This window comes from Paraburkholderia sp. C35 (assembly GCF_003121405.1).
In the GTDB taxonomy this organism is placed as follows: domain Bacteria; phylum Pseudomonadota; class Gammaproteobacteria; order Burkholderiales; family Burkholderiaceae; genus Paraburkholderia.
In genome coordinates, this window is the sequence record NZ_QBUY01000002.1 from 56,904 (window position 1) to 114,574 (window position 57,671).

A 57,671-nucleotide genomic window follows, 5' to 3' on the forward strand; every position below is an offset into this window, starting at 1 on the left:
TCAAGCCTTTTTGCGTTGCCTTCTCGCCAGGCGAGAGCACGCCGGAGATCGGCGAGTTGCCCGACTTGATAATCGATCCCATCGCCTTTTCGACGATATTCGACAGGCCGCCTTTCTTGTTGCCAGGCGTCGTGTTGGCACTGCGGTCCGCGCCGCCTCGCTTGAGATAACTGTCGTACCACGCCATCTCGCGGATGCTGGCCGCCGCCACATCGGCATTGGCCGCGCGACCCGTGAGTTGCCCGACGCCGTCCCGCACTTCCGTCACTTCCGAGAACATCACGGTCGCGCCCGCGCGAACCAGCAGGTCCGTTGCAAAACCCACGGCCGGGTTGGCCGTGAGACCGGAAAACGCGTCGCTGCCGCCGCATTGAACGCCGATCACGAGATCAGATGCCGGACAGGTCTCGCGACGCCGGTTGTCGAGCCGCTTCAGATGACCTTCGGCCATCTTCATGATCGAGTCGATCATCGACTGGAAGCCGACATGCGATTCGTCCTGCAAGGTGACGACGTCGCCATTGCCTGACTCCGCCGAGAGGTCGCCGATGTCCGCGACGTCGTCCGTCACCGTCGAGATCGGAATCGTACCAGGCGGCATGAGGCGTTCGGGCTGCAGTTTCTCGCAACCGAGACTGACCATCATGACCTCGCCGCCGAAGTTCGGATTCAGGCTGATGTTGCGCACCGTGCGGATCGGCACCATTGCGTCGGGCGCGTCGATCGCGACACCGCAACCGTACGTGTGTCCGAGACTCACGACATCGTCCACGTTCGGATATTTCGGCAACAGTTCGGCCTTGATCCGTGTCACTGCATGCTGGACCACATCGGCGACGCACTGCACGGTCGTCGTGATGGCGAGGATGTTGCGCGTGCCGACCGAACCATCCGCGTTGCGATAGCCCTCGAAGGTAAAGCCATCGAGCGGCGGCATGTCGGGCGCCTTGATCGTCGCAATGGGCAGATCGTCCAGCGCCGGCGGCGTCGGCATACGGATGACGTGCTCGTTCACCCAACTGCCCTTCGGAAGCGCCTTGAGCGCGTAACCAATGACGACGTTGTAACGCACGACAGCGTCGCCCTCAGCCAGATCCTGAAGCGCGACCTTGTGTCCCTGCGGCACGCGCTCGCACAAGGTCAGCCCGTCAGAAAAAACGGCGCCTGTGTCGAGGCCACCGTCATTGACGACGATCGCGACGTTGTCGTCGGGGTGCACGCGAATATAAAGCGGTGACTGTTTCATTGCCTTCAGCTCGGATGACTTGATGCCAGTATTTCGTCAAACAACTTTAGACGTCATCGTACAACGAAACCTGCCCGTACGGTTACGTGTAAACCCTTAAAACCTAGCAAAATTGTGGATTTTGTTTGATTCGGCCTGTGGTCAGTTGTACGATCTCTTCACGAATTCAGACATACATGTCTAACAACTCATTCTGGACAAACAAGATCATGACGACACCGCAAGAACTCAAGCAGATCGTTTCCGAAGGCCTGCTTTCCTTCCCCGTCACCGACTTCGACGCGAACGGCGATTTCCGCGCCGACACCTACGCACAACGTCTCGAATGGCTGGCACCGTACGGCGCATCGGCATTGTTCGTTGCGGGCGGCACGGGCGAGTTCTTTTCGCTCACGCACAGCGAGTACTCAAACGTCGTGCATACCGCGACGGAAGTCTGCAAGGGCAAGGTGCCGATTCTTGCCGGTGCGGGTGGACCGACCCGCACGGCTATCGCGTTTGCGCAGGAAGCGCAGCGCAAGGGCGCGAATGGCATCCTGCTGATGCCGCACTACCTCACCGAAGCATCTCAGCAAGGCATCGCCCTGCACGCCGAACAGGTCTGCAAGTCGGTTCCCGACATGGGCGTGATCATCTACAACCGCGCCAATTCCAGGCTGAACGCCGAGACGCTGGAACAGCTCGCGGACAAGTGCCCGAACCTGATCGGCTTCAAGGACGGCGTGGGCGACATCGAAAGCATGGTGTCGATTCGCCGCCGTCTCGGCGAGCGCTTCTCCTATCTCGGCGGCTTGCCGACGGCAGAGGTCTACGCCGCAGCGTACAAGGCGCTGGGCGTGCCCGTGTATTCGTCGGCCGTATTCAACTTCATTCCGAAAACGGCCATGCAGTTCTATCGCGCGATCGCCGCGAACGATCACGCCACCACCAACCGTCTGCTCGACGAATTCTTCCTGCCGTATCTGGCCATCCGCAACCGTCGTGCGGGTTACGCGGTGAGCATCGTGAAAGCAGGCGCCAAACTGGTTGGCCGCGATGCCGGTCCCGTGCGCGCGCCGCTGACCGACCTGACGGAAGAAGAGCACGCGCAACTCGATGCATTGATCCGCAAGCTCGGCGCGCAATAAGCGTTCGCGGAGGAGACACGCGAGGCAGCCAGCGCCCTCGCGCATTGCATTCACGAGGAGACATCATGGCGATAAGCCGTACTGCGAACCCGGCGGACGTCGCGGCACCCACGCGCGTTCGCTACGTGATCCTGCTGCTGATCTTTGCGATCACCACGTTCAATTACGCGGACCGGGCAACGCTGTCCGTCACCGGCTCGGCAATGCGCGCGGAGTTCGGCTTCGACGCGATCCGGATGGGCTACATCTTTTCCGCGTTCAGCTGGGCTTACGTGCTTTCGCAAGTGCCGGCGGGATGGCTGCTCGACCGCTTCGGGGCGCGTCGCGTGTATGCGGCGAGTATCTTTCTGTGGTCGCTGTTCACGTTGCTGCAAAGTACCATCGGCGTGCTGGGCAGCGGCGCGGCGGCTGTCACGGCGTTGTTCGTCTTGCGTTTCATGATGGGCGCAGCCGAAGCGCCCGCTTTTCCCGCCAACGCCAAAGTGGTTGCCAGCTGGTTTCCGACGAAGGAACGCGGCACGGCATCGGCGATCTTCAACTCCGCGCAGTATTTCGCAGCCGTCATTTTCACCCCGTTGATGGCGTGGCTCACACATGCCTTCGGCTGGCATCATGTGTATATCGGGATGGGTGTCGCGGGATGCCTGCTGGCGTTGACATGGCTGAAGGTGATGAAGAATCCCGCCAGCCATCCTCGCGTCAATCAGTCAGAGCTCGAACATATCGAACAGGGTGGCGGTTTGATTCACGGGCACCGCGCGGCGCCGGTTTCGCGTAGTGGCCAGACGCAGTGGTCTGTCATGCGACGACTGCTGACCAACCGGATGCTGCTCGGCGTCTACCTTGCGCAGTTCTGCATCAACGTGCTCACGTATTTCTTCCTCACGTGGTTTCCGATCTACCTCGTGCAGGCTCGCGGCATGACCATTCTGCAAGCCGGTCTGGTGGCATCGCTGCCCGCGATCTGCGGCTTTCTGGGCGGCGTGCTCGGCGGTGTCCTTTCTGACGCGATGATCCGGCACGGTCATTCGCTGACCATCGCCCGGAAGGTGCCGATTGTCGGCGGCATGCTGCTGTCCGTCTGCATCATCGGATGCAACTACGTCGACCAGGACTGGCTGGTGGTCGCGCTGATGTCGCTGGCGTTCTTCGGCAAAGGAATCGGCGCACTGGGCTGGGCTGTCGTCGCGGATACGTCGCCGAAGGAAGCGATCGGTCTTTCCGGCTCGATCTTCAACATGTTCGGCAACATGGCGGGCATCGTCACGCCTATCGTGATTGGCTATCTGGTTGCACAAACGGGATCGTTCAATGGCGCGCTCGTGTTCGTCGGTATCAACGCGCTGATCACTATCGTGAGTTATCTCGTGATCGTCAGGGATATTCGGCGCGTTGAATTGAGCGCGTCGTAGGTGGGCGCTGATCATCGGCATCACTCCGGCGCACGAGCCATATCTGCGGCGCTGCGGCAACGTCCCGCAGCGCCCGCATGTCCCGCCCGCAGCAATTCAACCTGCCTCGCCGCCAGCATCGGAATGATCTGTTCGACCACAACTCGCTGATAGTGAGGCGAGTTGCGGTGCGCTTCGATCGCCGTGCTGTCGCGATACCGCTCCAACAGAAGCAGCCCATCGGAACTGTCGGCGCTACGGAACACCTCATAACCGAGGCATCCCGGCTCGGCCAGCGACGCTTCCCGCAGCGCCTCGCCCAGCCCGAGCACCTCCGTCACGCGCCCTTCTGCGACCTGCCAGCGCGCGACCACGACAATCTCCCCGGCCCCGTCCATCAGCGGATCTCCTGGAGAGCGGCGACGATAGCCTCACCGACCGCACTGCCCGACGCCGGATTCTGCCCGGTGATCAGACGACCATCGACCACGACCTTCTCCTGCCACGGGTCCGTCGAAGCGTACTGGGCGCCCGCTTCGCGCAGCGCGTCTTCCAGCATGAACGGCACGTCCGCTTTCGCATAGCCCTCCTCCTCGGCGTTCGAGAAGGAAGTCAGTTGCCGTCCCTTGACGAGTGGCGTGCCGTCGTCGAGGTTGACGCCGAGCAACGCGACGGGACCGTGACACACAGCAGCGACGATCTTGCCGCCGTTCCAAGCGCGCAGAACCGCGCGCTTGACGTCAGGATCATTGGCGATATCCACCATCGGACCGAGGCCGCCCGGAAAGAAAATCGCATCGTAGTCGAGCACGTCGACTTCCGAGAGCTTGCGGCTGTGCGCCATCCGGCGGACGGCGGCGCTTTCGCTGAACGTGCGCTGCACGGCGTCGTCGCCGTCGTAGCCGTCGAACGGCGGGTTGCCGCCTTGGGGCGACGCGAATTCGACCGCAATGCCCGCGGCGTCGAGCACTTCAAAGGGATGCGCGACTTCCGGGTAGTAATAGCCCGTGGCGCGCTTATTCGGACCAATCTCGGCGGCGTTTGTCAAAATAAACAGTGCGTGCTTGACAGTCATGATGAGCTCCTTTGGTTTTCAGTGCCGCGTTTGCGGCGATTGAATGAACTTTAAGGCGTCTCATCGCACGCGAGTAGCCATCGCCATGTTGACGCATTGGCTCAAAAAATTGGACAATCAGCGGATGGATACGACAAGCTCGATTCTCGACGAACTGCGCGGCATGGCGATTTTCGCGGCCGTCGTGCGCTGCGGCAGTTTCGCGGCTGCGGCCCGCTCGCTGGGGCTGACGCGGGCCGTGGTGAGCCACCACATTCGTCTGCTCGAAGCCAGCGTAGGCGTGCCGCTCGCACAACGAAGCACGCGCAGTTTCAGCCTCACGCCCGCAGGGCAGGCGTTCCGCGTGCATTGCGAACGCATGGTCGACGAAGCCGTCGACGGTCTTCGCAGCATGGCGCTGCTGCGCGACGAACCGCGCGGCGAGGTGAGACTGACCTGTTCGCATCACTTCGGCGCGCGGTGGATCTTGCCTGCACTGGTGGAATTCCGGCGGCGATACCCGGCGGTCCGCCTCCACGTCGCGATGTCGGATACCAATGTCGATATCGTGCAGCATGGGGTCGAACTGGCCGTGCGTGCCGGTCCGCTTGCCGATTCGTCGCTGCTCGCGCGCCCACTGCTGCGCGAAGCCACGATGCTGTGCGCGTCGCCTGCGTATCTGCGCATGCATGGCGCACCAGCCTCGATCGAGGAACTGGCTCAGCACCGCTGGGTGATCTACCCGCCCAGCCAGCAGACTGCCGTCGTGCGTTCGGGCGGAGAGGACATCGAAATTCCCGTGCAGGGCGATGTCGTGACGGACAGCGCGACGTCGAGACTCGCTTTTGTGCTCGCGGGCGACGGCATTGCCAGATTGCCGGCCTACGACGCCGCGTCGCTGATCGCATCCGGCGATCTCGTGCGCGTTCTGCCGGAAGCCGAGACGGCGCCGCTGGATATCTTTCTGGTCCATTCGAAGCGAATCGGGCCAAGCGCAAAACTATTGCGAGACTTTTTGCTGGAGACTGCGCACGGCGATAACGCGTGAATTGCGTCATGTCCGCAGCAGTCCGGCTGCCGCACGATTGAATGTCACCAACCGTGCGACGGCCGCCGCATCAGAACGATGCGTTACTCGCTGTCGAAGTCCGCGGAAAGGCTCAACTCACGCTGACCTTCGATATCCGTCGTGAGCTTCTTCAGATAATCGACCACCGCATTGAAGCCCCATGCGCCCAACACCAGATGACGCGGCGCATCGGCGTTACGCGCAATGGCGATCATCGCCTCACCGGCTCGAACGGGATCGCCAGGCTGCGTGCCGCTCGTCTGCTTCGTTCCAGTATGGCGCTTGCCCGCTGTCTCGGCGTAGTCCTCGATCTGCGTCAACGTCTGGCGCAGCGACCGGCCTGCCCAATCGGTGCGGAACGGTCCCGGTTCGACACACGTCACGCCAATGCCCAACGGCGCCAGTTCTGCGCGCAGCGCGTCCGACCACCCTTCCACCGCATGTTTGGAAGCGGCGTAGTAGCCCGAACCCGGATAGCCGATCAGCCCGGCAACGGAACTGATATTGATGATGTTGCCGCTGCGCTGCGCACGCATGACGGGCAGCACGGCACGCGTCATCGCGAACAGACCAAACACGTTCGCGTCGAACTGGGCCCGGATCTCGGCTTCGACGCCCTCTTCGGCAGTACTTTGATAGCCGTAGCCGGCATTGTTCACGAGTACGTCGATCCGTCCAAACTTCTCACGCGCTGTCGCGACAGCCGCTTCGATCTCCGACTGATTCGTGACGTCGAGCGCGAGTGCCACAGCGCGGTCTTCCGCGCCGCTGACGATATCGGCGATGCTGGACACGTCGCGTGCGGTCACAACGGCTCGCCAGCCCCGCTCGACGATCAATGTCGCGAGCGCACGGCCAAGGCCCGTCGAGCAACCGGTAATGAACCAGACGGGCGTATTCGATGATGACATGATGTATTCCTGAAAAATTGCGATTGCATTGCTCACTGTCTCCGGCGTTCGGCCCTGTTCTCCGTCTGCGCGGAGTGGGCCTTTCCGACCGGCTATCCGATCGACGCCGTCCATGAAAGTGCGGTACGGCATCGCGTTGACTCAGTATAGGAATTCACCTTCTGGTTAAAAAGGCGAGTGATTCGAATACCGTATGCAAAGAATTTGCATAATGAGCAGCCTGCATTGACCCGTTGAAAATCGGCCGGCTATCTCAAACGCTCTCGCACGAAATCGATAAACACACGCAGTTTGCGCGGCAAGCGAGTCGGGTTGTAGTAGTAAAGATAGAGCGCACCGCGCGGAACCCATTCATCCAGCACGTTCACAAGACTACCGCTCTCGAGATAAGGCTCTACCAGACGGTGCTGCAGATAACCGAATCCAAAGCCGTCCAGAGCGGCCTGCAAGAGGAGATCGTTGTCGTTGGTCGCGACTCGCCCCGTGACCGCAATGCTGATCTGCTCGTCCCCCTTCTTGAACTCCCATCGATATAGCGCCTTCGTTTCGGCACTTTGATAGTTGATGCAGTCATGCCTGAGCAGATCGCGCGGATGCTGAGGCATCGTCTTGCCGTGCAGATAGCCGGGTGATGCAACGATGCAAAAGCGCATATCTGTGACGATCGGTATCGCGACCATATCCTGCGCCATCACGTTGTCGTAACGGATACCTGCGTCGTAACCCTTGCTGGCGATATCGACCAGACTGTTGTCGGATATCACGTCGATCTTGATGTCCGGATACGTATTCAGGAACTCCTTTAGAACGGGTGCAACAACCAGCGGAACCGCCGAGCGCAGCATGTTCAGCCGGAGCGTTCCCATCGTTTCACTCGACGCACGGCCCACTTCGTTGAAAGCGAGATCGAGTTGCTCCAGCAATGGCTGGATTCTGGTGAGAAATGCGTGGCCAGCCTCCGTGAGGCTCACGCTGCGCGTGGTCCGGTTGAAGAGTTTTGCACCCAGCTGCTGTTCCAGCTGCCGGATCGTATAACTTGCAGAGGAATTGGAAATACCCAGTGCCTGTGCGGCGGCACTGAAGCTCTGCTCTTCGGCAATACGCGCGAAGAGTGAGAGCGCTGACAGATCGGCACCGTTCATTGAAAATGATCAGAAAGGAGAATGCAATGAATGGTCGCGTATTGCCATTCACGTGCCATCTTTCATGAAACTTCATCATCAGGCAACTGGCAAAGCTGATGGTAAAAGGTCTGGATGTCGGCGAAATAGAACGGACGAAATGCTCCGTAGACGTTTTTCCAATCCGGCCTGTAGCTCAACAGATGTTCCTGAAAGGTCGTCACGACATCTGAGCGAAGATCCTTGCGCACGATCAGAACTGCCGGTACACAAGTGTGATATTCGCCGATCACTTTCGTCGTCTGAGCATTCTCGGGCGTCATTTTCCATACGTCTTCCAGAATCATCGTTGCACGAATGGACTGCGCAATAACCGCATCCACCCGATCCTGCCATCCTGGAACCTGCTTGAGTGTGAAGAACGTCTCGAGCTTCTTTCCTTTTTCATGCAGCATGATTGCAGGCGGGAAAAAGCTGGAAGAACACGATCTGTTCAGGTATCCATATGTCGATCCTTCCAGATCATCGAGGCAACTCGCCTGATCGTCATGGCGAACCACGAGGAGCGTGCGCTGAGCGGGTTGGCCGGAGAACTTCGAGGTTGCGATGACCAGACCGCGATAGTGTGAAATGCCCTTTCGCATCATCACGCAGAAACCCGCACCCGGAACATACGCCATATCCGGAACACCCTCCGCGAGCAACTGGTTCATCTTCGGAATGTCCGTCGTTGCCTCGGCGCTCATGCCTGCCGCGGAGAGAAGGCTTGTCCAGGGTTCATCGGTGATGGGGAAATCAAGGTTCTTGTTCAGAAGAAACGTCAGAGCCTGCGTTGCCATGAGTGCCACCTTCGCTATGTGGAGACAGGAGACGAACAGGTAACCCGGATACCGGGCTACACGCCGATTCGACCGGCACGGCTTCTTCTTTACTTCGATCCGGAACCTGTCATCCTATGCTGATCGATACCGCAGGTATGGCGAGAAAGACGTGCGGTTTGTCAGAACCCACGGCCTGTCTGGCCGCACTGCACCGACTGGCAGACGACCAGCAAAAATCGATACCTTGCGGCACACTAGCGTTTTGCATTCACGCGCACAGCCCGAGGAAGCCGGAGATGCAAGGGCGTCTTCATCGATCGACACGCCAATCGGAAGACATGCAACCACTTAGCACGCAGAACGCAGGTCATCGGCCAGTCGAGCACGGGTGGAGATGACCGCATGAAGCTCGATCCCATCTCGCTCAAGCTGTTTGTGCGCGTAGTCGAAGAAGGCACGATTGCGAGCGCGGCGGAACAGGAACACATTGCCGCGCCCGCCGTAAGCAAGCGGCTCAAGGAGCTTGAAGACCTGTTCGGCACACCGTTGCTCACGCGCACGAACAAAGGCATCAGCCCGACCGCTGCGGGTGCAAGACTATCGGTGCTCGCGCGTGATGTGCTGGACGACATGCGCAACATCGTGCTGCAAATGAAGGCCTATTCCGACGGTCTTCGCGGATCGGTGCGCGTGCTCGTGAACATCTCGGCCATTTCCACCTTCATGCCGCCGATCGTCAAGTCGTTCAGCGAGCGCTATCCCGACATCAACATTTCCCTGCTTGAACGCGACAGCCTCGCGATTACCGAGAGCGTCGCGGAAAACGTCGCGGAGATCGGTGTATTTACACGCTTGCCGCATAGTGCGGAAATCGAAGTCCATCCGTTTCGTACCGATGAACTCAAGGTTCTCGTGCCAGCCGATCACCCGCTCGCCAATCGCCGGCGAGTGGGATACGCGGAAACGCTCGCTTACGAGCATGTCGTGCTTCGGCCCGGCACGCACCTGCATTTCCAGATGCTGACAGCAGCGAGCGCGGCAGGCAAAACCTTGCGCGCCAAGGTTGAAGTGTCGTCGTATGACGCCTTGTGCCGGATGGTCCAGGTCGGCATGGGCATCGGCATACTGCCATCGGGCAACGCGGAACTTTATCGGCTACCGGGCACGCGTTCGTTGAAGCTGGACGAGCCGTGGGCCACCCGTGAACTGGTGGTCGGCGTGCGCCGCCGCGATGCCCTGTCTCCCGTCGCACGTCTCTTCTTCGATTTTCTTCTCGCACCGGATCCAGCCACGGCCCCCACCGCGCTGCCATAACGATCCGCGATGGCAGGCTCATCAATCGCTTCTATACAGGGCCTGGCGTGCTCCTTAGCATGCAAGTACCGAAGCGCCTGCGCCGGACAGTTCTTCTCAAGTACCGATCGACGCCATCGCCCTTTTCGAGGTCCGGTGGCGCTCGCACACGAGCAGATGCCCGAGGCAGCCGCGCCGCTTCGGGATGTTGAATCACTACGGCTCGACACAGCCGTCAATGGATTAAAAATGAATAGCACTGGAGCAATGGAGACAACACGGACGGCGGACAACGCTGCCTCTCACCCGATGTCGCGCGCACAGCGCTACGCCACCCTCGGCGGTTCATGGGGCGCGTGGCTATTCGATGCGCTCGACGCCACCATATTCGGCTTCGTCATTCTCGCCGTCTCGCATACGTTCTCGGTAACGCTCGCCGATGTCGTATCCACCGTTGCGTGGTTCCTGCTTGCAACGGGTATCGGCGGATTCTTTCTCGGCAACATTTCCGACAAGATCGGCCGGAAGCGCACGCTGGTGATCTCCGTGCTGATCTACGCGACGGGCACGCTGTTGTGCGGATTCGCTCACGGCATCGCAGAACTGAATGTCTACCGGTTTGCCGTGGGCATCGGCGTGGGTGGATTGTGGTCCGCCGCTGTCGCGCTGATCGGCGAGATATGGGAGCCGTCTGGCCGCGCGAAGGCGATTGCGGTTCTGCAAACGGGCTGGTCCGGTGGCAGCTTGCTGGCGGCGATCTTCGCGTGGGTGCTGCTCGATGCGTCGAACCCGGACTCGTGGCGCCGTCTGTTTATTTTGTCGAGTGTGCCGGCGTATTGCATCGCGCTCTTCATCCTGGTGTTCGTGAAGGAATCGCCTGTCTGGCTCGCAAACCGCGACTTCCTGAAGCGCAACGCGAGCAAGGGCAACCTGCTGCAAATCTTCAGGCCAGAGTATCGCCGCACCACACTGCTCGCGCTGACCATCTCGATCCTCGGCATGTATGGATACTGGATCATCACGACGTTCTCACCGACGTATCTGCAGAGCATCCTGCATGTGCGAATCGATCAGGCGCCTGGGGTTCTCGTATGGACGGGGAGCGGTGCGACGCTGGGTTATCTCGCCTACGGCTCGCTCGCAGAACGCTTCGGACGGCGTGCGGCATTTGCGGGCTTTTTCGTCGGCATTGCGATTGCCGTGCCTGCATTTGCTTATGGCGCAACCATGATCCCGCTGACCAACGGCAAATTCGAATTCAACTATCAGAACGTCGTGCTGATCGGCGTGCTATCTGCCCTGCTCGGGTTTTTCACCGGTTATTTCAGCGGCTTTGGCGCGTGGTATGCGGAACTCTTTCCGACCAGTATCCGTTCGACAGCAGCTGGCTTCTGTTTCAACTTTGGGCGTGTCGGTGCAATCGCCGGGATCAAGCTCGTTCCCGCGCTGATCCCGTTGATCGGCTTCACCATGACCTATTGCATCGCTTCTATCGCCTATATCGCAGCCGCGGTTCTCGTCTTCACGCTTCGGGAAACGCAAGGCGTCCAACTCACAAGCGGAAACTGATTTATCAACTCTTATCTGTCACATCATGAAGACCTATCGAATCGGCCAGATCGTTCCAAGCTCGAATACGACAATGGAAACGGAAATTCCCGCCATGCTGACCTCGCGTTACGAACTGTTCCCTGAAGAACGTTTCACTTTCCACTCGGCACGCATGCGCATGATGCATGTGACGTCGGAAGAACTGAAGAAGATGGACGTCGACAGCGACCGTTGCGCGCTCGAACTCAGCGACGCGCGTTGCGACGTGCTCGCTTACGCATGCCTCGTCGCGATCATGTGCCAGGGCGCGGGCTATCACCGTGTTTCGGAGTCGCGCCTGCAGCTGACTGTCGAATCCAACAACGCACCGACGCCGATCATCAGTTCGGCTGGCGCGCTGGTGGAAGGCGTGAAGACAATGGGCTTCAAGCGAGTCGCACTCATCACGCCGTACATGAAGCCGCTTACGCAACAGGTGGTCGACTATATCCAGAGCGAAGATATCGAAGTCACGGATTCGATGAGCCTGGAAGTGTCGGATAACCTGGCTGTCGGACGCCTCGACCCGATGAACCTCATCGGTCACGCGGATCGCCTCGACATCAGCAAGGCTGATGCAGTGGTGCTCTCGGCATGCGTGCAGATGCCATCGCTGCCGGCGATCCAGGCGGTGGAAGATCGACTTGGCAAGCCCGTGCTGTCGGCTGCGACATCGACCGTGTATCGCATCCTCAAGACGCTGGGTCTCGAAGCTCGCGTGCCGAATGCAGGCGCGTTGCTCTCAGGCAAGTACTAAGCGGACGCCGCGCACAGCCCGCTCCTTTCGGGGGCTGTGCCGGCCAAGAGAAGCTGGCCTTATTTGCTGTTCAGCCTCTCCAGCAGCGCTTTCGCGCCCGGCCCCGACGATGCCGGATTCTGCCCGGTAATCAGCAAGCCGTCTTCGAGCACATAGGACGCCCAGTCCGGGCCTTTGCTATAGATCCCGCCTTTTGCCTTGAGCTCGTCTTCGACGAGAAACGGCACGACCTTCGTCAGTCCAACGCCTTCTTCCTCGCTGTTCGAGAACCCGGTTACCTTCTTGCCCTTGACCAGGAATTCGCCGTCCGGCCCTTTGACATGACGCAACGCGCCCGGTGCATGGCAGACCAGTGCGACCGGCTTGCCGGCGGCCGCCATGCTCTCCAGCAGGCGAACGGAGTCGGGATCTTCAGCGAGATCCCACATCGGACCATGGCCGCCAGGATAGAAGACAGAATCGAAACCGTCCTGCGTGACCTCGGAGAGTTTGCCCGTATTTGCCAGGACCGCTTTCGCTTCAGCGTCGGCTTCAAAACGGCGCGTCAGCTCGGTCTGGAACGAAGGCTCGTTGCTCTTCGGGTCCAGCGGCGGCTGGCCGCCTTTGGGCGACACGAGGACCATCTCCACGCCCGCATCCTTGAACACATAATAGGGCGCGGCCAGTTCTTCCAGCCAGAAACCCGTCTTGCGGCCAGTGTTCCCAAGTTGGGCGTGCGAGGTCAAAACGATCAGAATCTTCATGCCTATCTCCTTTGCTCTGTGAGCGTGGCAAGTCAGGTAGCCGAACTTCAGACAGGAATATCCGCCGACGCGTTAGGGTATCGGGGATACCAGTTGTTCTTCGCTCCGAGCGTTCGCACATCGAACTCCACGTCGCCTTCATAGCGCGGCGCATATTTGTTGAACGCAGCTTCGATCTCGTTCCAGCGTGCCTTGATCCGTACCATATTGAATGCATGTGACACGATGTAGAACTCGCCAGCCTTGATCTGCTTCATGACCAGCGCGGCGTAGGCATCTGTGTCCATGCCTTCCTGCGTTTCTTTCGCCAGTTCGGAGCGCACGAGACCGGGGCAAATTAGCGCGACTTCAATATTCTTGGGCAGCTCTTCCCGGAGTGCAACCGTCATCGCAAGTACTGCATGTTTGCTGAGAACGTAGCCTGCACCTTCTGGGATCGCGTTGAAAAACGCGTTTTCTGAGCCGACGTTGTAGATTGCTGCTGGCGTGCCTTGTTCGATAAAGCGACGGCCAAAAATCGACACGCCGTTCCATACGCCGAACAGATTGACCGCGAGCACGCTTTGTACGTCTTCCGGCCGCGCATCGATCACCGTCGAAGGAATCGGACCGACACCCGCATTGTTCACGATCACGTCGACGCGCCCGTACTTCTCCCAGGCGAAGTTTGCGAGCGCTTCGACCTGCGCACGGTCGGTGACATCGCATTCCGTGATGCCGACCTGTTCGGTCAGCGAAGACAGTGCTTTCGCCGCCTCTTCCAGCCGGTTGCGCTGAATGCCCGCGATAACGAGCCGTGCGCCCTCGTGTGCAAACTGTTTTGCAAGCGCGAAGCCGATGCCTGTTGCACCGCCCGTGATGACAACCACCTTGCCGTTGAAGTCCTGCATAGCGTGTCCTTTGAGATCGAGCGACAATGCGCGCACGCACTGCCGTGGTTTCCGCAGAAATTATCGAAGCGAGATACGCGATCATTGTGCGACGCACCGTTCGGCTTCTCGCCAACGCCACAGGCAACTGAAAGCCGGGCTGAACCTGATTCTGGTCGACGAAGCGGATCTTCGGTTTCAAGAAACACTGTTATTTACCGTTTCGAACAGATCGCTTTCAAATTAAATCGGCTTTGAATTTTTCTTCCGATCATTTGCGGAAACGCACGACCGCAGATCCATTTTTTTAATCGCTTATTGGATTCGGGAAATGCGTGGTGCGCGAAAAGCTGTCCCATTGCCGCCGATGCGAAGCACGCATCCACCTATTTCGCAGCGTCCCGATTCCTAACTGGGCGTATGCCGAAAAATAGTGCGGCGCCACTCGACACGAGTAACAACGCGACCACGTACACTGCGTCGTCGATGCTTCCCGTGCGCGTGCGCACCACTCCGATTGCCCACGGACTGATGACACCACTGGTAATGCCAATGCTGCTGATAAGCGAAATGCCCGCCGCCGCGTCACGCCGCGAAAGCTGGGTGGGCGGTACGGCCCAGAATACGGGCAACGCCGCGTAGATCATCACGCACGCAACAGACAAAATGCCGAGCATCGGCACGAGATTCTGCACATGCAAGGTCAATGCCCAGAGTGCGACTGCGCCGCCTAGCGTGCAGAACGCAAAATGGCGGCGGCGTTCTTTGGTTCGATCGGAGTGGGTTGCAATGGCGATCAAACCCACGATGCCGATCACATTCGGTATGACCGATAGAAGGCTGATGGTGGCCACATCACGAACTCCGAAATCGCGAATGATCAGCGGCAGCCAGAAATTCAACGTCAACGAAGCGCACGTCAGCGTGAAATAGATGAACGCCAGCAGGTAAACCTTTGGATTCGCGACGACGCTCCGCGCCTTCTCGCCCGGGTTTTCATGCACTCTTGAACTGTCGAGCATCTCGTTCAGCCGCACACGCTCCGCCGCGGACATCCATTTCGCCTGCGAGGGAGCATCGACGAGTGTGAGCCACCCGACGATGCCGAGCGCAACAGCGGGCAACCCTTCGAGCGCAAACATCCACTGCCAGCCGAACAGGCCGAGCACACCGTTCATGTCCCGCATGATCCAGCCGGAAAACAGCCCGCCGACGATGCCCGCAACCGCGACGCCAGCGATGAACGTCGACATGATGGCCGCGCGGCGTTTCTCGGGAAACCAGTAGGTGATGTACAGAATGATGCCCGGAAACAATCCCGCCTCGAATACGCCGAGCATCAGACGCAATGTGTAATAGGCCGCGGGCGTCGACACGAACATCATGCCGATCGACGTAACGCCGCACAGCAGCATGATGCGCGAGAAAGTCTTGCGCGCCCCAAAGCGGGCCAGCAGCAGGTTGCTCGGCACTTCACAGATCACATAGCCGACATAGAACACGGCAGCACCGAGACCATACATCGCATCGGTAAAACCGAGGTCATGCTTCATCTGCAACTGCGCAAAGCCGATGTTTATCCGTTCGAGAAACAGAACGACAAAGCAGAAGAACAGGAATGGCACAATGCGCCACGCAATCTTGCGAAGCAGCGAATCGTCGTCGATGGGACAGTGATTGTCAGTTGCAGGATCAATCAGCAATGATTTGGTCATCTCTCACTCCAGAGCGTCGGCTCGTTATCGACGCCCAGGCAGCCTGCTATCCGATTCTCCTGCACACCACGTGAAATCTCTCGAGCAGCGCTCGCGCTTCCTTCATGTCTACGATTGCAAATCCTTCAGTGAATTTGTTGTAGACCTCTGCAAGTACCGACTTTGCCTGTTCCGTTTTGCGTTGCCTGAACCTGAGGCGGGCGAGGCTCTTGGCCGCGCGCAGTTCAAGAAAGAGCGTGCCATGCTGTCGCGCGATGTCGATAGCGTGCAGGTAAAGCGCTTCGGACTCGCCTCGCTCATCCAGTCCATCCGATGCCGCGAGTATTTCCCCTTTGAGCCGCATCAATTCGGGGATGAACCAGAGTTCGTCGTGCACCTCCGACCATTCCAATGCATCGTCGATGGTAGCGCGTGCTTCAGCGTGACGTTCAAAAGAAAGCAGGCCTTGTGCATACATGCCTGCAAACATCGAATAGCGCATACCAATGTGTTCGCGCCTTAGTTGAGCCAGCGCCTCATTGAGAATCGGCAGTCCCGCCGCGTTCTTTTTCTCGATCAGCAACGCGCCATGAAGGCCACGCGCCATCGCATCGAACAGCGCCAGCCCGTGCCTGGCGACGCTCTCCTGCAAGGTAACCAAGGCTTCTTCAGCCGAATCGATCTCGCCGGCGTAGAGCGCGATGGGAATGTAGGCAAACACCAGCACGTATCCGATAGTCAGCGTGTGGCCGCTTTCCTGCGCATCGTGCCGCGCCTGTCGCGCTTCATCGAGTGCGCGCTCCGCGAGTCCCATGGACCAGAGCACGCTGGCCATCAACGACCGCGTACCCTCGCGCCCCTTCACGTGATTATCGGAGAGTTGCGATTGATGACCTGCACCGGCGTACCACGCCAATACGCCTTCGAGCAATTGCCGGGCCTCGGACTGCTTTCCCATGTGGTGCCATGCGAAAGCCGTCAGCCGGTTGCCTTCGGAGATCGAAATCTCGTCCCGTGACGCGCTGGCAATCGCACGGAACCGCTTCAACAGATCATCTGCGGCGCGATGCTTTCCTGCATACACGAACCCGCAACAGGCCACGAACATCGAGCGTAGCTGGTATTCCCTGTCGCCTAACTGCTCGGCAATCGCGAGCGCTTTGGTCCACGCGGTGTCGACTTCCGAAACCATCCCGCGCGTGTACAGTGCCGATGCCGCCAGCGCCGTGTAGAGCTTCATCCGTTGCCGGTCGGGCGCAGGCGCACCCGCTTCCATCTGCTGGAGCGCCTGTGCAACGCGGCTGCGGCACTCTTCGAGCGACGACAGCGTGATCCATGCGGGTATCGCCGACACGGTCAGCGCAATACCGAGCGATGCATCGCCCCGCTCTGAAAACGCCCAGCTCAATGCAGCCCGGACATCGTCGATGGTATGCAGATGGCTTTCGAGCCAGCGTGCATCGGGTGGCCGGTTCCAGAAGTCTTCCACATGCGCATACAGATCACGGAAGTACATGGCGTGCCGCTTCGACACGGTATCGAGTTCATCCGCATCTGCGAGCTTGCGCCTCGCGTAGTCGCGCGTGGTGTCGAGCAGGCGATAGCGCATGGTGTCGTTGCCGACGTCCGCCGACAACATCGACTTGGCCACGAGGCTCGCGACTGCATCGATCAGACTGGCGTACGCCAGGTTTTCATCGCCTGCGACGGCAGCCGCGGAAGCCAGCGAGAAAACGCCAGGAAATATGCCCAGGCGGCGCAGCACGACACGCTCGACATCGGGCAGCAACTGATGGCTCCAATCGAGCGTCGCCAGCAACGTTTTCTGCCGCTCAGGCGCGGTGCGACGTCCTAGCGCGAGCGCAGAAAACCGGTCGTCGAGCAGTTGTAGCAACTCGTGCGCGCCGAATGCATTCAGGCGCGTAGCAGCCAGTTCGATTGCCAATGCGATCCCGTCCAGACGCCGGCAGATCTGTGCGACGACGGAAGCGTCTTCATCCGACAATACGAAGTCGCCACGCGCAGCCACAGCGCGCTCGACAAAGAGTTCGACGGCGGGATACTGAAGCGCTTCGGCCATCGTCGTGGGCGACGCATCGGGCGGATTCTCGAGCGGTTCGAGCCGGTAGACATGTTCACCGACCGCCTCGAGCGGCTCACGGCTCGTCGCGAGCACACGCATGTGCGGCGATGCTGCCGTCATCTGCTCCGCCATATTCGCGGCTGCTTCGATCACGTGCTCGCAGCTGTCCAGCACGACAAGCTGCGGGTGATTTCGCAGCCGGAAATAGTTAGCCAACGCCTGCGAGATGTTGTCGGAATGCACCGCGAGGCCGATCGAATTGGCGACGGCATGCGGCACGAAGCTCGCGTCCGATAGTTGGGACAGGTTGACGAACCACACGTCGTGTCCCGTCTGCACCATTTCGTGCGCGACCGCCAGCGCAACCGTCGTTTTGCCGATTCCTCCCGGCCCCGCCACCGTCAGAAGCCGCACGCGCGAGAGCCGTGCGAACAGATCGGCGATCGTGTCTGCGCGCCCGATTGGCCGGGTCAAGGCTGCGGGAATATTGTGTGACGCGAGGGCATGTCCAGGCGGGCGCGATGCCGCCACTGGCAGCGTGTCGCGCTCGACACTCGCGACGAACTGATAGCCGCGTCCCACCACCGTCGCGACAAAACGCTGGTCTTGTGGTCCGTCGCCAAGCGCCTTGCGCAACGCCGCGATGTGCACCTTGAGATTGCTTTCCTCCACCACGGCACGAGGCCACGCGCGCGCCATCAGTTCTTTCTTGCTGATCAGTTCACCACGACGCTCGACAAGCGCAGTCAGCAGGTCAAGTGCGCGACCACCGATCTGGACGCGCACGTCTCCATCCAGCAACGTGTGCTGCGACGGAATGAGCCTGAAGGAACCGAACCGGAATACAAGGCCCGCGACAGCCGACGGATTGGCCACGACGAATTACCTGAAGTTTTAACGTCGGGTAAATATACATAAAATATACGTGAGGAATATATACAGTCATTAACCGCTTTGGCTTCGTATCGAGCGCAATAGCCGTGGGGAATCGCATCGTCTTTTCCGTCTCAGGAATTGATGGTGGCCACGCAGCGCGCCGACCTGCGGAATCTCGACAGACAGCGCTGTCATTGCAATCGGACCGTTTTTAGTCTATATTTGGTCCGATATGACCTGCAATGGAGCGTCCCATGCATATCGCCGACCACGTCAAGCCGATCAGCTACCTCAAGAGCGAAGCGGCGCAAATCGTCAAAGACCTGACCGACTCCGGCGAGCCGCTCATCATCACGCAGAACGGCGAAGCGAAACTGGTGGTGCAGGATGTCCGGAGCTACGAAGCCACGCAACAGACCATCGCGTTGCTGAAAATTCTGGCAATCGGCCAGAAGCACATTGAACGCGGAGATCACGTCGATGGCGACGAATTCTTTGCCGAACTCGATGAACTCGACCGTCAGGAAAAGTTGCGCTGATGGTGTCCCGGTTGCTCCCGTATCGCATCCTGCCGACCGCGCGAATCGGCATTGAAGAACTCAGAAGTTACATCGTTCGCACATTCGGCTGGGAAACGTGGCGCGAGACCTCCGCGCAGATCCAGCAAACCATTGCACAGATCCGCCAGTTTCCCGACAGCGGCCATCTGCCCGCCGAGCTTGAAGGTTTCATCGAAGACAGCTTCAGGCAAGTCCTCTCCGGCAAGAACCGCATCATCTATCAGGTGCGCGAGGACACGGTGTTCATTCATCTCGTCGTCGACACGCGGCGCGATCTGCAAGCGCTGCTTCACCGCATCGTGCTGCGTCTCATGTGAGCCGCTGCACGACCCGGTAAAGCCGCCGCGTGCCTGTTGACGTTACCCGCTCTTTTTCGCCAGTTCCGCAACCAATGCCTTCAGGCCATCGTCATAGATTCCCTGAAACAGCTTCGATGCTTCCTGATCGCTGACCGTGGTCGGCGTGAACCGTCCCGACCATTCGACCCGGCATGAATGGCCGCCCTTATCAACGACTCTGAGCGTCGAGACATAGTCTTTGACGGGAAACGGCGCTTGCAGGATTGCGTAGCTATAGCTGCGCGCTGCATGATCGAATGCGATCAACCGCTCGACGATCACCTCGCCGCCTGGATTCGCGAGATGCCGCACACGTCCGCCCTCGCTTAGCTCACTCTTCGGAATGTAGGGCAGCCAGTCCGGCAGTGAGCCGAAACCGCCAATCAACTGCCACACCTGATCCGCTGACAGCGCGATGTCGATACTTGAAGATGCCTCAGCCATACCGCCTCCCTATTTCCGATCGCCAGGCAATGGCGCGAGCGGCGACACCAGACGCTGCTCGCGCATGTCTCGCCAGAAATCGTCGGGGATCGCGACTTTCAAGGCCGCGACATCTTCTGCAATGCGACTGGGATGACTGGCGCCTGGAATGACGGCAGCCGTCGCCGGATGCGCGAGAGAAAACTGCAGCGCGGCTGCCTTGATTGGAATCTTGTACTTTTCCGTTAGCGCCTTGATACGCCCGATTTTCTCGATGATCTCCGGCTTTGCCGGCTGATACTCGAAATGCGTGCCGCCAGCGAGCACACCCGAACTGTACGGACCGCCGATCACGATATCGACCTTCTTTTCCAGTGCCGCCGGCATCAGACGCTGCAAAGCGGTCTCGTGATCGAGCAATGAATAACGTCCCGCTACGAGCATGCCGTTGGGCTTCGCATCCGACAGTGCCAATGTCAGTTCGATCGGCTCGACGCGATTCACGCCCAGTCCCCATCCCTTGATCACGCCCTGTTCCTGCAGGCGCATCAAGGTTGGAAACGCGCCTTTGCGCGCGATATCGAACTGCGTGATCCAGTCGTCACCGTGAAAGTCTTGTGCGATATCGTGAACCCACACGAAATCGATGTGATCGACCTTGAGTCGCTTCAAACTGTCTTCGATCGACTTCAAGGTGCCGCTTTCCGAATAGTCGTAGAGAATCCGGTTCTTCCGGCCGAATTCAAACAGCCCGCCTTTCTCGCCGAAATCGCGACTGCCTGTTTCCAGTTCATCCAGAATGATGCGACCGACTTTCGTGCTGAGAATGTATTCATCGCGCTTGTGTGCCGACAAGGCTTCACCGACACGCAATTCCGAAAGCCCGGCCCCATAGAATGGTGCCGTGTCGAAGTAGCGTACGCCCTGCTTCCACGCTTCCTCGACTGTTCCCAGCGCCTCTTCCTGTGGAATGTTGCGGAACATATTTCCCAACGGCGCGGCACCAAAGCCCAATGGACCGTTCAGCAAGCTGCTTCTGACACTCATCGCTAGCTCCCGGGTCGTGAAGACCCAAAAAATCCGGTTAAAAGACTGAACCGTGAACATTCCGGCGCTGGACTTCTCATCATGGAAGGTCGTCTCCGGATATGCAGATGTGTATTGCGCACATGTGTTGACCGTTGCCACAGTCTCCTGACCTGCTCAGTTGACGCTTATGCGAGCAACCCGTCAGTACTGTGGCCGAGTCAAGATATGCTTCTGAAAGGAAGCGAACAAGACCTACAAACGGTTCGCGCGATGTCGAGAAAATGCATCAACCTATACTTTTGTATGCGATGCGATTTTCGTTGTCGTTCTCAATGAAGTGGGAACTGCGCTACGTGCGCGCGTTGACGGCACAGAGACTTACTGTCGAAAAAAGCGAACGAGACCAAACGCGGGTACAGCCCGCGTTTGGTCTCGCGATTGAAAAACCTTTATTGATTCGTGCCTTGCCCGATACCCGCTTTCTTCTCGGCATCCTGTATGTCTTGCGGGTAATTCGGATCGCTCGCACGTCCGGGCTGATAACCCGCGTCTTCGAGCTTCTTCAGTTCTGCGTTCTTTTTGGCTCGCGCTTCCTTGCGCGCCTGTTTCCGCTGCGCCTTCGTCGGCGATGGTGAAGACGCCATCGCGCCTGCGGCAGGAGCGGTCTGTGCAAATGCTGCCCCTACCGTGCCAATCCCAAGCAAGGTCGATATGAGGAGCACGTTGAGCTTTCTGACGATATGCATGTGCTGTTCTCCGGATATGCGTCGGTCGACGGTATGAGTGCTTTGGCGATAACACCATTTCCTGCGGCGTTACGTTTCGTTCGCAACAGGCACTCTTCTATCATTCTGTCGCCGCTCGCTGCATCGCGGCTTTCCAGAACGATTGCTTTTATCCGTTCTACCCGAAGATGTTCATGCGGTTATTTCGAGCAACTCACTCGACGCGTGCCGGCTCGTGCGCCCAAATACTATTTGTAGCTGTAACGCTCGATTTCGATTCCGGCGACTGCAACCGGCATGTCCTCAGTGTCGTTCAACAGCCTTTTCGCAGCGCGCTGCGGTCGCGCCGAAATCGCCAGCAACTCTCTCACGAGTTCACTGGTCGTTTGCTCAACTTCACTGACGGCAACGAATTCGGTCACCATGCCCCAGTCGTAGGCTTGTATGCCGCGGATCATGCGGGAGCGCATCACCAGATCCTTCAGCCGCGCGAAGCCCACCAGTTTCTGGAGACGTACCGCGCATTCGTAGCCAGGCACCTGTCCTATCTTTTGCGCGGTTATTGCATAGAGCGTGGTGTCTGTGGCAATTCTAAAATCGCATGCGAGTGAAAGCTCGAAACCCGCGCCGAAACAATATCCATGATTGACCGCAATCACCGGCTTGCTGCAACGTGATGGCGCTCCGAGATCCCATGTGCGCTTGCAGGCACTCTCACGCGACGCGTCCGTCGATTCGTCATGGTCACTTCCGCGCGAGAAATGTTCGCCGCATGCCCGCACGACGATAACGCGCACGGCAGGATCTGCCTCCAGTGTTTCGAAGACCGCACACAGTTGCGCGCACTGGTCGGCGGAAATGAGGTTGAACGGCGGCCGGTCGAGCACGATATCGGCGCGCGCACCGTTCTCGGCGAACTCGACCCGAAAACCATCGAGATCGGCTAGCGGGTTTGCCAGTCGATAGACAGCCTGTGCCATAGGATCCTCTGTGTGCGCCGCCTGGCTTCGCTGGCGGCGGCCCTCATTCGTCGTATCAAACAACGACGGACAGTTCTCTCACCAATAGTATTTCAATTTAAATGAAACGTTATTAACTATGTTGAAGAAGGACAAGGAAGGGTTTACCCGTTGGATCATATTGCCAAACAGGACTGCGGCGCGCTGTTTGACGGAGGCGCCGACTGCACCAGACAGTTAGTTGCTTATTCGCATGGAGCAATTCATCGGCTCACGCTTGCATGTATTCACACGCACCGAATCATCGCTGATTCACACGCACCGAATCATCGCTGATTCTCACGCCACGATTCAAATCGTCATCTGCATATCGACGATGTAGTCGACGCAATAGCGATAGACAGTGCGGATATACGACTCACGAAAATCCAGTCGAGGGACGACCGCATACAACTCGACGGCTCCGCGGCACGTCAGTGTTAGCGGAACGAATCTGACGAGGCTCTCGGCTACCCCTCTGGCTCTGCCACTTATCTTTATCCGCTCGAGCCAATCGTCCCGGCCTCCCTTGGCGCGATGCCATCTGCGCGCTGCGAGCACGACCTGCTCTTCCGATAGCCATTGAGCAGTCGTGCTCTGCTGCAGTATCTGTGAGATGACGAGATACGTCAGCAGCTCCGCTCTCGCGCGCAGGGAACGCGTCACGCTTGCCTCCATTCAAAGTATGAGTCCAACGTACAAGTTTTGTACTTTCGAAGCAAGCGTCGACAGGCATAGCGTTATCGGGCTTTCCTGGCTTCGCGCGGGTTTATGTCTCGCTCTCGACGTAGTCCGATTTCAGGCACGTTCCGCTTTACTCAAATTAACCGCAGTTAACCGGCATCGCCTGCCCCTTTCATACCGTTGGCCTCTGCCGAACTGCACGCCTTTGCCGGTACGCACTTGCACCTACGTTCTTTCGTGAACTGCGCTAAGTTGAGTGCAGGCATCGAGCACGATCAGTAACGCCTCGTCGATGCAAACGTATGCGCTGGAGATCCCATGAAAGTGAAAGCCGCCGTGCTTAATGCTGCAGGTGCCAAACCCAGATATGCCGACAGCCAGCCTCTCACCATCGAGACCGTCGATCTGCAGGGACCGGGCGTCGGAGAAGTTCTCATCAGGATCGCGGCAGCGGGCTTGTGCCATTCCGATCTGTCGGTGATCAACGGCGATCGCCCGCGACCGCTGCCGATGGCGCTCGGGCACGAGGCGTCCGCAGTTGTCGAGGCAGTCGGCGCCGGTGTCGTCGATCTGCAGGCAGGCGATCATGTAGTCGCCGTGTTCGTGCCCAGTTGCGGTCATTGCGAGCCGTGCGCTGAAGGACGCCCGGCGCTCTGCATGCCGGGTGCTACGGCAAACACCGCAGGTACGTTATTGTCGGGCGAGCGCCGATTGAAACATCATGGTGAACCGATCAACCATCATCTGGGTTGCTCCGTGTTCGCGGAATACGCGACCGTGTCGCGCCGGTCACTCGTGAAGATCGACCCCGACATACCACTCGATACAGCCGCGCTATTCGGCTGCGCCGTACTGACGGGAATGGGAGCCGTGATCAATACGGCTGACTTCAAGGCGGGTATGTCGGTTGCTGTCATAGGTCTCGGTGGTGTAGGCATGGCTGCGCTGCTCGGAGCAATCGCGGCGGGAGCACGGCAGATCATCGCCGTGGACCTCGCCGATTCGCGCCTGCAGTTCGCGCGATCACTCGGCGCAACGCATATTTACAACGCTCGCGACCCGGACACCGAAGCTGCAATCCGCGACGCAACTTCCGGCGGCGTCGATCGCGCACTGGAGTTCGCAGGCGCGATTCCAGCGCTCAGTCTCGCGTACAACGTGACGCGTCGAGGCGGTGTCACGGTGACAGCAGGACTGCCGCCACCTACATCGACGTTTGGTTTGTCGGTAGCGAAGCTTGTTGGAGAGGAGCGTAATCTGAAGGGCAGTTATATCGGTACCTGCGTGCCATCACGCGATATTCCGCGCTACATGAGCATGTATATGCAAGGCCGTCTTCCCGTCGATCGCCTGCTAACGGGGCGCCTGACGCTCGACAATATCAATCACGGCTTCGATCTTCTGCATGAAGGCGAGGCGATCCGGCAAATCGTGGAGTTCACCTGATACCTGATAGGAACGTACAACCATGAAAACTTATATCGTGGCCCATATGATGTCCTCGGTTGATGGCCGCAGCCTGACCGACGGATGGCAGCGCAAGTACGTGTTCGGCATGTATGAAGAGACAGCCGCCCAGTTCGAAGCCGACGGCTGGATATGCGGCCGCGTCACCATGCAGGAGGTGTCACATGGCGACGACTATCCAAAAGGACTCGCTAAAGCGCCGATCCCGCGTACCAACCACTTCGTCGAACGCAACGCGAGTCAATACGCGATCTCGATCGATCCACAAGGTCGTGTCGCATGGAAAAGCAATACTGCCCTCAAGTCGCACGTCATCGAAGTCGTGACGGAAGAAGTCGCTGACGACTATCTTGCGTATCTCCAGTCCATCGACGTGTCGTATGTGTTCGGTGGAAAGAGCGAGATCGATCTTGCGCATGTCGTGCAGACGCTGGCCGATGAACTCGGCGTCAAGAAGCTCATCGTCGAAGGCGGCTCGCGCGTGAGCGGTGCGTTCGTCAACGCCGGTCTTCTCGATGAAGTCAGCGTGTTGTTGATCGCACTCGTCGATGCCCGCTGCGAACATCCCTCATCATTCGAAGTGGCGATGGACAAGTGGCATGCACCGACCTATCTGAATCTGGAGTCAGTGGAAAAGCTCGAACACGGTGCGGTCTGGTTGCGATATTCGGTCGCGAAACAGACTGCGTAAAAGCCGCTCGGAATGAAACATCACGCGTCGTCACCCGCTAACGGAAGCGTGAAGTAGAAACGCGCGCCGCCGAGGCTCGATTCGTTATCGGCTGAAAGGGTCCCGCCATGTGCCTCGATGATCGAACGGCAAATGGGCAGGCCCATCCCCATGCCGCTCTCCTTGGTCGTGAAAAAGCTTTCGAACAGGCTATGCAGATGTTCCGGCGCGATGCCCGGTCCACTATCCTCGACCGAACAACGGACGAAAGCGAGATCATGCACGGCAACCGTGATCGCTATTTCACGTCGCTCGCGGTGCGCCTGGTCAATGGCCTGTATCGCGTTCACCGCAAGATTGACGATTACCTGCTGGAACTGGATGCGATCGCCGAGTACTTTCGGCGCGCGTTGAGCGGGTTGATGCGTCACGGTGACATGACGCGAGTTGACCTCATGGCGCAAGAAAACGAGTGCTTCGTCGATGAGATCATCGAGCGACACGAGCGTGCGCTCGGGTGTCCGCCGAATGGCCATTGCGCGAATCCGGCCAATGATGTCCACCGCATGCCGGGCATCGGCGATGATGCGCCGGTTCGTCGCCAGCGCTTCCGCGATGCCGGGTGAAGGACGATCGAGCCAGCCCAGACTTGCCTGACCGTTCATCGCGATCGCGGCCAACGGTTGCTTCAGTTCGTGCGCGATGGATGCCGTCAGTTCACCGAGCATCGAAATGCGCGCCGCGTGCGCGAAGTCCTCCTGCACCCGCTGCAGCATCTCTTGCGCGCGGATACGCTCGGTCATATCGACCAGACTGATTACCGACATGCCTCTGTCATCGCCCATGCGGCGTCGCGCAACGGTGAACAGCACGTCGATGACGCGGCCGTCGAATGTCGGCAGTTTCGTCGTTTCCTGAAAGAGCGCTTCGCCGTAGAACCGGCTTTCCAGCGCATGAACAAATGTTGCGGGGCTTTCCCGCCAGACCCATGACAGCGAACCCAGCATCTGGCTCCTGTCTCGCGCGCCGAACATCTGTATCGCGTAGTTGTTGACGTCCTCGATGGTCAGCACCTCGGCAGCGCGCACCAGCCATTCCGGATGCTCAGCGATATACGCCGACAGGTTCTGCACCCCTTGCGCGCGCAAATCCGCCAGCATCGTGATCAGGGTCTGAGACTCGACTTGCCAGAGGCCGACAGGCGTTTCGCTAAAGAGATGCCGATAGCGATGCTCGCTGCGTTGAAGGTCCGTGTATAGCCGCGCGTTTTCCAGCGAGATTGCTGCCTGCGACGCCAGCAGTCTCAGCACTGCCGTGCGCGAAGGCGTGAATACATGCGGCGTCAGCGTGTTCTCGAGGTACAGCACGCCGATCAGCGTCGCCTGCTTGATGAGCGGCAGACACAGAATCGATCGGCTGCCGCGCCGCTTGATGTATTCGTCGCCCGAAAACGGGCCCTGTTCCGTTGCATCGTCGAGCAGCAGGCTCTCTCTCGTGCGGATCACGTACCGCAGAATCGACTCCGGCATTTCGGCAGGCGCGACGCGCGCGTGAGGCATACGGACATCGACCGTGTCGCGTATCGTCGTTGCTTCGGCTTCTATCCATAACTCGTCGCCTTCCGGCAGCACCAGCACACCCCGGTCGCCACCGGCATGTTCGAGCGCGAGCACCATCAACGTGTGAATCAGTTCGTTCAGGCCGATCTCGCTGAACACGGCCTGCGAAACCTTGACGACTGTCCCAAGCTCCAGTTGCTCGACCGATGTCGCAATCGTGTTTTCAGCGCGCAACGGCAACTCCTGCCGAAGTACCGCGTGGGTCTCATCGAGTTGTCGAACCTTGCCATCGGCGCCCCAACGCAGATAGCACGATCGCGCATTCCGAAGATAGGTATTGGCAATGGTCTCGAAACCACGTGCGGCATAGAAGCTGGCGGCGAGTTCGTTCGCAAGCGCCTGATTCTGGATGAAACCGTGCTGATGACTCGAATGAATCGCCTCTTCATAAAGCTCCATCGCTTCCGCGACGCGCCCTTCTATCCTCGCGATTTCTGCCAGCACGAGCGCGTGGCGGTTACGAAAGTTCTCCGGACAGTTCTCGGTCCACAGTTCGAATTTGCGCAGCTTCGTGCCTAGCATCTCCCTGAATTCCTGCTGCTTCGCGGCCGATACTGTTGGATAAAGCGCCGTCAACGCCAGCGCGTGAAACAGGTGGAACGTCGCCTCGATCGGCATGCTCATGGCGGCAGGCAACACGGGCTCGGCCTGCAACGCACAATCGAGCGACTGTGCGTAATCGCCACTCAGGAAGGCGAGTATCTGCTTCATGATGTGATAGAACACGATGCCGCAGCCGAACGTCGCCGTGACGATCGTGGCGAAGCTCGCCGCTTCGTCGAACGTGCTGTCGCCGAGGCCCAGCGGTTTCGCCGATCTGCCCTGCAAACTGGCAACGAATTGCTGTTCGAGCCGGATCGTTTCATAGACGGCATCGTTATGGCTCTGCCGTGCGAATGCCGCATATTTCACTGATCGCGCCTGCACGTCTTCCAGCGCGTCGCCTTTTTCGATCAGCTGCCAGATCGTTTCGAAGGCAAGAAAGCCGCCGTACACGAAATCGCCTGTTTCGAGGCAGGCCGTGAAAGCGCGCTCCAGAATGGGCACGCCCGTCGCGAAGTGATGACGCCAGAAGTTGACATGATCGCCATGCAGATGAAGCAGCGTTCCCCGCAAGCGCACGTTGCCCAGCTTCTCATTGAGTTGCAGCGACAATTCGGAAAACTGGAACGCGGAAGCAATATCGCCGACAACGGAAACGAGCATCAACGAATACACGCCATACGCGAACGCCGATTGATCGGTGTTGCCATGCCGCATGGAAAGATTGACTGCCTTCAGCGTGACGAGCGGATAAAGCGTCGGTCGGCCGATATACGCGCAAGGCACGGCATCGACGAGCAGATTGATGATGGCCTGCATCGTGGGGTCCGTCGCCATCGGCGCGTCAAGCAGATCGATGATGGCCCGCTCGCCGAGAATCGTGGAAAAGTCACGAAATTCGGCTTCTACTGCGCGCTGAATATCGTCGTCGTGTTCCGGCAGGACCAGTCCGAAATCCTGCAATGCACCCACGGCGACGGCAAAGCCATCGTAGTACTTGCTCGCCACCTGATACAGCTTGATGCGCAAGCTGTACACCTTCGCCCGGTCCAGCTTGCAGCGCGCCTGGCCGAGGATCATGTCGAACATCGCATCGGCCACGTCGAAGTTTCCGACCAGATACTCGCATTCCGATAGTTCGAGATAGAGATCGAAGGTCTGCGCGTAACACCGCGTCCAGGCATCTTCCGACAGCAATGCGGCGGCTTGCGCAAAGTGATTTCGCGCCGACAGATAGGCGGTCGAATATTTGGCGCGTTTGCCCGCGATGACATTCAACTCGACGACGCGCTCGCGCTCCGCTTGCGTCGTGATCAGTGCGACACCACGATTCAGGTGATTGACGATATCGAAGATGCCATCTTCGAGTTCCTCCGGCGCCGTGCGCGACGCAAGTACTCGCCCGATGCGAAGATGGGCTGCCGCACGTTCGCCCTCGGGAATCAACGCATAGGCTGCTTCATGCACGCGATCATGCACGAACTTGTAGGCACTCTGCACGCGGAACACGAGACCCGCGCTGACGGCTTCCCACAGCTTGGCGTCGATCTCCTCTTCTGTGCCGCCTTGAACCAGCGTCAGTGTCGAGACTTCCGCGATGTTCCCAAGACAGGCGAGTTCCTTCAGCGCATCCTGCGTGGCGGCAGGCTGACGTCCAAGCTTGGCCGCCATCAGATCCGCGACGTTCTCGGTGAAGCCTTTCGCACGAATGCGCGGCAGGTCCCAGGTCCATGTGACCGTGCTGGCATTGAACGCCAGCAGCTTTTCTTCAGCCAGCGTCTTCAGAAACTGGATCGCGAAGAACGGATTGCCGCCCGTCTTCTGATGCACCAGTTGCGCGAGCGGCCGCGCTTCTTCGCGTTCGCAATGGAGCGAATCGGCGATCAGTTCGGTCACGCTCTCGGGCATCAACGGCGTGAGCGTGGTTTCCTCCACGCGTCCGCCCGTGCTGCGAATCAGACCAAGCGTGCGCATGAACGGATGCGTCGGACCCACTTCGTTGTCGCGATACGCGCCGACCAGCAGCAGGTGCCCGACCTCCGGATGCGTCGCAAGATGTTCGATCAGGTCGAGCGTCGCCATGTCCAGCCATTGCAGATCGTCGACGAACAGCGCCAGCGGATGCTCGGGCCGCGCGAACACGCCAAGAAAGCGGCGAAACACAAGCTGAAAGCGACTTTGCGCATCGCGCGGCAAGAGCACGGGAACGGGCGGCTGCTCGCCGATAATCAACGCGAGTTCAGGGATCAGATTGACCATCAGCTCGCCATTCGAACCCAGCGCCTCCATCAGATCGCGCCGCCACTGGCTCACTTCTTCGTCGCTCTTGCCTAACAGTTCGCGCACGAGCGACTGAAAGGCCTGCGCCAGCGTCATGTACGGAATGTCGCGCTTGTACTGATCGACCTTGCCCGCTGCGAACAGGCCGCGCGGCGGCACCAGTACCTTGTGCAACTCGTTCACCACGGAAGACTTGCCGATACCGGCATAGCCCGATACGAGCACCGTCTCGGCCTTTCCGCTGGCCACGACGCGGTCGAACGCTTCGATGAGCGCATCGATCTGGGCTTCGCGTCCGTAGAGACGTTCGGGGATCAGCAGCCGGTCGGACGCGTCGTGCGTGCCAGGCGGAAAGGGATCGATGCGCCTGTGCGCTTCCCATGCTGCAAGACAGGTTCGCAGATCGGCTTCGACGCCCGCTGCCGTCTGGTAGCGGTTCTCGGCCGTCTTGGCCAGCAGCTTCATGACGATGCTCTCGATAGCCACCGGTATCGCGCCACCCCGCTCGCCCGGTGGCGGCGGTCTTCGCGCGATATGGCAATGAATCCACTCCATGGCGTCCGACGCGTTGAACGGCAGCGTCCCCGTCAGCATCTCGTACAACGTGACGCCCAGGGAATAAAGATCGCTGCGCGCATCGATCGAGCGGTTCATTCTCCCTGTCTGCTCAGGCGCCATGTACGCGAACGTGCCCGCGATGATCTCAGGCGGCGTGGGCGGCTGCCGCTCCTGCGGCAATTGCGATGCAATGCCAAAGCCCGTCAGACGGATGCTGTCGTTACCATCGATGAGTACATTGGCAGGCTTGATGTCTTTATGGATCAATCCCGAACGGTGCATCTGGCCCACCACGATCGCCAGATTGAGCGCGAGCCGCAGGAAACGCGTGAGTTCGAGCGGTCCGTGCAGGATACGGTCGAGCGGCTCGTAACCGTGATCGTCGAGAACGAGCGTCGGCAGTGAATTGTGATGACTGAGCGCGAGCGGTTGGGCCGCCCAGCGAGGATCGAGAACGGGCGCAAGCGCGAATTCGCGCTCGAGGCGCGCGACGCTTCTGGACGCCGGCCGCGCCGCGACCAGTGTCAACACCGAGACGGGATTGCCGGGCTGCCGGGCACGGTATAACGAGAAATCTCCATCGGCGCGTAGCGACTCCAGCTCATATCCGGTGAGATCCATGTAATCCATGTTGTCTCATTGCGAACGCTGTTGTCCCGCGATTCTGCGCGTTTCTATCATCCTTCGCCAGCATGAGGATGCAACCACGCTGGGCGCGGCGCCTCACTCCATTGTGATCGGGCAAAGCGCGCCCGCGTGCGAACGCGAAAAATGGCGCGCTTTTTCGAACGGCGTGGCAATCGTCAGTCGATCAGTCCGCGTGCCGTGCCGACAACGAGAACTTGCCGTCGATGCGCCGGTTCACGTTCAGCGGATTCGCCGCTTGCAACGCGTCCGGCAGCAATGCGTCAGGCATGTCCTGATAGCTGACGGGCCGCAGAAAGCGCTGAATGGCGAGACTGCCGACGGAAGTCGAACGCCCGTCCGCTGTCGATGGATACGGACCGCCGTGAACCATCGCATGGCCGACCTCGACGCCCGTGCCGAAGCCATTGACGAGTATCCGCCCCGTACGGCGTTCGAGTGCAGGCAGAAAGCGGCGCACTGCATCGTGATCTTCAGCGTCGATATGCAAGGCCGATGTCAGCTGCCCTTCCAGGTGTTCGATGAGTTCAAGCATCGAATGCAGATCGCGGCATCGCACGACCAGCGACGATGCGCCGAAGATTTCTTCCTGCAGTAGCTTGTCGGCGCGGAACGCCGTGTCGGTCGTCGAGAAGAGCGCACCCTGGCCCTGGTTAGCACTCGTGCTGTTTGCGCCCCTGCCTGCCGTGCTCACGCCCGCGTGCCCGGCAAACCGGCTCACGGCCTGTTCAAAGGTCTTATGAATGCCGGGCGTCAACATCGTTGCGGCGGGCGTATCGGATAACACCGCAGCTGCGACGCGCATGAAGTTATCGAGCGCCGGGCCATCCACGGCGAGAATGAGGCCGGGATTCGTGCAGAACTGCCCTGCGCCCAGCGTCAACGATTGCACGAAGGACCGCGCGATGGCTTCTCCGCGATGTTCCAGCGCATGAGGAAACAGCAACACGGGATTAATGCTGCTCATTTCCGCGTAGACGGGAATCGGCTCGGTCCGCGCCGCCGCGATGGCCATCAGTTCAGTTCCGGCGCCCCGCGAACCCGTGAAGCCTACCGCCTTGATACGCGCATCGCGCACGAGGCCCTGGCCGATTTCCCGTCCGCTGCCGCACAGCAGCGAGAACGTCCCTTCGGGCATGCCGCATTCTTTGACGGCCTTTTGCACGGCCATACCCACCAGTTCCGACGTGCCAGGATGCGCCGAATGCGCCTTCACGACGACAGGGCAACCCGCCGCGAGCGCGGAAGCCGTATCGCCGCCCGCGACCGAAAACGCCAGCGGGAAGTTGCTCGCGCCGAACACCGCGACAGGACCGAGTGCGATATGACGCAGCCTCAGATCGACGCGCGGCATGGGTTTTCTTTCGGGCTGCGCTGGGTCGATGCGCACGCCGAGGAAATCGCCGTCGCGCACGACATCGGCGAACATCCTCAGTTGCGCGACCGTGCGCGCGCGTTCGCCTTCAATGCGTGCGCGCGGCAAACCCGATTCCTGTACGCAACGCTCGATCAGCACATCGCCGATGTCGAGGATATGGCTGGCGATCGCTTCCAGAAAACTCGCGCGCGTTTCGAGGCTGGGTTCCCGATAGATATCGAACGCGGCCCACGCAAGCGCGCACGCCGCGTCGAGATCGTTCATGCTTGCGCCGCCGAATGCCGGCTCGATACGCTCGCCGGTGAATGCATCGATGGCGTAGGTCGCGCCGTTATTGCCACGCACTGTCGAGTGGCCGATCAAAAGATTGCCTGCGATAGTCATACCGTCATCCTGTAACAAGAGAAAATCACAACGTGCCGGGGAATGCGCCGCCATCCAGCAGGATGTTTTGTCCCGTCAGATAGCCCGCGCGCGCACTGCACATGAAGGCGCAGAACGCGCCGAATTCGTCGGGCGTACCGAAACGGCCTGCGGGAATCGCGACACGCTTTGCTTCTCTCGCATCGTCGTAGCTCTTGCCTTGCGCCTTTGCCGCAGCATCCGTCGATTGACGCAGACGGTCGGTGTCGAACAGTCCCGGCAGCAGGTTGTTGATCGTCACGTTGCGTTCCGCAATGCGCTTTTGCCGCGCGATGCCCGCAATGAAGCCCGTCAGCCCCGAGCGCGCACCGTTCGACAGACCGAGCACGTCGATGGGCGCCTTCACGGCACCCGACGTGATGTTCACGATCCGTCCGAAGCCGCGTTCCGTCATGCCATCGACGGTCGCCTTGATCAACTCGATTGCCGTCAGCATGTTGGCGTCGAGCGCAGCGATCCAGTCGTCGCGCGACCAGGAGCGGAAGTCGCCGGGCGGCGGACCGCCCGCGTTGTTCACGAGAATGTCGATGCGCGGTGCCGCCGCAAGCGCCTGAGCGCGTCCTTCCTCGGTCGTGATGTCGCCTGCTACGGCGATCACCTGAACGGCGGCATTGCCCTGCCTGAGTTCCTGTGCCGTGGCTTCGAGTGCTTCTCGGCCGCGTGCCGTAATCACGACATTCACGCCCTCCTGCACGAGCGCCTTCGCACTGGCTTTGCCGAGTCCCTTGCTTGCCGCGCACACCAGTGCCCAGCGGCCTTCAATCTCCAGATTCATGCGTCATTTCTCCACTAGATCAATGCAGGAACAGCGGGTTCGATTGTTTCGATTGCAGCGCGCCGGGCGCGCAACGTTGAAGCATTCGATCCGCCCTGAAAAAGAGTGTGCCGGCCGATTTCATCGATGCGCCGTACACCGGATAGCGCCATGCTGACGTCCAGTTCGCTTTGCAGGATCTCCAGCATCCGTGTCACGCCCGCTTCGCCCATCGCGCCGAGCGCATACATGAACGCGCGGCCTACCATCGTGCCTTTTGCGCCCAGCGCCAATGCTTTCATGACGTCCTGTCCGCTGCGAATGCCGCCGTCCATCCACACTTCGACTTCATCGCCAACGGCGTCGACAATCGCGGGCAATGCTTCGACCGTCGATGGCGCGCCGTCCAGTTGCCGCCCGCCGTGATTGCTCACGACAATGGCGTCCGCGCCAACCGATGCAGCAACGCGTGCATCGTCGGCGCTCAGAATGCCTTTAAGGATCAGCTTGCCGTCCCATTGCTGCCTGATCGCGGCGATGTCGTTCCAGCTCAGCGTCGGATCGAACTGCGATGCAACCCACTTGCTGATTGCGATGACATCGTCGCCGCCCTTGATATGTCCTGAGAGATTGCCGAAAGTCTTCGCGCCCGACATCGCGCGCAACATCCAGCCGGGCTTCGACGCGAAGTCGAGCACGTTGCTCATCGTCAGGCGCGGCGGCACCGTCATGCCGTTCTTGATGTCCTTGTGACGCTGGCCGTTGATCTGCAGATCCAATGTCACGACGAGTGCCGAGCAGCCCGCACGCTTCGCCCTTTCGATCAGCGACGCATTGAAGCCGCGGTCGCGCATCACGTAAAGCTGGAACCAGAACGGCACCGATGTTGCGCGTGCAACGTCTTCGATCGAACAGATACTCACGGTGGACAGCGTGAACGGCACGCCGAAGCGCTGCGCCGCTCGCGCGCCGAGTATTTCGCCGTTGGCCCACTGCATGCCCGCCAGACCCGTCGGCGCGATGGCGACAGGCATCGCCACGTCGTGGCCGGCCATCGTGCTCGCCGTACTGCGACCTTCGACATTGACGGCAACGCGCTGCTGCAGCTTGAGCGCCTGGAAGGCCGCGCTGTTCTCGCGATAGGTGGACTCCGAATACGACCCACTGTCGACGTAGTCGTAAAACGCTTTGGGCACGCGCTTTTTGGCAAGCACGCGCAGATCTTCAACGCAGGTGATGAGTGACATACGAATCCCTGATACTGACCAGAATCAAATCGTGTACCTGCGTCATTCAGCCTGTCGCGCTGGGGCGAGCGACGAAGCCGTGAAGTCGGCGGCGCTCTCCTCAATGACGACCGGATGGCGCACCATGAAAAGGTAAGCAAGCGCGGAAAGCAACGCGATGACCGCGCTGACGATCAGTGCATTCACGAAAGAATGCGTGCGGTCCACCACGACGCCCGTAATCACGGGCGCAGCCGAGCCGGCGAGAAAGCCGCCAAAGTTCTGGATACCACCCAGCGACGCGACCACATGCCGGGGCGCCGCGATGCTGACCAGCGACCACGCACCGCCCGAAGCCATGTTGATGAAGAACATCGCCAGCGAGATATAGACGACGGCAAGCGACGCAGAAGGCGTCAACGCCGCCGGCACCGTGAACAGCGCCGCGCCGACAAGACCAACCGTGATCGGCCATTTGCGGCTCATAATGGGCGCCATGCCGCGGCGAAACAGCTTGTCGGCGATATAGCCGCTGCTCAGCATGCCGATAGTGCCCACGAAGTACGGAATCGACACGACCCAACCGGTGCGCGCAACGCTCATGCCGCGCTCATGTTCGAGATACGCGGGAAGCCACGTCAGATAGAGCCACACCATGTAGATGACGCCCATGAAGCCGAACAGCATGCCCCATGTCGTGCGCTGGCTGAACAGGTTGCGCCACTGCGCGGCGCTCAACGGCTTCGCACTCGTCTGTTCGGCGCTGTCCTGATCGAGATATGCGTCTTCTTCACGTGTGAGCTGCACTTCATTGCGATTGCGATAGGCCGCATACCAGCCGAGCGCGACCAGCATCCCCAGCACGCCCGTTGCGATGAACATCTGGCGCCAACCGAGCGCAAGCATCAGGCCCGTCAGGATAGGTGGCGCAAGTGCCGGTCCGATCGTGCTCGATGCAACGAAGATGCCGGTCGGTGTGCCACGATCACGCACAGCGAACCATTCGCCGATGACTTTCGCGCCAGCCGGAAATTGCGGTGCTTCGCCAATGCCAAGACACACACGCGCAATGAAGAACTGCTGGATGTTGCCGACAAAACCCGCGCACAGCTGCGCAACGGACCACGCGAGCATGCCCGCACCCAGCATGAGGCGTGCGCCGAATCTGTCGAGCATCACGCCCACGGGCAACTGGCAAAATGCGTACGCCAATGAAAAGGCCGACAGCAGCATGCCCATCTGCGACGCCGTCAGTCCCATCTCGCCGCGGATCATGCTGTTCGCGACGGAAAGCGCGCTGCGGTCGAGATAGTTGATACAGCCGGCCAGTGTCAGAAAGAAAATCGAAACGCGTTGAATGCGTCGAAGCTTTTTGCTCGCTTGCATGGATATGTCTCCGTTTGCTTTTTGTCCATGGCCATCTGTGCGGCCTATGAAATGCTGATATGCGTCGCCCGAAGCGACGCATCAGAACGACGCCTCCAGCATCGCGCGATAGTCGTCCTCAGATGCGATACGCGGATTCGTCTTGTGGCTGTGATCCTTGAGTGCGCCCTGAATGATTGCGGGGAACATCTCGCGCGTAACGCCCAGTTCTTCGAGACGCGTCGGCAAGCCGAGACGCTTCGTCAGGGTTTTGAGCGACGCGGCCACTTCAGCGCCGCTGCCCACGCGAATCGCCTGCGCAATGCGGTCGAGCTTGTTTTCGTCGCGCATCGACGCGGATTCCTTGTTGAACTCGATCACGGCCGGCAAGAAAATCGCATTGAGCGTGCCGTGATGAAGACGTGGATTGATGCCGCCGAGCGAATGGCTCAAGCTGTGCACGCAACCAAGGCCCTTCTGGAAGGCCAGCGCGCCTTGCATCGACGCACTCATCATGTTCATGCGCGCGACGCGGTCTCCCGGCTCGCGCGTTGCGCGTTCGATATGCGTCCATGCGCGCCACAAGCCATCGAGTGCGATGCCATCGGCAGGCGGGTTGAATGCCGGTGACATGAATGTTTCGAGGCAATGCGCAATGGCATCCATACCCGTGGCCGCCGTCAGCACGGGCGGCAGACCCAGCGTCAGATCGGGATCGCAGATCGCGGCCTTCGGCACCACGAACGGCGAAATCACACCGACCTTGCGGCCGTCGTCGAGAATGAGGATCGCGCCGCGGCCTACTTCGCTACCTGTTCCCGCTGTCGTCGGCACGGCGATGACGGGCGCCGTCTTTGCCGTGATACGCGCAGCACCGCCTTCGATCACGGCGAAGCTCTTGAGCGGACCATCGTGCGTCGCGCAGACTGCCACGCCCTTCGCGAGATCGATCGACGAACCGCCTCCCACGGCGATGATGCCGTCGCAATCGCCCTTGTGATACGCGGCCACGGCCTCGCGCACGGCGCCTTCATTGGGATTGGGCGGCGTGCCGTCGTAAAGGGCGACGGATACACCCTCCCCCAATGCATTCAGCACGGTATCGACGATACCCGCTGCCATGATGCCCTTGTCCGTCACGATCAGCGGACGCCGGATACCAACGCGTTCACATTCCTGCTTCAGCAGACGCACCGCGCCAGGCTCGAACTGAATGTGCGTGATATAGGTGATGAGAGACATGGAAATGAGATTCCGTTATAGTTGAAACGATTGCGACGACGCAGATCAACGCATGAAAACCTGCCGCCGCTACTAGAATTTCAATCAATAAAAGGCCTGTTGCGATCGAGTATAGGGAGCTTCGCGGCATGCCGAAATTGAGAGCATTTGATACTGATATAACTTTTACTCAATCCAGAATGACACCGTCGCTGAATTCCATCGTGTCGCGCCTGCACCTCAAGCAGATGAGGCTGCTGATTGCGCTAGGCGATCATGGGTCGTTGCTCAAGGCGGCGAAGCAGGTGGCGCTGACGCAGCCGGGCGCCAGCAAGGCACTGCAGGAAATCGAAACCACGTTTGGCACCGCGCTGTTCAATCGCACGAATCGCGGCCTGGAGCCGAACGAAGTCGGCCACTGCGTGATCCGCTATGCGAGGCTGATTCACACCGACGTCGCTCATCTGCGCGAGGAAATCGTCGGCATCCTGCGCGGCCACGGCGGACGCGTGGCGGTGGGCGTCATCATGGGCGCTGTGCCGCTGCTGACGGAAGCCATCACGGCACTCGTCGAGCAGCACCCGGAAATGTCGGTTGAAATCGTCGAGGACACGAGTGCGACGCTGTTGAGCCAGATCGATGCCGGCAGACTCGATCTCGCCATCTGCCGCACGACCATCAGCCAGACGCCGGACCTCTACGAAAGCATCAAGCTTCAGGACGAGACATTGGCCGTGATCGCCAACGTCCAGCATCCGCTCGGAACGGCGAAAAAGGTGACGCTCAAACAGCTCGCCGAATACCGCTGGGTGGTGTATCGCGCGAACATGCCGATGCGGCTGCTATGGGAGCGCGAGTTTCGCGATGCCGGCATCCGCTTTCCGTTGCATCTGCTCGAAACCACATCGATTTTCGCCACGCTCACGCTTTTGCAGAGCAACCCTTCGTTCGTCGCACTGGTATCGATCGACGTCGCGCAGTTCTTTTCCAGTCAACGCATGACGCGCAGCCTTCCGCTCAAGCTTTCATCGCAAAGTGAACCTTATGAACTGGTCACGCGCAGGGGCGCACCGCTCTCGCCAGGCGCGCGTCTTCTGATCGGCGCATTGACGGAGAAGCAGCATGGCGACGCGTGAATCGCGGTCTCGATGGCCCGCGATGGCGACAGGCAGAACCGTTGCCGCGCACAATTATCGTGCTATCGAAAAAGACTACGCGACGCATGTAATCCGACAATCACGCACGACATGATCCTGCCTTGCATCGTGTATAACGGATCATTGCGAACAGTGTGTGATACCTTGACCTGACACTGTTCTCGTAATCGCACATAATACGAAAGCTGTCCGGAGTGCACGTGGCGAAGCCTGCAAGGTGCGCTCCGTTTAACCCCAAGCGGAGGTCGATATGAACAGAAACTTGCTGCGCGCCTTACTGGTAAGCGTTTCGATGACTGTGTCGATCGCGTGTCATGCGCAGGCTAGCGATACAACCAGTGCTGCACCCGCGCCCATGTCGAAGAAAGCGACACCGGCCGATCGTGCTCTCGGCAAGTCCGTACGTCGTGCTCTGGCGAAGGCGCAAGGCTTCGATGTATCAGGTGTATTCGTACGTGCGCGCGGCGGTGCTGTGACGTTGAGCGGCACGGTCAAGAGCGGCGAGCAGATCCAGCAGGCGGAAGAAATCACCAAGTCGGTTCAGGGCGTGACGTCGGTGACGAACAAGCTTTCGCTGTTTCATGGCGGTAACGGCTGATTGAACGCTGATCGCGAAACGGCGCGGCGTTGCAATGGCGCTGATGCATAGCAACGCCGCCGTAGCTTGTACGATCACGATTGCCGCGCTCGAACTGCTCGGGCCTATCCACCCTCGCCCCGGAAAAGCGTCAGTTTGTTCGAGACCGACTGCACGCCGCGAACGCTTCGTGCCACGCGTTCCGCCGTGTTCATCTCGTCAAGCGTCCGGACCGTTCCGCTCAGCGTAATCGCCCCGTGTCCTGCCGTGACCCGAACGCCTTGAGCGTCGATGCCGCGCGTGCTTCCGAGGGCGCGGCGAACGTCGCGTGCCAGGGCTCTGTCCGACCTTTTTGCATCGGCAGTCGCGGCCTGAGAAGCCGGCGATGAGGAAGGTGCTTGATCCGTCTGCGCAAATGCGGGCAACGATAACGCCCAGCATGAGACCGTGACGATGCGAAGAAGGCGACGCATACAAGCCCCCTCTGAAAGAACGGACGGGCATTGACAATGTGCGGTTGCCGTTCATCCGGCATGATGCACGGCAACCATTGCAGCACTTGTCGATGCCAGGCGCAAGACCGTCAATCGATATTCATCGCCTGCGGTCAGAATTTCATCACCGCCCGGCCAACGATCTCGCCCACTCGCAAGCGGTCGATATAGTCGTTGAGTTCTTCGAACTTGAACGTCTTCACGGTGTGACGGATCTTGTCCTGTGCGGCAAGCGCCATCACCTCGGTCAGGTCGGTGTTGTTGCCCCAGAACGAACCCTGAAGCGTCTGCTCGCGTGACACGCGCGGAAAGAGCGGCATATCGATCCGATCGCCGACGAGTCCCACGTCCACGTAGTGGCCGCTGATCGACAGCAGACTCATCGCCAGTTGCACCATCTGTTCCGCGCCAGCACAGTCGATGACGGCATCGAGGTCATGTCGACCCACGAGCTTGTTCAGTTCGTTGCCGATATCCGCCGAAGACTTGCCCTTGATATCGACGATGTGATCGGCGCCATACTGTTTCGCGATTTCGAGCTTCTCCGCATTGCGTGCAAATGCAACGACCGTCGCGCCGCCGCCGAGGATCTTCGCGTATTGCACCGCATAGCCGCCGAGACCGCCCACGCCGAACACGCCCATGATCCGGTCCGGACCCAGCGCGCCGCCATCGCGCAGCTTCTTGATGCCGCGATAAGGTGTCAGCCCCGCGTCCGTGAGCGGCGCGAGCGTTTCGAACGACAGACGCTTGTCCACCTTGATCAGGTAGCGCGCGGGAACGGGCAAAAATTCCGCGAACCCGCCTACGGGTCCGAACCCCGGCCAACGGACGTTCGGGCAAATATGCGTGTTGCCGATCTGGCAATGACGGCAAATGCCATCGCCCCAACCGGGAGCGACGACCACGTGGTCGCCCTCGTGGAAGCCGGCCGCCTCGGGCACGATGTTGCCAATCTTGCTGATCACACCCGTGATCTCGTGACCGAGCGTGATCGGCGTCGGAATGTCTGCGTACTTCCGGAAATAGCCGTCGATGAGTTGAACGTCGGAACGGCACATTCCACACGCCCGTACTTCCACCAGGATCTCGTCGGCCTTGATATCGGGAACGGGAATATCCTCCAGGACGAGGGGCTTTCCATACTCGTGCATGCGCGCTGCTTTCATATGCGTGTCCTTTCCTGTGCTGATGCGTGAAGCACTTCCGTGCGTTATTGAACGTCGAATCCTCTACCGCCTGTCAAAGTACTCAAGGCAGCAATGAGAACTCGCCTCACACAACTTAGTGCAATTCAGTCGTAAGGTTCCGGTGCACGTTCGATTGCGAAATATCGATGCGATCCGAGAACGGGCGCTCGAAAGCGTTGTTCAAAATGCATTGCAAATCGCTACGAATGCGCAGCGAGAAGGACTCGTTCCAGCAATTGTCCTAAGCTTGTGCTCGCTCCGGATCGAGCCGTGTTCCAGGGAGTCGCACATGAAGTCGCCATGTATTGCCGCAGGTCTGGCGTTAGCGCTTGCATGTTCTGTCAGTGCCGTGCACGCCTATACGATCACCACCTATCACGGTGCGGGTGCGAGCCGCATAGAAGCCTGTGCGTTGGCAACGCAGCGTGCGCAATCGCCCGATGAAGAACCTGCTCACGGCCGCCTGCTCAAGACAAGCAAATGCGAATGCGACCACGCCAGCAAGGGCGCAAGCTCTGGCGAATGGCAATGCCTGGTCGAAGCGACCCATGAACGATGATCTTCACCGCGCACGCAGGCGAATGGTCTTTCCAAGGAGATAGTGCATGTCAAACGATGCAGGATGCCCGTTCACTCATACAGCCGGCGACGGAACGTCCATTCGCGACTGGTGGCCCCGACAGCTACGATTGGATCTGCTTAGCCAGCACTCCAGCAAATCGAATCTGCTAAACAAGGAATTCAATTACGCCGAGGCGTTCAACAGCCTCGATCTCGCAGCGGTCAAGAAGGATCTCGCCGCGCTGATGACAACTTCGCAGCCGTGGTGGCCCGCAGATTTCGGACACTATGGGCCCTTCTTCGTCCGCATGGCCTGGCATAGCGCGGGTACGTATCGCATCGGCGACGGTCGCGGCGGCGCCGGACGCGGACAGCAGCGATTCGCGCCACTCAATAGCTGGCCGGACAATGTCAACCTCGACAAGGCGCGGCGTCTGCTGTGGCCCATCAAGCAGAAGTATGGCCAGAAGATTTCCTGGGCGGATCTGCTGATTCTCACTGGCACCGTCGCGCTAGAAACCATGGGCCTCAAGACGTTCGGTTATGGTGGCGGCCGCGAAGATACATGGGAACCCGATCAGGACGTTTATTGGGGCAACGAGAAAACATGGCTGGGCGATGACGTTCGATATGCCAAAAGCGGCGAACGGCATCTGGAGAACCCGCTCGCGGCCGTGCAAATGGGTCTGATCTACGTGAACCCGGAAGGCCCCGACGGCAACCCGGACCCGGTTGCCGCAGCGCACGACATACGCGAAACCTTCAGCCGCATGGCGATGAACGATGAAGAAACGGTCGCGCTGATTGCGGGCGGGCATACGTTCGGCAAGACGCACGGTGCGGCGCCCGCCAGCAACGTCGGCGTGGAACCGGAAGCTGCCGCGCTCGAAAACCAGGGCCTCGGCTGGAAGAACACCTTCGGCACGGGTGCCGGCGCCGATACCATATCGAGCGGACTGGAAGTCACGTGGAACAACACGCCCATCGATTGGGGCATGGGCTTTTTCCTGAATCTGTTCGGCTACGAATGGGAACTGACGCGCAGCCCGGCGGGTGCGCATCAATGGGTCGCCAAAGGTGCGGACGCAACGGTTCCGCATGCGCACGATCCGTCGAAGAAGCTATTGCCTACGATGCTCACGACCGACCTTTCGCTGCGCGTCGATCCTGTCTACGAAAAGATCTCGCGACACTTCATGCAAAACCCGGACGCATTCACGGATGCTTTCTCACGTGCATGGTTCAAGCTTACGCATCGCGATATGGGTCCGCGTGCTCGCTATCTGGGCCCCGACGTACCGGCAGAAGAATTGATCTGGCAAGACCCGGTTCCGCATGTCGATCATCCTTTGATCGATGACGCAGATAGCGCGGAGCTGAAGCGCAAGGTTCTCGCGTCGGGCCTGTCTGTCGCGCAAATGGTGTCGACCGCGTGGGCCTCGGCGTCCACGTTCCGCGGCTCCGACAAGCGCGGCGGCGCGAATGGCGCACGGATTCGTCTCGCACCCCAGAAGGACTGGGCCGTCAACGAGCCGGCAAAACTCGCGCATGTACTCGAAACGCTCGAAGGCATTCAGGCCGAATTCAACGGCGCTCAATCGGGCGGGAAGAAAGTATCGCTCGCCGATCTGATCGTGCTCGCGGGTGGCGTGGGGATCGAGCAGGCGGCGAAAGCGGCTGGACACACCGTTACCGTGCCGTTTGCACCGGGCCGCACGGATGCGTCGCAGGCGCAGACCGACGTCGAGTCCTTCAGCGCGCTTGAACCATTTGCCGATGGCTTCCGCAATTTCATCAAAGGCAAATGCAGTGTGCCGGCAGAGCATCTGCTAATCGACCGGGCGCAGTTGCTGACCTTGACCGCTCCCGAGATGACCGTGTTGATCGGCGGATTGCGCGTGCTGAATGCTCATGCGGGCGAGGAAGCACACGGCGTGTTCACGGACAAACCGCAGACGTTGAGCAATGACTTCTTCCGCAACCTGCTCGACATCGGCACGCAATGGACGCCGCTTGAATCTGCCGACAACGTGTACGAGGGGCGCGACCGACAGTCAGGCGAGTTGAAATGGACGGCCACGCGCGTCGATCTCGTCTTCGGTTCGCACGCGCAACTGCGCGCATTGTGCGAGGTGTATGCATCCGACGATGCGAACGACAAGTTCATCCACGATTTCGTTGCCGCGTGGGTGAAAGTGATGAACCTCGATCGCTTCGATCTGGCCTGATCATCGCTGTCTGTTCAAGAGCCGGCTGCGGTACGTAAAGATCGCAGCCGGTCTCGCTCGCGCGTCGGGTTACTTCGCGAGCTCAGCCCTCACCCAGCGATAGAACTGTGCGATGACGTCTTCGCGTGGATGACCATCGCGCCAGGTAAAGAAATAGTCGAGCGCGGCAGGAATGCGCACCTGGCCCAATTGAACCAGTTCACCCCGCTCGATAAAAGCTCGCGCGAGTTGCAGGCGCGCAGTCGCCACGCCCTGGCCGGCAAGCGTGGCTTGCAGCAGCAAACCGGCATCGTCGAACACAGGGCCACGCACCGGTTCCTCGCCGGATACGCCTGCCGCCTCGAAAAAATCCCGCCAGCCGCGTCGCGAGAAACGCAGCAATGGCATGGTTGCGAGCTTGTCCAGACGGAACTTCGGATACCGCGCGAGCAGATCCGGACTGCACACCGCGACAACCTGATCGTCGAGCAGCTTGCGAATCTGGAATCCTGGTTCATCGACCCGCCTATGCCAGATACCGACATCGAAGGGATACGGATCGGGCGGCGAGACGTCGGCATGCATGTGCAGCGACAGATCGACGTCAGGATGACGTTCGTGAAAATCACCGAGACGTGGAATGAGCCATAGCGAAGCGAGATCCGCCATCACGCTGACTTCGAGGCGCGTGACACGGTTGATTCCGGGCTGCGTGGCATCGAGGGCATCGCGCAGGTCATCCAGACTGCGACGAACGCGATCCGCGAGTTGCGCACCTGCGGCCGTGGGGATCATCTGGCTGCCGACACGTTTGAACAACTCGACGCCAAGCTCGGCTTCGAGCCCGCGCAGATGATGGCTGATGGCGCTATGCGTCAAATGCAGTGCTTCCGCCGCCCGGCTGAAACTGCGTCGCCGGGCTGCGGCTTCGAGCGCTCGCAGCGCCTGCAGAGGTGGAATGTTACGCGGCATGACGTCAAATTATACTCACAGTCGCGTCGCAAATCTCTCGCTGGTCTGGCGCGGTCTCATCCGAAATAATCGGTACCTCACCGACCATTTCCGTCTGAATCGTGCAGCGTATGAGTCTCCTCAGATTGCGTGTGCTGGCCGTTTTCGCGCTCGGCTACGTCATTTCGTTCCTTTTCCGCGGCGTCAATCTCGGCTTTGCGCCGTTCCTGTCGCGTGAAATGGGATTGACAGCGACCGATCTCGGCACGATGACCAGCGTCTATTTTCTCGCCTTTGCGGGTACGCAGATTCCCGCAGGGGTATTGCTCGACCGTTACGGCGCGCGTCGCGTGACTGCGGGCGTGTTGCTGTTCGCTGCCGCCGGGTCTTTGCTTTTTGCGCTCTCGCATGACATGACGGGTTTGATGGTGGGCCGCCTGCTGATCGGTATTGGCGCATCTGTCTGCCTCGGCGGCGCATTCAAGGCGACAGCGCAACACTTTCCCGTATCGCAACTGACGCTCGTCAACGGCATCGTGATGGCCATCGGCGGTCTGGGCGGTGTGGTCGTCGGCGCGCCGCTGTCGACGCTTCTGACATTCGCGCCGTGGCGAACCGTCAGCATCGGGCTCTCGGTGCTGTCGGCATGCGTCGCATTCGTCGTCTGGTTCGGCGCGCCTGCCACGGAGGCCACGGCGACAAAGGCAAGCGTACTCGACCAGTTCAAGGGCACGTTGCATGTCTTGCGCAGCCACGCGTTCTGGAAGCTCGCGACATTCTCGGCGCTCACGCAGGCCGTCTTCTACGCGATGCAATCGCTGTGGGTCGGCGTCTTTCTGCGCGACATGGGATCTGCGGACATGACGAATGACGCATCCCGGATCGGCTCGCTCATCTCAGTGCTTGGCGGTGCTTTCATCGCGGGGAACGTATGCTTCGGCGCGCTCGCACGCGCGCTCGAGCGGCGTGGCATTCGCGTGCAGAGTTTTTCTGGCGTGACGATGGCTGCATTCGTCGTCATCGAAGCGCTGCTCGCTTCGCGCGTGGCACTGCCCGAGGTGTTGCTGTGGGCCGCTTATGGTGCGTTGGGTGGCACGGGCATTCTGACCTATGCGGTACTCGCCGAGCATTTCCCCGCGAGACTGATCGGTCGCGTGAACACGGCTTTTACGCTCGTTATCTTTGTCGGCATCTTCGTCACACAGATCACGATCGGCGCTGCGCTGAATCACTGGCCGATCATGAATGGTCACTACCCCATCGTGGCTCATCAAACCGTATGGCTTGCAATCATTGCAGTTCAGGCGCTAGCGGCGCTCTGGTATTTCGCTCCCGTCAGGCACAAGGAAACACCCTCACTTGCAGTGGAGATGTGAACGGCGCAGTGTCTTGAGCAATCGCCAGCGGATCGCAACAGGCGCGAGTTTGCTCGTATCTTCAGATGAATCATTGATTTCGGGTAAACCCTTCCTTGTTCAGTTGATAACGTTTCAACTAAATTGAAACGATCGTCTGGCGAGTGACCGTTATCAGTGGAGATGCGTCATGGCATGGGTGAGTTCAGCGCCGTCCTTTGTATGCCGGCGCCTCATGCCCAGCGGTCTCATCGCTGCTGTTTTCACCGTTCTTTTTTCCCCTTCCGCTGTCGCTGCAAGTAACGAGCTCGTCATCATCGACTGGCTATCGGGCGCTGAAGCCGACACTGTCCACGCGATGGAGTCCGCTTTCCAGAAAAGCCATCCTTCCATCAAGATCCGCGAAATCAGCCTGACCGTGCAAGGCGACGCTCGCGGCGCTATTCGCGCCACGCTCATGAGCGGCGAAAAAGCCGATCTTCTGATCAACACCTGGCCCGCGTTTCGCGCTGAACTCGCCGACGCGGGCATGCTTCGCCCTTTGGATGCCGAGTGGAACGAGTACCGCTGGAGCGACAATCTCAGCGATGAATGGAAGCGTCTTGGCCAGTACAAGGGTGTCACGTACGGTGTCACGTATACGTTCGGCGATCGCAGCGGCATCTTCTATCGCACCGACGTGATGAAAAAAGCCGGCATTGGCGCGCCACCAAAAACGTGGGGCGAGTTCCTCGGCACATTCGGCAAGCTGCGCGCCGCCGGCATTACGCCAATCTCGATCCCCGCCAAAACGTGGGCTCACGCCGAATGGTTCGAAACCCTGTTGCTGCGCGTAGGCGGTGTCGAAGCATCATCGAAACTCGCCGCGCACCAGATTGCGTGGACCGATCCCGTCGTGAAGATGGCGCTTCAGATGTACGCGGAAATGCTCAAGGCGCACTGCTGCGACGATCCCAACCGGATGCTTGCCACGGAGTGGGACAACGCAGCAGACGAAGTGCTCAAGAGCGGCACGCACGGCTACGACATGATCGGCATGTGGGTCAACAACCGCGCCAAAAGCGACTACGGCATGAAGGAAGGCCGCGATTACGCGCTGTTCCAGTTCCCGTCGATGGGTTTCGGTCACGACGACACGACGAGCGTCGATACCAAGGAATTCCTCGCGCTGAAGTCAGGTTCCAATGCGAGTGCCGCGAACCAGTTCATGACGTGGGTGACAGGCGCCGAAGCGGCTGCCATCGAAGCCCGCAACGGTCTCGTATCGCCCTCCAGCAAGACGGATAACGCACTGCTCAGCCCGGTCGCGATCGCGTCCTCTAACGCCGTCAAATCGTCGAGAACGCAGTTTGTTCTCGGCGATCTGCTGCCTGGCGATCTGGTCGACGAGTATCGCGTGCAGTTACAGCATTTCCTTCAGGACCCGAGCGACGCGAATATCGACAGGGTGCTCGCGGCTATCGAAGCAAAGGCGAAGGATTCGTACAGGTAGTTCAGGACGCCACGGAAACATGAACGCAATGAACGAGCACGACGATCGCTGCGCGCAGTTCATCAGCTTCGCCCGAAACGCGCCGCATGCCGTTGAAGATGCGGGACGCGTGGCGGCCGGCAGGCGCGCGTTTCAATGGCATGAAGTGCGTGCTGCGTATCTGCTCATCGCGCCCGTGCTAATTTTGTTCGGTCTTGCTGTGGCCTATCCGCTTGTCGATACGATTCGCCTGAGCTTCTACGATATTCACGGACTTGGCACGGCGCGCTTCGTCGGCTTGCACAACTACGTGCAGCTATTCCACGACGATAATTTCCGGCAGGCACTTTCGACCACATTCATCTGGACCATCTCGACAACAGTATTGTCGGTGGGGATCGGCTGGATACTGGCGTTGCTCTGCTCACTGGCGCCTGAAGCCACACTGATTCCGCGCGTTCTGATTTTCTCCGCCTATGGCATCTCGGAGACCGTGACAGGCTTCATCTGGCTCGGCATCTTCCGGCCCGATTCGGGCGGCCTGCTTAACGCCGGGCTCACCGCTATCGGACTTGGCCAGTTCACGCATGCGTGGCTCGGCGATCAGTCGACGGCACTTGGCGCGCTTGTGATCGCCTATTCGTGGGCGCAAGTCGGATTGCCGCTGATGCTGTGCTTCGCGGCAACACAGTCCATTCCCGCCGCGATTCTCGACGCGGCTCGCATCGACGGCGCGCGCGGCCTGTCTATTCTGCGTTACATCGTCGCGCCGCTGTCGCTGCCGGGTGTGCGCATCGCGACCTTCATCAATCTGCTCGCCAGCCTGCGCGCATTCGACACGATCTATGTGATGACGAATGGCGGACCGGTCCGCTCGACCGAGACACTGGGCTTCTTCATGTACCGCGAGTCGATGACGCAATTCAAACTCGGCTATGGTGCAGCCGCCACGATCATTCTGCTGATCGCGGTTCTGATCGTGTCGATTCCGGCGATCCTCAAACGCACCGCGGAGGCGAGATGAAAGGCGCTTCGTCGCGTTGGGCGACCGCTTTCGTTAGCATCATTGCCATTATCTGGGTCGTGCCGATCATCGGCATTGTCATCACGTCGCTTCGTCCCGTCGATGAAGCGGTACTCGGCTGGTGGAACACCAGCCAGTTCACGCTGACGCTCGACGCGTGGCGCACCGTGTGGTCGCACTATCCGTTGCTCGACGCGTGCTGGGTATCGATGAAACTCGCCGGCCTCGCCACGCTCGCGACAATGTTGCTGACACCTGCTGCCGCGTACGCGTTTCATTTTTTACGCTTCCCTCTGCGCCGAGTCATTCTGATCATCATCGTCAACGCATTCGTGTTGCCGCAGCAGGTCGTCATCATTCCGCTCTTCCAGCTTTGGCGACAATGGGGGTTGATCGACAACATTCTCGCGGTGCTGATCCCTTACGTCGGCCTCTCTTTCGCATGGTCGATCGTGGTGGTGAAGAACTTCCTCGAAGAGTTTCCGCGCGAACTGATCGAGGCGGCGCGTATCGATGGTTGCGGTCCGCTTGCGATGTTCGGCTATGTCGTACTGCCCAACACGCTCGCTCCGATATTTGCCATCGGCATTTTGCAGTTCCTGTGGACCTGGAATTCGCTTTTGCTGCCTCTGCTGTATCTGCGCTCGCAGATCCCGCTTCCTGTTGCGTTCGCGCGTATCGCCGGCACCTTCGATTCCAACTGGAATCTGCGGGCCGTCGCGGCGATCATCACTGCGATCGTGCCACTTGTGGTCTTCGTCGTGTTTCAGCGTCAGTTCGCCAACGGTGCGCTGAGCCGCAGCGCAAGCAAGGAATAACAGCCATGGCACGTCACGCGACACCGCTCCGCTATCGCCAGATTCATCTCGACTTTCACACGTCCGAGCACATCCCTGGCGTAGGCAAGCACTTCGATCCCATCGACTTCGCCGCCACTCTGAAAAAGGCCAACGTCGATTCCATCACGGTGTTTGCCAAGTGCCACCATGGCTGGTCGTATTACCCGACGCAAGTGGGCCGCGTGCACCCGAATCTCAGCCGTCCTGACCTGCTTGGCGACATGATCAGCGCGCTGAAAGATGCCGATATCGAAAGCCCTGTCTACATCACGGTGCAGTGGGACGAGCAGACGGCGCGCGAACATCCGGAGTGGCGCGTGCTCAGCGCGACCAATGCATTCGCTCACGAAAGCGCAGCGGACAGGTCGAGTGCGAAGCAGTTGAGTCCCGCATGGCACACGCTCTGCCTGAGCCACGCGCCGCTGCGCAAGCTGATCCTCGATCAGGCACGGGAAGTCGCAACCCGTTATGACATTCCGGGCCTGTTCTTCGATATCGTCATGGCGAACGATTGCGTGTGCGCGGGGTGCATCGACAGGATGCTTGCGCACGGGCTCGATCCCGAGAACGCACATGATCGACATCAGAACGACGAAGCCGTGCTTGCGCAGTTTCGCGGTGAAATGAGCGCCGCCCTCTTCGCCGAGTTTCCGCATCTGCGCGTGTTCTATAACGCCGGTCACATCGCCAAGAGTGGGCCAGAGCGTTACAAAGACTACACGCACCTCGAACTCGAAAGCCTGCCGACGGGTGGTTGGGGATACAACCATCTGCCGACGAGTGCACGCTACGCCGCGACGCTCGGTCTCGAGTACATGGCGCACACAGGCAAGTTTCATTCGAGCTGGGGTGAGTTCGGCGGCTTCAAACATGCCGATGCACTCGAATACGAATGCGCGCAAATGGCGGCGCTGGGTTCCCGATGCCTGATCGGAGATGCATTGCATCCGGGCGGCGCCATCGATCACCCCACCTATGAACGCATCGCGCCTGCGTATGCGCGCATCGCCAAACTTGAGCCTTTTCTCGAAGGCGCGAAACAGGTATCCGAGATCGCGATACTCTCTGCCGAACACATGCACCCTGGCACGGGCCGCAATCATCCCAGCGACGATGGCGCCGTGCAGATGCTCCTCGAATTGCATCGCCCGTTCGATGTGATCGACGGCAGTTCGCGTTTCGAGGATTACCGGCTGCTCGTTCTGCCCGATGAGATTCCCGTCGACGATGCACTCGCGCGGCGGCTAGAAACGTATGTTGCTGGCGGAGGCAAGTTGCTCGCGTCGTGGCGCTCCGCACGCAATGACAGCGACGGGTTCGCGCTCGACTTTGGGCTGAGCGTCGAATCTGAATCGACGGGCTTCATGCCGAGCTACGTGGAAATGCATGCAGGCCTCGACGCGCGCATTCCTGCAAGTCCCGTCGTGTTCTATGACGATGCGCTGCTTGTACGTGCCGACGGCGCCGAGGTGCTCGGCAACATTCGCGCGCCGTATTTCAATCGCACGTATCGGCATTTCTGCTCGCATGCACACGCGCCGCACGACATCGATGCGCAACCGCTCGGTGTCGCCGCCTCGATTCATGGCGGGATGGGTTACGTGGCCTATCCTGTATTCCGGCTTTATCGCGCGGTCGGGCAACCGATCTATCGCTACATGATCGATGCGATGATCAGCCGGCTGATGCCTCATGCCGCCGTTAGCACGGACCTGCCGTCATCGGGCCGCGTGACGTTGACGCATCAACCTGACCGGCAACGCCATGTTCTGCACCTGCTCTACGGTGCGCCGCAATTGCGCGGACAGGCGATGCCGCTCGATGGCGGCGCGACGCGCATGATGGAAATCATCGAAGACATTCCGGCGATCGGTCCCGTGTCTGCAACCGTGCGTCTTCCGCATACGCCGACCCGTTCGTACGACGCGCTGTCCGGTGAAGCCCTCGACTTCACGCTCACCGCGGACGGCGCGGTGCAGGTCACGGTCCCCCGGATGCGGATTCACGCGGCCGTGGCCTTCGAGACAGAACCTTATTCCCGCAACGACTGAAGCGCCCTATGAACGACGATACTTCAAACGATGCCGGCAAATCGCGCTCCCCAACGATCGTCGATGTCGCCAAACGGGCGAATGTCGCGATTGGCACAGTGTCGCGTTATCTGAACGGCTATCCGATCCGGCGGAGCAATCGCGAACAGATCGAGGAAGCGATTCAGGCGCTGCACTTCAAACGGAACGCAGCTGCCGTCGCGATGAAAACGGATGTCACCCATGTCGTCGGTCTGCTTGCGCCGTCATTCGATGAGTTTCATGGCGCCATGCTCGAACATCTGTCGCGCGCATTGCGACGCGACGGTCGCGCGCTGCTGATCTACTGTCATGGCGGCGACACGCGGCTGATGGAAGAAAGTCTCGATTACTTTTCTACGCAGCGCATCGATGCACTGGTGATGTCGGGCGTGGATCGTCTCTTCGATCGCGTCGATCAGCTGATCAGCGACGGCGTGCCGTTGATTCTCTACGATAACGATCTCGCCGGTCTGAAAGCCGACCGCGTTTTTGTGAACAACCGTGAAGCGTCGATGCATGCAGTGCGGCATCTGCTCGATATCGGGCATCGGCGCGTGGGCATTGTGTCGGGTGAGCTCGTCGACAGCGCAGCCAACGAACGCTATCTCGGCTATTGCGATGCACTGACCGAACGCGGGATCGCTGTCGATCAACGTTACTTTGCGCCGGGCCACTGGTCGATTCTGGGCGGCAACGATGCGACCCGTCATCTGATGTCGCTGCCGGACCCGCCAACCGCCATTTTCTGCGCGAACTATGTGATGGCACTCGGTGCGTTGCGTTGCTTCAAGGACGCGAAGATTCGCGTGCCGGAGCAGGTGTCGCTCATCTCGTTCGACGATCCGCCGTTGTTCGGGTTGTACGAGCCGAGTATCACCGTCGTCGCTCAACCCATACATGGGGTCGCGCAGACGATTGCGGACGTACTCGAACGTCGGCTTCGCACTGCGCGGGAAACGCCATTCAGTACGACGAGTCTTCGATGCGATGTCATTTTGCGTGGTTCGACACGGCCGGTCTGAACGCCGCCGAGAGTTACAGCGTTGTGAGGTGAAGCATGATTGATCGGGTATCGAAAGCACAAGACACATACGGCGGTCACAGCGCGGTCGCCGTCCGGAACAGCATCGAATCATGCATACCTCGTCGAGCGGACACAGACCAGGCGCAGTGAACGACCCGATCGACAACGCAGGGGTGGCTTACCTGTTCGGCTCGTTCCGGCTCGTTCCGTCGCAGCAGATTCTGCTCGACGGGGACACGCGCGTCCCGGTCGGAAGCCGGGCGCTCGATCTGTTGACCGCACTCGTCGAGCGGCGCGGTGAACTGATTTCCAAACAGGAGTTGATGGCGCGAGCATGGCCGCAAACCGTGGTAGAGGAGAGCAATCTCAAGGTTCATATCGCGGCGTTGCGGAAGGTGCTCGGAGAAGGACCGCAGGATCAGCGCTACGTCGCCACCGTGGTGGGCCGGGGTTATCAGTTTGTCGCGCCCGTCGAGCGCGAAATGCTGCCCGCCAACGCGTTGCCGGCGGAAATGATTCCGCATGCTTCGCACAATGTTCCCGTGGCGCTGGTCCGGCCTATCGGGCGTGCGGAGACGATCCACGATTTGCTGGAGCGGCTGTCGCGTATCCGGCTGCTGACGGTCGCTGGCCCTGGCGGAATCGGCAAGACGACGGTGGCGCTCGCGGTCGCGCACGCGATGGTTGAAGCACAGGATTGCGACGTGTGGTTCGTGAACCTGTCCCGTCTCTCCGACGCGAGCTTCGTACCGCACGCCATCGCTAACGCGATCGGCCTGGCCGTGCATTCGAACGATATTCCTTCTGCGCTAGCCCACTACTTCCGGCTGAGAAACCGTCGGCAGCTTGTCGTGCTAGACAGCTGCGAGCACGTTATCGAGGCAGCGGCGGTGATGGCCGAGCACATGACATCGGCTGCACCGCAAATGCATGTACTCGCAACCAGTCGCGAGCCGCTGCGCGCTGCGGGTGAGCATATCTACCGGCTCGAGCCGCTCGACAGTCCAGCGGACTCGTCCAGTCTGACGGTGGACGAGGCGCTTCGCTATCCCGCTGTCGAACTGTTTCTGGAGCGGGCTATTGCCGCCCGCGGTGACTTCGTTCTATCGGATGAAGACGCGCCCGTGGTCGCACTGATCTGCAGACGGCTGGATGGCATCGCGCTCGCGATCGAACTCGCAGCGACCCGGCTGAACGCATTCGGCGTGCGCGAGTTGCTCGACCTGCTCGATGACCGGTTTTTCACGCTCGCACAAGGACGCCGCACTGCGCCCGCGCGGCAAAAAACCTTGCTGGCGACGCTCGACTGGAGTCATCAACTGTTGCCCGAGATCGAACGTGTCGTGCTGCGTCGTCTTGGCATCTTTCCGGGCGCGTTTGCGCTCGCATCGGCCGCTTCCGTGGTTGCCGACGACAACCTCCCGCAGGCGAGCGTCATCGATGCGATTGCGAGCCTCGTAGCGAAGTCGATGCTGTCGGCGGATGTCGGCAGCGACGCAGTGCGCTATCGTCTGCTCGATACGACACGCGCCTACGCGCGGCGCAAGCTCGCGGATGCCGATGAAAGCGATACGCTCGCGCGTCGTCACGCGGAACATTTCCGCGACGTTTATGCCCGCATCGAAGCGTTCTGGAATACACCGCCCGATACGCGCTGGCTGGCCGAACACATCGCGGCAATCGACGATCTCCGTGCAGCATTGAACTGGGCATTTTCAGAACGTGGCGACGAATCGCTAGGCATTGCACTCACGGTGTCGGCCATTCCTGCGTGGGTGCGGCTTTCGTCGCTGGAGGAATGCCGCAGCCGCGTCGAACAGGCGCTGGCGAGAATCGACGCCGGTGCGGCTGCGCTCGATAGCCAACGCATGAAGCTCAATACCGCCCTCGCCGCTTCGGCGATGTACACGCGTGGCATGGTCGCCCAGGTCGACGCCGCGTGGACCACGGCACTGGCGCTGGCAGAGAAGCTTGGCGACAGGGAATATCAGTTGCGCTCGCTGTTCGCGGCGTGCTGCGGTTACGTGTACGCAGGCAAGCTTCGCGCTGCCGACGAGCTTCTGAAGAAGTTCCGGTCGATCGCGAACGCGTCGAACAATACCGTTGCGATTTCCGACTGCAACCGGTTGACCGCGTTCGCGTGGCATCACATCGGCAGACAGGAAGAAGCGCGGCAACATCTCGAAGACGTACTCGACAGGCCGATCGCGCCTCGCCAACGCTCGCAGCTGTCGCATAACCACGTGGACGGTTGCGATGGCTCTCGCACGCTGTTGTCCAGCATCCTGTGGCTGCAGGGCTTTCCCGAGCGCGCGCTGCGTACGGCTTTGAAGGCGAGGAACGATGCGCAGGCAAGTGGCCATGCGTTGACGGTCGGCTATGTACTCGTCTTCGCTTCCATTCCAATCGGGCTATATACGGGCGACGTCGATGCAACCGAAGCGGCGCTGGTCGCACTGCAGGACAACGTAGCGACGCACGGCCTCGTTCTTTTCGACGCGATGGCGCGCTGCCTCAAAGGTGCGCTGCTGCTCGAGCAGAACGACCCGCTCGGATTGTCCGTACTTGCCGATGCGCTGACACAACTCGAACGCGAACATATCGGGCTGCGTTATCCCATGTATGCGGGCCTGTATGCGCGCGGCCTGCTGCGCTTTGAACGGCATGCAGAAGCAATGGCTGCTATCGAGAGCGCGCTGGCGTGGTCTGGTGCTCACGAGGAATTGTGGTTCCTGCCGGAGTTGCTGCGCATCAAAGGCGAGATACTCGGCGCTGGCGATGTGCCCGATTCACGCGGCGTGTCCGAAGCGTTGTACATGCAGGCGTTGGACAGTGCGCGCCGTCAGGCAGCGTTGTCCTTCGAGCTTCGTGCGGCAACGAGCCTTGCGCGTCTCAAGCATCGGCAAGGCAAGTCGAACGAGGCAAAGTCACTGCTGCTGGCTGTCTACGAAAAATTCACCGAGGGCTTTGCCCCGTCAGACCTGAAAGAAGCGCGCGCCTTGCTCGAAGGTTTTTCGACGACGTATTTGTAGTGTCGCCGGGCCCCTGTTCTGTGCTCACTTATTTCGTGCGGCCGCGGGCCGCCTTGCGCAACTCGGCCGCGACGAAGGATGCAAAGGTCGTCGCGTTGCTGGCCCGTTGCAGGATATTCGATTCGTTCACGTCGGCCGTCGTCAGGCCCTGGCGTTGAATGGCTCTGACGCCAATCGCGCTTGCAGCGACAAATTTCCGAACGAGTTCTTCGCGGGTCTTCTTCTCCGCTGCTTCGAAGTATTCGCGCGCCTTGCGCATCTCGTCGTCGCGCCGTTGATCGGCAGCGGCTTCGGCAGCGGCCACACTCGCCGCGACGGCATTTTGCCGGGCGGTTTGCGCTTCCTGCTTTTCACTCGCCGCCTGCACCTGTTTCGATTGCAGCAACGACACTTGCCGGTCTGCATCCGACACGCGATAGTTCTCGGCCAGCGCATTCATCAGATAGGCGGACGCGCGCCGGATGTGATCTCCCTTGGCGATCCGCCAACGCACATAGTCGATTGCCTGCTCGATGCGCGCGTCCGTCCAGACGTGACGGTTCGCGCGAATCTCGGCGAACTGCTTGTCAGTCAGCCCGAACTCCTTGTAGAGCGACAGATAGAGCGGCGCTGAAGCCAGCATGTCGGCATCCGCCGCGCCTGCCTCTTCCTTGCGTTTGAGCTTGAACCGGATCTGGTCTTTCTTGCGCGAGCCGGGCGTGCTGGCGCGCGTTTCGTACGACACCTCGATATCGGACAGTTCGTTGATCTGTCTGATCGCGGGCTCGAGATAGTCTCGCTTGAAGTATTTGAACTCCGCCGAGTTCGCCCACGATTTTCCAGGCAGGCTGCGCACGAGATCCAACGAGATCCAGTCGGTCCTTCCATGCGCCACTTCCGGCTGGATGTGGTCGTAGATGGCCCGCGCGTAGATGAGCTTGAACTTCGAGGTGATCAGCAGACTCGTCCAGTACGAGTTTTCCGGATCCTTGATGAGACGTTGCAGTTCGATGGGCACGCGAAAGCGAATGCGCCCGTTACGCACGCTCACGCGGCCGATCAGTTCGAGCCAGTCGCCCTCTTCGTCGGAGATGAGCGTATCCAGCGTATCGTCGTCTTCGAATGCGCCGTCTTCGTCATCGTCCTCTCGCGCGGCTTCGGCCGCGTCCTCCAGCAGCCGGCCTTTCGCGTCGACAGCAACGACCGGGCCGCTCGTGACCTCGAGCATCGAAGACTTCACGCTGCGAATGACGCTGGAAAAATGCTTCTTGTTGTGGCTCTCGTAGCGCATGAGCCACTTGAACAGACTCAACGACACTTCGTAAGTGTCGGCAACTTCCGGCTCCTGCGCGACGATGAAATATGCGGCATCGACGAAACGGCGAGCCGACAGCCCCAAACCGATGATGCGGGCGAATATGCGGTTCTTCTGATAGCCGATGTCTTGCGACGATTCAATCGCATCGATGGCCATTCTGGCGGGAGCGTTCTCGATGAACAGATCCAGCGCGTACTGAAGCGGCGTTACTCTTCGTTCGAGACTGCTGTTCATGGCTATCGCAAAATTCCCGCCTTATATTTGCCGCAGAATGTAGCACATGAAGGTGAGATGTCAAAGATCTCCTCTCACCTTCAATACGGATCAACCGTCTCAGGCGACAACAGTTCTCACCTTTGGGACAGCATCCCTCACCTTTAAGTGAGCCTCGCACGCTGCAAACCAATAGAGAAAGGGCCTGCCGCGGTTATCCACAAGCCTGGACAGCGACTCTCACCTTTGGTCCTGTCGGTAAACGCTGGTCTCACCCTGCTGTACAGCAACTCTCCCCTTTGCTGCCACTATCTCTCACCTTCGATGGACAACAAATCTCACCTTTTAGGCAACCAATCTCACCTTAGCTCGCTAATGCATTGATTTTAAAGAATGAGGGGTTCTCCTGTTTGTTAGTTGGTTCGTTGTTTTTGTTTACTTCATAACCTACAAACCGTCTATAGACATGAGCGACTGGCTGATAAAGGTGAGAGATGTTGTCCGCGAGGAATTCTCCTCGGGTGCAAAGCTGGCGGCAGCGTGGGTTGGAAGCTGAAAACCAACCATTGATGCCATTCTCGCGCGACAACAGCTCTCACCTTTCAGGCGATTGGCGCCTTGAGCTCACTAAATCGGGCCGGCAAATACGCTACACC

45 protein-coding genes (1 of these 45 only partly in view) are annotated in these 57,671 nt (G+C 59.8%); 21 read left to right on the top strand and 24 right to left on the bottom strand.

The window, feature by feature from the left end:
• Nucleotides 1–1,246: the 5' portion of a galactarate dehydratase gene (garD, locus tag DK391_RS01500; protein ID WP_109476213.1), read on the bottom strand. The gene continues 341 nt to the left of window position 1, outside the view; the window shows 1,246 of its 1,587 coding nt (coding positions 1–1,246); the start codon lies at nt 1,244–1,246; the stop codon falls past the left edge of the window.
• A 209-nt stretch (nt 1,247–1,455) separates the two neighbouring features.
• Between garD and kdgD the strand changes: the two genes are divergently transcribed.
• On the top strand, nt 1,456–2,373 hold the full coding sequence (kdgD, locus tag DK391_RS01505) for a 5-dehydro-4-deoxyglucarate dehydratase (RefSeq protein ID WP_109476374.1): 918 nt from the start codon (nt 1,456–1,458) through the stop codon (nt 2,371–2,373).
• A gap of 65 nt (nt 2,374–2,438) precedes the next feature.
• On the top strand, nt 2,439–3,785 hold the full coding sequence (locus tag DK391_RS01510; RefSeq protein WP_109476214.1) for an MFS transporter: 1,347 nt from the start codon (nt 2,439–2,441) through the stop codon (nt 3,783–3,785).
• 20 nt (nt 3,786–3,805) lie between these two features.
• On the opposite strand, the gene DK391_RS01515 is transcribed toward DK391_RS01510, so the two are convergent.
• A complete protein-coding gene (locus DK391_RS01515; protein WP_109476215.1) occupies nt 3,806–4,162 on the bottom strand; it encodes a putative quinol monooxygenase in 357 nt (118 codons plus the stop codon).
• Nucleotides 4,162–4,839: a type 1 glutamine amidotransferase domain-containing protein gene (locus tag DK391_RS01520; protein ID WP_109476216.1), complete on the bottom strand. Its 678-nt coding sequence runs from the start codon at nt 4,837–4,839 to the stop codon at nt 4,162–4,164. Before DK391_RS01520 ends, DK391_RS01515 begins: the two co-directional genes overlap by 1 nt.
• A 124-nt stretch (nt 4,840–4,963) precedes the next feature.
• On the opposite strand from DK391_RS01520, the gene DK391_RS01525 reads away from it, so the two are divergent.
• The gene (locus DK391_RS01525; protein WP_109476375.1) at nt 4,964–5,866 is read left to right on the top strand and encodes a LysR family transcriptional regulator; all 903 of its coding nucleotides are present in this window, start codon (nt 4,964–4,966) and stop codon (nt 5,864–5,866) included.
• An 83-nt stretch (nt 5,867–5,949) separates the two neighbouring features.
• Here DK391_RS01525 and DK391_RS01530 read toward each other — a convergent pair whose 3' ends face one another.
• The 3 genes from DK391_RS01530 to DK391_RS01540 form a co-directional block, all read right to left on the bottom strand.
• Nucleotides 5,950–6,798 (bottom strand): oxidoreductase, encoded by an 849-nt coding sequence (locus tag DK391_RS01530; RefSeq protein WP_109476376.1) that lies wholly within the window; start codon nt 6,796–6,798, stop codon nt 5,950–5,952.
• A gap of 248 nt (nt 6,799–7,046) precedes the next feature.
• Complete coding sequence (locus DK391_RS01535) at nt 7,047–7,940, bottom strand: LysR family transcriptional regulator (protein WP_109476217.1); 894 nt, start codon at nt 7,938–7,940, stop codon at nt 7,047–7,049.
• A gap of 62 nt (nt 7,941–8,002) precedes the next feature.
• The gene (locus tag DK391_RS01540; RefSeq protein ID WP_109476218.1) at nt 8,003–8,758 is read right to left on the bottom strand and encodes a PhnD/SsuA/transferrin family substrate-binding protein; all 756 of its coding nucleotides are present in this window, start codon (nt 8,756–8,758) and stop codon (nt 8,003–8,005) included.
• Between the two features lie 384 nt (nt 8,759–9,142).
• Between DK391_RS01540 and DK391_RS01545 the strand changes: the two genes are divergently transcribed.
• The 3 genes from DK391_RS01545 (at nt 9,143) to DK391_RS01555 (ending at nt 12,380) form a co-directional block, all read left to right on the top strand.
• Nucleotides 9,143–10,054, top strand: a complete 912-nt coding sequence (locus tag DK391_RS01545; protein ID WP_109476219.1) for a LysR family transcriptional regulator — start codon at nt 9,143–9,145, stop codon at nt 10,052–10,054.
• 246 nt (nt 10,055–10,300) lie between these two features.
• Complete coding sequence (locus tag DK391_RS01550) at nt 10,301–11,602, top strand: MFS transporter (protein ID WP_109476220.1); 1,302 nt, start codon at nt 10,301–10,303, stop codon at nt 11,600–11,602.
• Nucleotides 11,603–11,627: 25 nt separating this feature from the next.
• Entirely contained in the window at nt 11,628–12,380 is a 753-nt protein-coding gene (locus DK391_RS01555) for an Asp/Glu racemase (protein ID WP_109476221.1), read from the top strand.
• Between the two features lie 59 nt (nt 12,381–12,439).
• On the opposite strand, the gene DK391_RS01560 is transcribed toward DK391_RS01555, so the two are convergent.
• The 4 genes from DK391_RS01560 to DK391_RS01575 all read right to left on the bottom strand — a co-directional run bounded on the left by DK391_RS01560 (nt 12,440) and on the right by DK391_RS01575 (nt 18,645).
• Nucleotides 12,440–13,123 carry a type 1 glutamine amidotransferase domain-containing protein gene (locus DK391_RS01560; protein ID WP_109476222.1) on the bottom strand — a complete coding sequence of 228 codons (684 nt, stop codon included), beginning with the start codon at nt 13,121–13,123 and terminating at the stop codon, nt 12,440–12,442.
• 47 nt (nt 13,124–13,170) lie between these two features.
• The gene (locus tag DK391_RS01565; RefSeq protein ID WP_109476377.1) at nt 13,171–14,013 is read right to left on the bottom strand and encodes an SDR family NAD(P)-dependent oxidoreductase; all 843 of its coding nucleotides are present in this window, start codon (nt 14,011–14,013) and stop codon (nt 13,171–13,173) included.
• A 365-nt stretch (nt 14,014–14,378) separates the two neighbouring features.
• Nucleotides 14,379–15,707: an MFS transporter gene (locus DK391_RS01570; RefSeq protein ID WP_109476223.1), complete on the bottom strand. Its 1,329-nt coding sequence runs from the start codon at nt 15,705–15,707 to the stop codon at nt 14,379–14,381.
• A 46-nt stretch (nt 15,708–15,753) separates the two neighbouring features.
• Complete coding sequence (locus tag DK391_RS01575; protein WP_109476224.1) at nt 15,754–18,645, bottom strand: winged helix-turn-helix domain-containing protein; 2,892 nt, start codon at nt 18,643–18,645, stop codon at nt 15,754–15,756.
• A 254-nt stretch (nt 18,646–18,899) separates the two neighbouring features.
• Here DK391_RS01575 and DK391_RS01580 point away from each other — a divergent pair, with 254 nt between their 5' ends.
• Entirely contained in the window at nt 18,900–19,184 is a 285-nt protein-coding gene (locus tag DK391_RS01580) for a type II toxin-antitoxin system Phd/YefM family antitoxin (protein WP_109476225.1), read from the top strand.
• Complete coding sequence (locus DK391_RS01585) at nt 19,184–19,522, top strand: type II toxin-antitoxin system RelE/ParE family toxin (RefSeq protein ID WP_109476226.1); 339 nt, start codon at nt 19,184–19,186, stop codon at nt 19,520–19,522. The genes DK391_RS01580 and DK391_RS01585 overlap by 1 nt, the downstream gene beginning before the upstream one ends.
• A 42-nt stretch (nt 19,523–19,564) precedes the next feature.
• On the opposite strand, the gene DK391_RS01590 is transcribed toward DK391_RS01585, so the two are convergent.
• The 5 genes from DK391_RS01590 to DK391_RS01610 form a co-directional block, all read right to left on the bottom strand.
• Nucleotides 19,565–19,987, bottom strand: a complete 423-nt coding sequence (locus DK391_RS01590) for an SRPBCC family protein (protein WP_109476227.1) — start codon at nt 19,985–19,987, stop codon at nt 19,565–19,567.
• Between the two features lie 9 nt (nt 19,988–19,996).
• Nucleotides 19,997–21,013 carry an aldo/keto reductase gene (locus DK391_RS01595; RefSeq protein WP_109476228.1) on the bottom strand — a complete coding sequence of 339 codons (1,017 nt, stop codon included), beginning with the start codon at nt 21,011–21,013 and terminating at the stop codon, nt 19,997–19,999.
• Between the two features lie 431 nt (nt 21,014–21,444).
• Nucleotides 21,445–21,741, bottom strand: coding sequence for a DUF4148 domain-containing protein (locus DK391_RS01600; RefSeq protein WP_109476229.1), 297 nt, complete (start codon nt 21,739–21,741; stop codon nt 21,445–21,447).
• A gap of 227 nt (nt 21,742–21,968) precedes the next feature.
• The gene (locus DK391_RS01605; RefSeq protein WP_109476230.1) at nt 21,969–22,700 is read right to left on the bottom strand and encodes an enoyl-CoA hydratase/isomerase family protein; all 732 of its coding nucleotides are present in this window, start codon (nt 22,698–22,700) and stop codon (nt 21,969–21,971) included.
• Nucleotides 22,701–23,030: 330 nt separating this feature from the next.
• Nucleotides 23,031–23,384, bottom strand: a complete 354-nt coding sequence (locus DK391_RS01610; RefSeq protein WP_109476231.1) for a hypothetical protein — start codon at nt 23,382–23,384, stop codon at nt 23,031–23,033.
• A 336-nt stretch (nt 23,385–23,720) separates the two neighbouring features.
• On the opposite strand from DK391_RS01610, the gene DK391_RS01615 reads away from it, so the two are divergent.
• Nucleotides 23,721–24,848, top strand: a complete 1,128-nt coding sequence (locus DK391_RS01615; protein ID WP_109476232.1) for a zinc-dependent alcohol dehydrogenase family protein — start codon at nt 23,721–23,723, stop codon at nt 24,846–24,848.
• A 22-nt stretch (nt 24,849–24,870) separates the two neighbouring features.
• Entirely contained in the window at nt 24,871–25,560 is a 690-nt protein-coding gene (locus DK391_RS01620; RefSeq protein ID WP_109476233.1) for a dihydrofolate reductase family protein, read from the top strand.
• 20 nt (nt 25,561–25,580) lie between these two features.
• On the opposite strand, the gene DK391_RS01625 is transcribed toward DK391_RS01620, so the two are convergent.
• The 6 genes from DK391_RS01625 to DK391_RS01650 form a co-directional block, all read right to left on the bottom strand.
• Complete coding sequence (locus tag DK391_RS01625) at nt 25,581–31,169, bottom strand: AAA family ATPase (RefSeq protein ID WP_343225225.1); 5,589 nt, start codon at nt 31,167–31,169, stop codon at nt 25,581–25,583.
• Between the two features lie 181 nt (nt 31,170–31,350).
• Nucleotides 31,351–32,946 (bottom strand): aldehyde dehydrogenase (NADP(+)), encoded by a 1,596-nt coding sequence (locus tag DK391_RS01630; protein WP_109476234.1) that lies wholly within the window; start codon nt 32,944–32,946, stop codon nt 31,351–31,353.
• A 25-nt stretch (nt 32,947–32,971) separates the two neighbouring features.
• Nucleotides 32,972–33,760, bottom strand: coding sequence for an SDR family oxidoreductase (locus DK391_RS01635; RefSeq protein ID WP_109476235.1), 789 nt, complete (start codon nt 33,758–33,760; stop codon nt 32,972–32,974).
• 14 nt (nt 33,761–33,774) lie between these two features.
• Entirely contained in the window at nt 33,775–34,986 is a 1,212-nt protein-coding gene (locus tag DK391_RS01640) for an alpha-hydroxy acid oxidase (RefSeq protein WP_109476236.1), read from the bottom strand.
• Nucleotides 34,987–35,028: 42 nt separating this feature from the next.
• Nucleotides 35,029–36,351, bottom strand: a complete 1,323-nt coding sequence (locus DK391_RS01645) for an MFS transporter (protein ID WP_109476237.1) — start codon at nt 36,349–36,351, stop codon at nt 35,029–35,031.
• Between the two features lie 81 nt (nt 36,352–36,432).
• Nucleotides 36,433–37,572, bottom strand: a complete 1,140-nt coding sequence (locus tag DK391_RS01650) for an iron-containing alcohol dehydrogenase (protein WP_109476238.1) — start codon at nt 37,570–37,572, stop codon at nt 36,433–36,435.
• Nucleotides 37,573–37,751: 179 nt separating this feature from the next.
• On the opposite strand from DK391_RS01650, the gene DK391_RS01655 reads away from it, so the two are divergent.
• Together DK391_RS01655 and DK391_RS01660 are read left to right on the top strand one after the other, a co-directional pair.
• Complete coding sequence (locus DK391_RS01655; protein WP_109476239.1) at nt 37,752–38,687, top strand: LysR family transcriptional regulator; 936 nt, start codon at nt 37,752–37,754, stop codon at nt 38,685–38,687.
• Nucleotides 38,688–38,958: 271 nt separating this feature from the next.
• Entirely contained in the window at nt 38,959–39,306 is a 348-nt protein-coding gene (locus DK391_RS01660) for a BON domain-containing protein (RefSeq protein ID WP_109476240.1), read from the top strand.
• Nucleotides 39,307–39,892: 586 nt separating this feature from the next.
• Here DK391_RS01660 and DK391_RS01670 read toward each other — a convergent pair.
• Complete coding sequence (locus tag DK391_RS01670) at nt 39,893–40,948, bottom strand: NAD(P)-dependent alcohol dehydrogenase (protein WP_109476242.1); 1,056 nt, start codon at nt 40,946–40,948, stop codon at nt 39,893–39,895.
• A 310-nt stretch (nt 40,949–41,258) separates the two neighbouring features.
• Here DK391_RS01670 and DK391_RS01675 point away from each other — a divergent pair, with 310 nt between their 5' ends.
• Nucleotides 41,259–41,528: a hypothetical protein gene (locus DK391_RS01675; RefSeq protein ID WP_109476243.1), complete on the top strand. Its 270-nt coding sequence runs from the start codon at nt 41,259–41,261 to the stop codon at nt 41,526–41,528.
• Nucleotides 41,529–41,574: 46 nt separating this feature from the next.
• The gene (gene katG, locus DK391_RS01680; protein ID WP_109476244.1) at nt 41,575–43,758 is read left to right on the top strand and encodes a catalase/peroxidase HPI; all 2,184 of its coding nucleotides are present in this window, start codon (nt 41,575–41,577) and stop codon (nt 43,756–43,758) included.
• A 69-nt stretch (nt 43,759–43,827) separates the two neighbouring features.
• On the opposite strand, the gene DK391_RS01685 is transcribed toward katG, so the two are convergent.
• Nucleotides 43,828–44,709 (bottom strand): LysR substrate-binding domain-containing protein, encoded by an 882-nt coding sequence (locus DK391_RS01685; protein ID WP_109476245.1) that lies wholly within the window; start codon nt 44,707–44,709, stop codon nt 43,828–43,830.
• A gap of 110 nt (nt 44,710–44,819) precedes the next feature.
• Here DK391_RS01685 and DK391_RS01690 point away from each other — a divergent pair, with 110 nt between their 5' ends.
• From DK391_RS01690 to DK391_RS01720, 7 genes are all read left to right on the top strand, one after another.
• Nucleotides 44,820–46,064 (top strand): MFS transporter, encoded by a 1,245-nt coding sequence (locus DK391_RS01690; protein WP_109476246.1) that lies wholly within the window; start codon nt 44,820–44,822, stop codon nt 46,062–46,064.
• A gap of 214 nt (nt 46,065–46,278) precedes the next feature.
• Nucleotides 46,279–47,535 (top strand): ABC transporter substrate-binding protein, encoded by a 1,257-nt coding sequence (locus DK391_RS01695; RefSeq protein WP_162600641.1) that lies wholly within the window; start codon nt 46,279–46,281, stop codon nt 47,533–47,535.
• Nucleotides 47,536–47,554: 19 nt separating this feature from the next.
• Nucleotides 47,555–48,538 carry a sugar ABC transporter permease gene (locus tag DK391_RS01700; protein ID WP_204117268.1) on the top strand — a complete coding sequence of 328 codons (984 nt, stop codon included), beginning with the start codon at nt 47,555–47,557 and terminating at the stop codon, nt 48,536–48,538.
• Complete coding sequence (locus tag DK391_RS01705) at nt 48,535–49,356, top strand: carbohydrate ABC transporter permease (RefSeq protein WP_109476248.1); 822 nt, start codon at nt 48,535–48,537, stop codon at nt 49,354–49,356. The genes DK391_RS01700 and DK391_RS01705 overlap by 4 nt, the downstream gene beginning before the upstream one ends.
• A gap of 5 nt (nt 49,357–49,361) precedes the next feature.
• Complete coding sequence (locus tag DK391_RS01710) at nt 49,362–51,428, top strand: beta-galactosidase trimerization domain-containing protein (protein WP_109476249.1); 2,067 nt, start codon at nt 49,362–49,364, stop codon at nt 51,426–51,428.
• An 8-nt stretch (nt 51,429–51,436) separates the two neighbouring features.
• On the top strand, nt 51,437–52,471 hold the full coding sequence (locus tag DK391_RS01715; protein ID WP_109476250.1) for a LacI family DNA-binding transcriptional regulator: 1,035 nt from the start codon (nt 51,437–51,439) through the stop codon (nt 52,469–52,471).
• A gap of 148 nt (nt 52,472–52,619) precedes the next feature.
• Nucleotides 52,620–55,505, top strand: a complete 2,886-nt coding sequence (locus DK391_RS01720) for a winged helix-turn-helix domain-containing protein (RefSeq protein ID WP_162600642.1) — start codon at nt 52,620–52,622, stop codon at nt 55,503–55,505.
• Between the two features lie 28 nt (nt 55,506–55,533).
• Here the strand turns inward: DK391_RS01720 and DK391_RS01725 are convergent, their stop codons facing one another.
• On the bottom strand, nt 55,534–57,036 hold the full coding sequence (locus DK391_RS01725; RefSeq protein WP_109476252.1) for a replication initiation protein: 1,503 nt from the start codon (nt 57,034–57,036) through the stop codon (nt 55,534–55,536).
• Nucleotides 57,037–57,671 lie beyond the last annotated feature (635 nt).

What these genes read in the sequence shown, in the direction of transcription:
- kdgD (WP_109476374.1), top strand. Translation starts at nt 1,456, where the DNA reads ATGACGACACCGCAAGAACTCAAGCAGATCGTTTCCGAAGGCCTGCTT.
- DK391_RS01510 (WP_109476214.1), top strand. Translation starts at nt 2,439, where the DNA reads ATGGCGATAAGCCGTACTGCGAACCCGGCGGACGTCGCGGCACCCACG.
- DK391_RS01515 (WP_109476215.1), bottom strand. Translation starts at nt 4,162, where the DNA reads ATGGACGGGGCCGGGGAGATTGTCGTGGTCGCGCGCTGGCAGGTCGCA.
- DK391_RS01520 (WP_109476216.1), bottom strand. Translation starts at nt 4,839, where the DNA reads ATGACTGTCAAGCACGCACTGTTTATTTTGACAAACGCCGCCGAGATT.
- DK391_RS01525 (WP_109476375.1), top strand. Translation starts at nt 4,964, where the DNA reads ATGGATACGACAAGCTCGATTCTCGACGAACTGCGCGGCATGGCGATT.
- DK391_RS01530 (WP_109476376.1), bottom strand. Translation starts at nt 6,798, where the DNA reads ATGTCATCATCGAATACGCCCGTCTGGTTCATTACCGGTTGCTCGACG.
- DK391_RS01535 (WP_109476217.1), bottom strand. Translation starts at nt 7,940, where the DNA reads ATGAACGGTGCCGATCTGTCAGCGCTCTCACTCTTCGCGCGTATTGCC.
- DK391_RS01540 (WP_109476218.1), bottom strand. Translation starts at nt 8,758, where the DNA reads ATGGCAACGCAGGCTCTGACGTTTCTTCTGAACAAGAACCTTGATTTC.
- DK391_RS01545 (WP_109476219.1), top strand. Translation starts at nt 9,143, where the DNA reads ATGAAGCTCGATCCCATCTCGCTCAAGCTGTTTGTGCGCGTAGTCGAA.
- DK391_RS01550 (WP_109476220.1), top strand. Translation starts at nt 10,301, where the DNA reads ATGGAGACAACACGGACGGCGGACAACGCTGCCTCTCACCCGATGTCG.
- DK391_RS01555 (WP_109476221.1), top strand. Translation starts at nt 11,628, where the DNA reads ATGAAGACCTATCGAATCGGCCAGATCGTTCCAAGCTCGAATACGACA.
- DK391_RS01560 (WP_109476222.1), bottom strand. Translation starts at nt 13,123, where the DNA reads ATGAAGATTCTGATCGTTTTGACCTCGCACGCCCAACTTGGGAACACT.
- DK391_RS01565 (WP_109476377.1), bottom strand. Translation starts at nt 14,013, where the DNA reads ATGCAGGACTTCAACGGCAAGGTGGTTGTCATCACGGGCGGTGCAACA.
- DK391_RS01570 (WP_109476223.1), bottom strand. Translation starts at nt 15,707, where the DNA reads ATGACCAAATCATTGCTGATTGATCCTGCAACTGACAATCACTGTCCC.
- DK391_RS01580 (WP_109476225.1), top strand. Translation starts at nt 18,900, where the DNA reads ATGCATATCGCCGACCACGTCAAGCCGATCAGCTACCTCAAGAGCGAA.
- DK391_RS01585 (WP_109476226.1), top strand. Translation starts at nt 19,184, where the DNA reads ATGGTGTCCCGGTTGCTCCCGTATCGCATCCTGCCGACCGCGCGAATC.
- DK391_RS01590 (WP_109476227.1), bottom strand. Translation starts at nt 19,987, where the DNA reads ATGGCTGAGGCATCTTCAAGTATCGACATCGCGCTGTCAGCGGATCAG.
- DK391_RS01595 (WP_109476228.1), bottom strand. Translation starts at nt 21,013, where the DNA reads ATGAGTGTCAGAAGCAGCTTGCTGAACGGTCCATTGGGCTTTGGTGCC.
- DK391_RS01600 (WP_109476229.1), bottom strand. Translation starts at nt 21,741, where the DNA reads ATGCATATCGTCAGAAAGCTCAACGTGCTCCTCATATCGACCTTGCTT.
- DK391_RS01605 (WP_109476230.1), bottom strand. Translation starts at nt 22,700, where the DNA reads ATGGCACAGGCTGTCTATCGACTGGCAAACCCGCTAGCCGATCTCGAT.
- DK391_RS01615 (WP_109476232.1), top strand. Translation starts at nt 23,721, where the DNA reads ATGAAAGTGAAAGCCGCCGTGCTTAATGCTGCAGGTGCCAAACCCAGA.
- DK391_RS01620 (WP_109476233.1), top strand. Translation starts at nt 24,871, where the DNA reads ATGAAAACTTATATCGTGGCCCATATGATGTCCTCGGTTGATGGCCGC.
- DK391_RS01625 (WP_343225225.1), bottom strand. Translation starts at nt 31,169, where the DNA reads ATGGATTACATGGATCTCACCGGATATGAGCTGGAGTCGCTACGCGCC.
- DK391_RS01630 (WP_109476234.1), bottom strand. Translation starts at nt 32,946, where the DNA reads ATGACTATCGCAGGCAATCTTTTGATCGGCCACTCGACAGTGCGTGGC.
- DK391_RS01635 (WP_109476235.1), bottom strand. Translation starts at nt 33,760, where the DNA reads ATGAATCTGGAGATTGAAGGCCGCTGGGCACTGGTGTGCGCGGCAAGC.
- DK391_RS01640 (WP_109476236.1), bottom strand. Translation starts at nt 34,986, where the DNA reads ATGTCACTCATCACCTGCGTTGAAGATCTGCGCGTGCTTGCCAAAAAG.
- DK391_RS01645 (WP_109476237.1), bottom strand. Translation starts at nt 36,351, where the DNA reads ATGCAAGCGAGCAAAAAGCTTCGACGCATTCAACGCGTTTCGATTTTC.
- DK391_RS01650 (WP_109476238.1), bottom strand. Translation starts at nt 37,572, where the DNA reads ATGTCTCTCATCACCTATATCACGCACATTCAGTTCGAGCCTGGCGCG.
- DK391_RS01655 (WP_109476239.1), top strand. Translation starts at nt 37,752, where the DNA reads ATGACACCGTCGCTGAATTCCATCGTGTCGCGCCTGCACCTCAAGCAG.
- DK391_RS01660 (WP_109476240.1), top strand. Translation starts at nt 38,959, where the DNA reads ATGAACAGAAACTTGCTGCGCGCCTTACTGGTAAGCGTTTCGATGACT.
- DK391_RS01670 (WP_109476242.1), bottom strand. Translation starts at nt 40,948, where the DNA reads ATGAAAGCAGCGCGCATGCACGAGTATGGAAAGCCCCTCGTCCTGGAG.
- DK391_RS01675 (WP_109476243.1), top strand. Translation starts at nt 41,259, where the DNA reads ATGAAGTCGCCATGTATTGCCGCAGGTCTGGCGTTAGCGCTTGCATGT.
- katG (WP_109476244.1), top strand. Translation starts at nt 41,575, where the DNA reads ATGTCAAACGATGCAGGATGCCCGTTCACTCATACAGCCGGCGACGGA.
- DK391_RS01685 (WP_109476245.1), bottom strand. Translation starts at nt 44,709, where the DNA reads ATGCCGCGTAACATTCCACCTCTGCAGGCGCTGCGAGCGCTCGAAGCC.
- DK391_RS01690 (WP_109476246.1), top strand. Translation starts at nt 44,820, where the DNA reads ATGAGTCTCCTCAGATTGCGTGTGCTGGCCGTTTTCGCGCTCGGCTAC.
- DK391_RS01695 (WP_162600641.1), top strand. Translation starts at nt 46,279, where the DNA reads ATGCCCAGCGGTCTCATCGCTGCTGTTTTCACCGTTCTTTTTTCCCCT.
- DK391_RS01700 (WP_204117268.1), top strand. Translation starts at nt 47,555, where the DNA reads ATGAACGCAATGAACGAGCACGACGATCGCTGCGCGCAGTTCATCAGC.
- DK391_RS01705 (WP_109476248.1), top strand. Translation starts at nt 48,535, where the DNA reads ATGAAAGGCGCTTCGTCGCGTTGGGCGACCGCTTTCGTTAGCATCATT.
- DK391_RS01710 (WP_109476249.1), top strand. Translation starts at nt 49,362, where the DNA reads ATGGCACGTCACGCGACACCGCTCCGCTATCGCCAGATTCATCTCGAC.
- DK391_RS01715 (WP_109476250.1), top strand. Translation starts at nt 51,437, where the DNA reads ATGAACGACGATACTTCAAACGATGCCGGCAAATCGCGCTCCCCAACG.
- DK391_RS01725 (WP_109476252.1), bottom strand. Translation starts at nt 57,036, where the DNA reads ATGAACAGCAGTCTCGAACGAAGAGTAACGCCGCTTCAGTACGCGCTG.